This is a genomic window from Litoreibacter janthinus (genome assembly GCF_900111945.1).
Lineage (GTDB): Bacteria > Pseudomonadota > Alphaproteobacteria > Rhodobacterales > Rhodobacteraceae > Litoreibacter > Litoreibacter janthinus.
This window is the reverse complement of record NZ_FOYO01000001.1, coordinates 1,100,154-1,157,824: the sequence shown is the minus strand read 5'-3', so window position 1 is coordinate 1,157,824 and position 57,671 is coordinate 1,100,154. Positions and strand designations below refer to the sequence as shown.

Below are 57,671 nucleotides of genomic sequence, written 5' to 3'. Positions count from 1 at the left end.
GCAGGTGGGTTTCTGTCGGAGCCCAGCTGGACTGCTATTATACGGCGCATTTCGAGGTCAACAGACCGGCTATCGATCTGGCCAGGCTTCAGGAAACGCCGCGGCATAAGCTTCCTAATTCTGTCATTTCGTATCTCATGCCATCACGCTATTGCCAGTCCGATCTGTTTCTGGCTTTCACAGCCGGTCAATTCGGGGGCCTGACGGGTGGCCCGTGCGTGCTGGCGATGAATGATTGGGTCGCATCCAACTTCATCTATGACATCAATAGTAGCGACCCTGGCACGACTGCGACTGACAGCTTTGCTGCCCTGCGCGGGGTATGCCGTGATTATGCACATGTTCTGATTTCTTTGGTACGCGCCGTGGGCATTCCCGCGCGTTTTGTCAGCGCCTATGCACCGGACGTCAAGCCGCAGGATTTCCATGCTGTGGTCGAAGTGTTTCTTGAAGGTGAGTGGCACCTTATTGATCCAACAGGTATGGCGCATCCGACGGATATTGTTCGGATCTGTGTTGGTCGAGACGCAGCGGACGCTTCTTTTTTGACCTCCTACGGGCCGTTAAACCTGCAAGAGCAAAGCGTTCAGGTTCAGCGTGTGACCGCTTAGTGAACGCATTTGAGGCGGCCGCGCCCGAGTGCCGGGGCCGACAATGCCTAATGTCGCAAGACTGGTCCGAAACACGCTCTATCAGGTGATCAGACGCCCCCAGATACCTCGATTTTCGCAGGCGAGTGTGATGCAGAGATGCACATCCCCTGTTTCGAACTCACACCACGCCGCAGATTTTCCTAACCGGCAATAGCGACATCCACCGCTTGCGAGTTCTTTTGGCCGCCCGAAGACCGCAGGTGCCCGCGTACTGGCGAAACGTCGGAATAGTCGCGCCCGTAGCCTGCAACGACGTGGTCGGTTCCGACCAGCGTGGCATTGGTCGGATCATATTCGATCCAACCCTGCTCTGGCCCGCACCAAGCCCGCACCCATGCGTGCATTGCATCGGCACCCTCTAGCTTGACGCCGCCGGGCGGCGGAAGTGTGCGTAGATAGCCGCTGACATACCCCGCTGGGATCCCGAGGGATTGCAGGGCAAGGATCATAATATGCGTAAAGTCCTGACAAACACCGCGGCGCAAGCGAAATGCATCTGACGCGACTGTATCCACAGTGGTCGCCGTTGCATCAAAGGTCATCGCGTCGTGCAACGCCTTGCCAATGCGGATCACATTTTCGACGACGCTTGCGTTTGGCTCGTAAAGGTCGAGCGCGAAATCGCGGATCGCGTTATTTGGTGGCAGTCGCGGACTTGGCCCAAGAAAATGCAACGGCGATGTCGGGCTCAGATCAGTCAGGTCATCGCAGTTCGAACGCATGCGCGCGACATCTGGCGACAGATCTTGCCAGAGAAGTGGCGCGTGCATATCGACATGACATGACAATTTGATCGACATCTCTGAATGTTGATCACGATGCGCACAGGAATGCGTCGTGTTCCCAAAGAAGTCCAAACCCTCGGATCGCGTCTCCGGTTCCGGAAAAATCTCAAGCAGATGCGTCGTCAGCCTTTGCCGCCCTACCAGTGTTCGGGGCAATACGCGGATCAAATGGCGACTGTTTGCAGCTGGTCGCTCGTAAAAATGGGCGATTGTCAGGCGTATAGAATAGATCATCAATCAGGCTAGGTGATATGAGTTGAGAGTGTCGGATACAGCCCATATGTCCTGTTTGACCTGAGTCAGGACCTCGGGGGATATGTCGGCGGGTGCGCCGGTCGCCAGCTGCGTTTCAAGCAGCAAAATCTGGCGCGCCACGTGGCTCATGTGATGATCGTGATGCTGGCTGGGCAGGTTTGCAATGTGAGCCTTGCAACGCGTGATGTGATAGCGAACGGCGCGCGGGTTGTTTGGATCAAGCGCCAAAAGGTCGGTGACAGAGCTCACACTGGCGGCAATTTGAAACCGGGTGCGATGTGTCACAACGCTGTCCCCGATTTCCAAGGCAAGGTCCAGCGCGCCACTTGACGGCTCTGCAGAAAGGCAAGCACTCAGCAGATCGCACATATTCGCCGCGCGCTCCAGAGACGTGCCGATGCTCAAGAACCGCCACCCGTCCGAGCGATACATATTTTCGTGCACCAGACCCGCAAACCCGGTGACCTGACGCAACAACCGGCTGATCTGGACAGGCGCGTCCTCAAGCGGCACCTGCTGGCCTTCCAGAGCTTTGGCATCCATGACTAGCCCGCGCAGCGCCATCATCCCGTCGGGTGAAAAGCGGTCGCTGATACGGGACGCCGATTGAAGTGCCAGACCCAAAGGTTCGCCAAACCGAACGGCAATGGCAGCGGCGTTGGGTTCCACGCCGTCCATCAAATGATCGCGAATAAATGCGGGTATGATGTCGCTGTGATCCGCGCCGTCACAAATTCGCGCAAAATATGCGCGGAACAAGCGCATGTTCTGTTCAGAGCGCTCAACATAGCGGCCAAGCCAGAACAGATTGTCCGCCGCACGGCTAGGCAAGAGCGCATGAGTCAGACTGCGCGTCACAGTACTTTTCGATGTTGATAACAGGCTTGGTGTCTTGACCTGGGTGCGGCTCGTGACCCAAACGTCCGCCACTTTCCCTCCGCGCTGCATCGCCAATGCCTTGGCATCATCGCCCGCGCTGATCCGTGCATACCCTCCGGGCATCACGGCCCAACCATCTTCCGTGCGCCCCATCGAAATACGGATACACATGGGGCGCGGGACCAGATGACCGTCATGCCAGACCGGTGTGGTCGACAATGTCACGGCCTCTTGGCCCACAAGGTTATGCCCGTTGCTTTTGAGCAGATCGGCCAAGTGCTGATCGTGCGATCCATCGGCCATTTCACCCATTACGGTTGTATGTGGGTCCGACATTAGTGGAACAGTCGAGAACGCATCCCCCACCATCATCTGCGCATAGTTTGAGATCACATGGTCACGCTGGCTGTCCTGACCGCACCACCATGTTGCAATGTTGGGCAAGGCCAGCTTCCGCCCAAGACGCGCACTAGAAATCTTCGGAAGAAATGCCATCAGCGCGCGTGTTTCAAGCACGCCTGCCCCGACCATATTCACTGTCTTGAGCGCGCCCGAGCGGATCGCCTCGACCAGCCCCGCGGCGCCCAACATCGACTCCGAATCCAGCTCCAGAGGGTCGAACATCGAGCTGGGCAAACGGTTCCACAGCAAGCTTATCGGTTTCAGGCCCGCTACCGTGCGCACCATAGCCTTGCCGTCCTGCACGATCAGGTCTTCGCCTTCAACCAGCAGCAAGCCAAGATAGCGGGCCATATATGAATGTTCGGCATAGTTCTGGTTCATCGGACCGGGCGACAGCAACGCGACCTCACCCGAGCTGCGCCCCTTGATGTCCATCAACCTTTGCTGGAAACCCTGAAAATATCCGGCCAGTCGATGAATGTTCGCGCCTGCAAAAAAGTTCGGAAACACGCGACCCATCGCGATCCGGTTTTCAACGGCAAAACCGACAGTCGAAGGCGCTTCGATCAGATCGCTGATCACCCACCACTTACCATCAGGACCACGCCCAATTTCAAAGGACAGTGTGTTGAGTAGATGAGTGCCTTGCTTACCTGCCCCGACCATGGGGCGCAGCCACGCGGGGTTCTGGCTGAGCAGTTTTGCGGGCAATTGGCCAGAAGTCACCAAGCTGTTGTCGCCGTAAAAATCCCGCAGAACATATTCCAGCAGGTCCGCCCGTTCGATCAACCCTTTGGAAATAATCTGCCATTCGTCGTCGCCAATGATCACAGGGATGTGGCTAAGCGGCCATTCCCGTTCGGTGGACAGGGTTTCGTCATACTGGCGGAACAGAACTCCGGCATCGCGCAGATACTGATCCCCGCGCGAAAAGCGCAAGCCCAGTTCCTCGGGCGATAGGCCGCACAGATGCTCAAAGAACGGCGCCCAGACAGGCTTGATCGTACCGTCAGGTGCTAGCATCTCGTCGTTTGATGCCATGTTCTGCACGGCATAGGCCTCCAGCAAGCTGTGGTCTTTCGGTCTGTGTGCAGAAGGTTGTGACGTTTGCATTTTTACAGTCCAGCTCGCCGCCGCAAATCCAGCGTCATCGGGAATTCGGGATGCGGCCGCTCGGGCGTGGGCGGCTCTGTTCCTGCACTGTGCCCCATTTTTTCAAATCTGCTCAACCGCCGCGCCTCTGCCTCGTTGCCGTTCACGGGGAAGGTATCGAAATTGCGGCCACCGGGGTGGGCCACATAGTATCGGCACCCGCCCAACGACTTGCCTGACCATGTGTCAAAGATATCAAACGTCAGCGGTGCGTCCACTTCAAGGACAGGATGCAGCGACATTGCCGGCTTCCAAGCCTTGTAGCGCACGCCACCAACCCGTGTGCCATTTGTAGCTGTGGGCGTCAGCGGTACGCAGCGCCGATTTGCGGTGACCTTGTAACGGTCCGGGTTTGCGCCTTTAAGCGTGACCTGAAGCCGCTCCGACGAGCTATCAGTATACCGCACTGTGCCGCCAATTGCGCCGGTTTCGCCCATGACATGCCAGGGCTCCAGCGCCTGGCGCAATTCCAGCGTGATACCTTCGTACGTAACTTCGCCACAGAAGGGGAAACGGAATTCGGCCTGCGCTTTGAACCAATCGGGATCAAACACCATGTCGTGGGCGCGCAAATCCTCAAGCACCTCAAGAAAATCCTCCCAAATGAAGGCAGGGAGCATGAAGCGGTCATGCAGGGTCGTGCCCCACCGGGTCAGGTTTCCACTAATCGGAGCCTCCCAGCAGCGTGCGATGATGGCACGCAGCAGCAATTGTTGCGCAAGGCTCATCCTTGGGTTTGGTGGCATTTCAAAGCCACGAAATTCCACAAGGCCAAGCCGTCCAGTCGGGCCATCTGGCGAGTACAGTTTGTCGATGCAAATCTCGGTGCGATGGGTGTTACCGGTGACATCAATCAACGCGTTGCGCAGCAGACGGTCGGTCAACCATGGGGGCGGAGCGGCGCCGTCGGTCGGTGGCCAGATCTGGTCGAGCGCGATCTCAAGTTCGTAAAGCACGTCATGGCGTGCCTCGTCGATACGCGGTGCCTGAGACGTTGGCCCAACGAAGGTACCTGCAAACAGATAGGACAGGCTCGGGTGGCGTTGCCAAAACAGGATCAGGCTTTTGAGCAGGTCGGGGCGACGCAGGAACGGGCTGTCACCTGGTGTGGCGCCGCCAACGACCACGTGGTTTCCGCCACCCGTGCCGGTGTGGCGGCCATCAACCATGAATTTATCGGCGCCAAGGCGACATTGCCTCGCCTCTTCATAGACGGTTTGCGTGGTGTCTACGCAGGCGTCCCAATTGGCAGCGGGGTGGATGTTGACCTCGATTACACCTGGGTCAGGGGCAATGCGCATCACGTCCACACGAGGGTCATGGGGCGGCGCGTACCCTTCGATCAAGACCTTGTGCCCAACGGATTTGGCCGCACTTTCGACGGCGGCAATCAGCTCCAAATAGTCTTCAAGCGTTTCGACGGGCGGCATGAACACACATAGCCGTCCATCGCGCGGCTCGACCGAGATCGCGGTGCGCACGCGACCGGATAGATCGCCCAAGGTTTGCTCTACCTGTTCTTGTCCGGCACTGCCCTGCGTGCGGTGGGCAACCGGCTGATCTGGCTCAACCGCGTCAGGCAAAGGCGCGCGTGGCTCCGTGGGGTCTTGAGGCACGATGAAGGGATAATCGCTTTCAGGTACATGCGGCAACGTGCCAAGCGGCAGGCGGTAGCCAACTGGGCTGTCGCCTGCCACCAAGAAGACCTTGCCGCGGCGCAAGTTCCAAACTTCGGACATCCAACGGCTGGACGCCTTTGCTTGCCAGCGTTGCACCGGCAGGACATAGCCAGCAGGCGTTGTCAGGCCGCGTTCAAAAACCTTGGCGATGCGCGCGCGTTCCTCGGGATCAGCCAACTTCGAGTTTTCGGGCGTCACATTGGCTGGCAGATTGCCTTCCTTGATGATCCATTCGGCAGGGTCTTCAAAGGCAGGCAATACGTTCTGCGTTGGCACGTCTAGATAGGCCGCGATAGCGGCCAGCAGCTTTTGCGCCTCTTCGGGGCCAACATCTTCATGCGTGTCTTCCTGCGCAAGTAGATCGGGATTGTGCCAGATCGGCTGACCGTCCTTGCGCCAGTAGAGCGAAAAGGTCCAGCGTGGCAAAGTCTCGCCCGGATACCATTTTCCCTGACCGTAATGCAGTAATCCGCCAGTCGAAAACTTGCCCTGCAATCGGCGCATTAGCTTGTCGGCAAGCCCACGTTTGGCGGGGCCGACGGCGTCGGAGTTCCACTCGGCACTCTCGAAATCATCGATGGATACGAATGTCGGCTCTCCGCCCATGGTCAGGCGCACGTCGCCGTTTTCCAAGCGCTTGTCGACGGCATGGCCAAGAGTGTTCAGCGCATCCCATGCATCATCCGAAAATGGTTTGGTGATGCGCGGATGTTCGGCCGTGCGCGTCACCTGCATATCAAACGAGAATTCGACATCTGCCGCACTGGCTACGCCTGAAATCGGGGCGGCGTGGCGGTAGTGCGGGGTTGCCGCGAGTGGAATATGGCTTTCGCCCGCCAACAGCCCCGAAGTGGGGTCAAGACCGACCCAGCCTGCACCGGGTAAGTATACCTCAACCCAAGCGTGCAGATCGGTGAAATCGGTATCGGTGCCCGCCGGGCCGTCAAGCGCTACAAGGTCTGGCTTCAGCTGGATCAGGTAGCCCGACACAAACCGTGCCGCGATACCAAGATTGCGCAGCACCTGTACCAGCAACCAACTGGAATCGCGACACGAACCAGAGGCGCGACCAAGGGTGGTCTCTGCGGTCTGGACCCCTGCTTCCATTCGGATTTCGTAGTTGATCTCGCTCGCCAGACGCATATTCAGCGCCACCAGAAAATCGATGGTGACCATAGGTTCGCGCGACACTGTCGTCAGGAACTTCTCGAGCAAAGGCCCCACCGGATCACGCTGCAAATAGATGCTCAGGTCAGTGGCGATGTCGTCATCGTAAGCAAAAGGGAAGTCCTTTGCACTGTCTTCGACGAAGAAATCGAAAGGGTTGTAAACAGACATATCCGCAACCAGATCGACCTCGATCTTGAACTCGCGCACGGGCTCGGGAAAGACGAAACGGGCCAGCCAGTTGCCGTAAGGGTCCTGCTGATGGTTCACGAAATGGGCGGAAGGCGAGACGCTCAGACTGTGCGAAATGACACGTGTCCGCGAATGCGGGGCTGGGCGCAGGCGGATCACCTGCGGACCCAACGTGACTGGCCTGTCGTACTTATAGTGCGTCAGATGGTAGATGCTTGCGGTGATTGACATGAAGGCACTCCTTACAGGCACAGTGGACGTGCAGCCCGATAGCAGCAACCACCAATTCCTTGGAACACTGGACCATTCACAACAAGCAGCGCGTTAGAGCGTTTTTGTAGCATCGCTTTCCAACCTTCAGGCGATTTGCAAAATAGCCTAGCAACTCGCCGGGTGTCGCGATGATCTGATGGCCAGCATTCAGCAAGCGCAGTTTTTGCGCTTCAAATGCGCGCGGACGTCGTTCGGCTAGCGAAACGTGTCAGGTAGGTTATTCAACTCTTGCAGATTTAGGAGCTTCAGCTCATCCACTGACCGCCGTCGACGTTATATGTCTGCGACACAATGTAATCGGACTCTTGTGAAGCAAGGAACACAGCCATACCGCTTAGGTCTGCTGGGACCGCAAAGCGCCCTGCTGGGACACCTGCCGCAACCTCGGCTTTCTTTTGGCCCAGAGGTTTGCCTTCCAGCTTGGCGAACATGGAGTCTACATGTTCCCAGTGTTCGCCATCGACCACTCCTGGGGCAATAGCATTCACGTTGATCCCATGCTTGATCAGATTCAGCCCGGCCGATTGGGTCATGGAAATTACGGCTGCTTTGGTCGAACAGTAAACCAGTACAAGGCCTTCACCGCGACGACCGGCTTGAGATGCCATATTGATAATCTTGCCGCCATGACCTTGGGCTATCATCTTTTTCGCAGCAGCCTGCATGGTAAATAATGTGCCCGCGACATTCACAGCATACAGTTTTTCATAGCTGGAGCGGGTGATGTCCACTGTTTCGGCGGCATCAAACAGAGCTGCATTGTTAACTAGGATGTCCAATTTTCCAGCATGGTCCACGACGGCTTGAATGGCGGCATCAATGCTGGCTTGGTCACTGACGTCAAGCTGTACCGCATAGGCGGCATCGCCTAATTCCGATGCTGTTTTCTGCGCCGCATCTAGATTAATGTCAGCGATGGCGACTTGCGCACCCTCGGCGAGATAGGCCTCGGCAAAGCCGCGACCAATACCACGTGCAGCTCCCGTGATCAGGGCCGACTTTCCGTCCAAGCGCTTCATGAATTGCACTCTCCATTCATCTCAAAGCGATGAGTTTTATTGACGTCAGGTGTCAGAAAATTCGTGCCGCGCAGCAAGAAAGCTTGTCATGCCTCTCGTGCGCGTTCAGCGTTTGGTGACGCCCCGCAATAAGCGGTCAAAGCCGCCTCCATGCCCTCATTCCAGATCATGTGTAACCAACGTTCAAAAGTGGCCGAAAATTTGGCGTTTTGAGCCAGTTCCCCATAGATGGACTGCTGTTCCAGCCAAGCTTGTGGGCGGGCGCGAGCCTCCTTGGCTACCGCTTGCAACTTGTCCCAGATGGGATCGTTGGGAAGAATTTCACTGCCATCTTCGCGCTCTCCTTGGCACATGCGTGCCCAAGCAGCTTCGACCAACGCAAGTCCTTCCAGCGGAGTCCCTGCCGCAATCGCCTTACGCACGAGCGGCAGCACGAATCCAGGATGACGCGCGCTTCCGTCAAAGGCCACGCGGCGGGTCGTGTCATGGATCTTCGGGTTCGAGAACCGATCATGAATCAACTGGACATAGTCCGTCGGTGCCATACCCGGAACGGCATCAACATGGGGAACGATATCTTCCAGCGCTACCTTGCGGAACAGGGCACCAACTAAAGCATGATCCATGCAGCTAGAGATTGTCTCGAGCGACAGAACTTCGCCGACATTCGTGATCACTTGGTGACCAGCATTCAGGATGCGGATTTTCATCGTTTCGAAGGCGTGAACGTCATTCGTGAAGGTCACGCCGACGTTTTCCCAAGCAGGACGGCCCGCGCAGAAATCGTCTTCCATCACCCACTGGCGGAAGTTTTCGTGGCTGACGGGGGCGGTGTCATCTATCCCTAGGGCTTGCGCCTTCTCAATAAGATCTGGTCCTGTTGACGGGACAATGCAATCCACCATCGAGTTCGGGAAACTGCAGTTCTCGTCAATCCAATCGGCCAGATCGGAATCTTGCAGTCTTGCCAGTCCAACAACAGTTTGGCGCAAGATATCGCCATTGCCTTGCAGGTTGTCACAGCTTTGCCCCGTAAACGGACCTGTTCCCGCCGCGCGTCGCTGACGCAGCGCAGCAACCATGGCGCCAAAAGCCGTTCGTGGCGTATCGGGATGCTGGGCGTCATGCTGGATGTCTGGATGCGCCGTGTGAAACGCATTGGTTACTGGATCGACATAGTAACCGCTTTCGGTCACCGTCAATGCGACGATGCGGATATCAGATTGCGACATCCGCGCGATCAGCGCACCGTTTCCGTCCTCGATTGGCACGTAGTCGATCATCGAGCCAACTACTTCGGTCGACTGCCCTTCCGGCGACAATTCAATAAGCGTCGTCAGGCAGTCCTGCGCGACCAGTCGCTCGCGCATTTCCGTGTCATAGGCGCGAACCCCTGCCCCGACAATCGCCCAATCCAGCGCCTCGCCCTGTTGCATCAACCGGTGCAAATACCACGACTGGTGAGCACGGTGGAAATTCCCGACCCCGATATGGACTATCCCTGCTGATAGCGCAGCTCGGTCGTACTCGGGACGCAAAACGCCTTTGGGAAGATCGGCAAGTGTGGTGTTCGCCAGCTTCATCTTACGCGATCCGCAGTCCTGCCGGATCAAACCGATGAACTTCATTAGCCCGTGGGTTCAGACCGATGCTGTCACCATGCTTAAGATTTACGTCGCCGATGGCGCGGACCGTCAATGTCTCGGCTAAACCCGTGTTGTGAATATGGAAGAAGGTGTCAGAGCCAAGATGCTCTGCCACACCAACCGTGCCATTCCATTCCCCTTTACCCTCAACAACATCGATATGTTCAGGGCGCACACCAATCGTATGGGCATTGTACTTGGCAGCCTCTTCGCCGGTAATGAGGTTCATCTTGGGCGAACCGATAAAGCCCGCGACGAATGTATTGCGCGGCGCGCGGTAGAGCTCAAGCGGGCTGCCGACCTGTTCAATCACACCAGCATGGAGAACGACGATCTTGTCGGCCATGGTCATTGCTTCGACCTGATCGTGGGTCACGTAGATCATCGTAGTCTCAAGACGCTTGTGCAGCTCGGAGATTTCCAGCCGCATTCCAACACGCAGGGCTGCGTCGAGGTTTGACAAAGGTTCGTCAAACAGGAAGGCCGAGGGCTCGCGCACAATCGCACGACCGATGGCAACGCGTTGACGCTGTCCACCGGACAACTGACCTGGGCGACGTTCAATGTAGTCTTTCAGGTTCAAAACATCGGCCGCAGCGTTCACCCGCTTGTCGATTTCAGCCTGAGGCATCTTTGCCATGCGCAGCGGAAACGCGATGTTCTTGCGCACCGACATATGCGGGTAGAGCGCATAGGACTGAAACACCATCGCCAATCCACGTTTGGCCGGAACCAGATCGGTCGCGTCTTTACCATCAATCTCGATGTGGCCTGACGTGATGTCTTCCAGCCCGGCAATCAGGCGAAGCAGTGTTGACTTGCCGCAACCCGAGGGGCCGACGAAGACCGTGAATTCACCGTCATAGATGGTCAGATCCAGCGGCGGAATGACCTGCACGTCACCAAAGCTTTTCGTGACCTGTTTGAGTTCGATTTGTCCCATGTGTCAGGTTCCTTATTTAACCGCGCCGAAGGTCAGGCCGCGTACAAGTTGTTTCTGGCTGAACCAGCCAAGGATGAGGATCGGTGCAATAGCCATCGTCGAGGCTGCACTGAGTTTCGCAAAGAACAGGCCTTCGGGGCTTGAGTAACTGGCGATAAAGGCAGTCAGCGGGGCCGCGTTGACCGCGGTCAGGTTGAGTGTCCAGAACGCTTCGTTCCACGCGAGGATGAAGTTTAGCAGCAGCGTCGAAGCAATGCCCGGAATGGCCATCGGCGTCAGGATATACAGGATTTCTTCCTTAAGGGTCGCACCATCCATCCGCGCGGCTTCAAGGATTTCTCCCGGAATCTCGCGGAAGTACGTGTAGAGCATCCAGACGATAATAGGCAGGTTGATGAGCATCAGGATGACGACCAGCGCCAAACGGTTGTCCAGAACACCCAGCCGGATGCAGATCAGGTAGATCGGATAAAGCACACCAACCGCTGGCAACATCTTGGTCGACAGCATCCAGAGCAGGATGTCTTTTGTCCGTTTAGACGGGACAAAGGCCATCGACCACGCGGCGGGAACGGCGACAATCAGGCCAAGGATCGTCGATCCGCCGGCAATGATGATCGAGTTCCACAGGAACCGGCCATAGTTTGATCGCTCCATGACGACGCGGTAGTTTTCTAGCGTCCAGTCGAAGCCCAGAAAGATCGGCGGGCTCGCGATGGCTTGGCCTTCCGTCTTGAACGATGTCAGGATCGTCCAGAGGATCGGGAAGAAGATCAGCAAGCCGATGGCCCAAGCGGCGGTCGTGTTGATGAGCTTCCGACGGTCGTTAACAGCACGTGCCATGATCAGTTATCCAAATTCTTGCCGACGATCCGCATCAGGAAGATCGCGACGATGTTTGCAAGGATGATGGCGTAGACACCACCGGCGGAGCCAAGACCGATATTCTGGCTTTCCAGAACTCGCTGGAAGATCAAGTAGGACAGCGTGCGGGTACCGAATGCACCGCCCGTGGTTACGAAAATCTCGGCGAAGATCGCCAGCAGAAAGATTGTCTGGATCAGGATCACAATGGTGATCGCGCGGCTTAGATGTGGGAGCACGATGTAGAAGAAACGTTTAATAAACGGCGCCCCATCCATTTCAGCGGCTTCAAGCTGTTCACTGTCGAGCGACTGAAACGCGGTCAGCAAGATCAGCGTGGCGAAAGGCAACCACTGCCAGCTGACAATCATGATCAGCGACGGCATCGCGGCATCTGAAAGCCAACTGACCGGTTCGGCGCCGAAGAAGCGCCAGAGGTGTGCGAACAATCCGTTCACGGGGTCCATGAACATGTTCTTCCAGACCAGCGCGGACACGGTTGGCATAACGAAGAAAGGCGCGATGACGAGGATACGGACGGCGCCCTGCCCCCACATCGGCTGATCCAGCAGCATCGCAATCAGGATACCAAGGACCACGGTGATGATCAAAACACCTAGGACGATGACGAGCGTGGTCTGCACTGCAGGCCAAAAGGCGCTTGAAGTTACGAAACGGACGTAGTTGTCAAATCCGGTCCACCCTTGGTCGCCACCACGCAGGGGCAAGTAGGTGCGGAATGAGAACCACAATGTCATAAGCAGTGGAACGAGCATCCAGCCGAGGAGCAGAACAACGGCAGGGGCCATCATCAGTCGGGCTGCGGATCGGGAAGCTTTAGTGGCCATAGGATGCATCTCCTCCGTTAACGGGTGACCTTTGCAGGTGCCCACTCTAGGCGTCGAATGAAAATTTTGTAAAGTTTTTAAAGTATCAGAGGGCGGACAGGCCGCCCTCTGAACTTAGTGCAAGGCTTACTTGTAGCCTGCAGCTTCCATGGCTTCGTTCGTGATAGCCTGAGCTTTCGCCAGCGCTTCTTCGACAGTCTGCTGACCGGCGTAGGCTGCGGAGAACTCTTGGCTCACTTCCGTCGCGATGCCAGCGAACTCAGGGATCGCAGCGAACTGGATGCCGACATATGGGCTTGGCTCGACGGTGCTGTTGGCTGGGTCAGCCGACAGGATCGAGTCCAGCGTCATCTTTGCGAATGGCACCTTTTGGTACTCTGGGTTTTCGTACAGCGAAATACGGGCACCTGGAGGAACGTTTGCCCAACCTTCTTTAGCTGCAACCAGCTCGATGTAGTCTTTGGAGGTGGCCCACTCGATGAACTGCTTGGCTTCAGCTTGTTGCTGGGTGCCGGCAGGGATCGCGAGTGCCCAAGCCCAGAGCCAGTTGGAGCGTTTGCCCAAGCCGGTGTCGGGTGCCAGTGCGAAACCAACGCTGTCAGCAACAGTCGAGTCGTCGCCGGTCACGAAGGACGCTGCAACTGTGGCGTCGATCCACATGCCGCATTTGCCTTGGTTGAACAGAGACAGGTTCTCGTTGAAGCCGTTAGTTGCGTAGCCAGCTGGGCCAGACGCGTCCATCATCGACTTGTAGAAGTTCAGGGTGTTTGCCCAAGCTTCGGTGTCGAACTGTGCGTTCCACTCCATGTCGAACCAGCGTGCGCCGAACGAGTTGGACATTGCAGTGATGAATGCACCACCTTCGCCCCAGCCAGCTTTGCCGCGCAGGCAGATGCCGTTGATTTCGTTGTCGCGATCGGTCATGGCCGCAGCGGCTTCAGCGATGAATTCCCAAGTTGGGGCGTCTGGCATTTCGAGGCCAGCTTTTTCCATCAGGTCCGTGCGGTACATGATCATGGAGCTTTCGCCGTAGAATGGCGCAGCGTAAAGCGTGCCATCGTGGCTCAGGCCGCCTGCCATTGCGGGCAGGATGTCGTCGACGTCGTACTCAGCGGACAGATCGTCGAGAGCAACGAGCCAGCCGTTAGCGCCCCAGATCGGAGTCTCGTACATGCCGATTGTCATGATGTCGAACTGGCCACCTTTGGTGGTGATGTCCGTCGTCACACGCTGGCGCAGAGTGTTTTCTTCGAGTGTCACCCATTCGACGGCGATGCCGGTCTTTTCGGTGAATGTATCGGTGTAGCCTTGCATGCGGACCATATCGCCGTTGTTCACGGTTGCGATTGTGATCGTTTTTGCGTGGCCATCCGCAAATGCGCCGGTCGCAGTGACCAAAGAAAGCGCAGTCGCAGCACAAAGAGTGCTTCTAAAAGACATCCGGTATCCTCCCTAGTTGGATGTGGTGGTCGCAGGGTATGAAAATACGCATCGCCGCGTCAACTGAAATTTTACGCGCGGAAAGTTTTGACCTCTCAGGCAGAGTCCCTCAGGATCAGTTTCCCTTCAACTCTTGTACTTTTCCAAGGGCTTACGTTTCCATCAATAGCTTCAAACAATGTGTCGACAGCGCGCTTGGAAACCGCGTCATAGTCATGTGAAATCGTCGTCAACGGCGGACATGTGAACCGTGATAGCGGATGTCCATCCTGCCCCGCCACGCGAATCGCGCAGCTCTGGTCACGCCCGACGGTAAGACCCTTGCTGTAGCATGCCGCGAGCAGACCCATCGCCAATCGGTCATTGCTGCAAAGTATCGTGTTGGTGTCGAATAAGCCTCTGGACAGCGCATCCATCCCGCCCTGAAAGCCGATCTCCTCGAAATTCCATCCCTCGCCTTCGACCGAAATGACCTGGGGTGTGTGGCCAGATGCTTCCATCGTATCAATATAGCTTTGCCGCCGGCGATGGGCATTGGGGTTTGCGGGGGTTTTCATCTCGAAAAAGCTCGGGGGCTCACCAGTTCGGCACAAATAATTCGTTATGTGCGAGGTGAACTGAAAGTTGTCGGACCCGACAAAGGCAAGTCCGAATTCCTCGACATTGCTGTCAAAAATGAGGGTCGGCACATCAGCGCAGAACTTCCCAATTGCACCGCGGTCGGACGCACGCCCCAGCGGGGCAAATAGGACACCAGCAGGCTTTAAAGACCGCAAGGTGTTAAGAATCGCGACCTCCTGACTAGGGTCGCCATGGGCGCTGAAGAGGGTCGGACTATAACCCGCCTCGATACAGCGTTGTTCGAGCCTGCGGGCGATTTCTGCAAAGTAGGGGTCCGTTAACAGTGGAACGACGATGCCAATGTTCTTGGTCAGCGCCCGGTTCTGGTTCATCGCAAAAAAGTTGGGTCGATAATCGAACTTCTCGACGGCAGCCTCTATCCGCTCGCGCGTGGATCGCCTGACACTATTGGGATCGTTAAAGTACTTCGAAACCGTCGGCCTTGATATTCCCGCGACAGTCGCAAATTGCTCCATGTTCTTGATCTCAGCACTCGACATGAAAGCTCTCCCACTAACGTTTACAAATGCAGCATAGACTTGCCGCGCGTAAACTTTCAATCCTTCCGCGAAATTCTTTGCACGCCGCTGGGGCGCATAGGTCCGTTGGGGTCGATGAAGAGAAACAAACGACGCGAGCCAGCAGATTTTGCGCCGAAGCTGCGGCGGGGTGAGGTCCTGCACGGTCGGGAATGTCGCGTATCGCCCTAAGACATCCGTGCGCCGCTGCAATGCACCTTGACGAGCACGTCCACCTGCGACCCAACATGTGCGGTAATCTAGGCGCTCAACCATCGCTCCAGCTTGTCCGCATCCGGAAGACCACCAGCGTGAACCAGCTTGCCATTAACCGAAACGCCGGGAGTCGACATGACACCTGCCATCGCGATGGACTTGGCGTCCGTCACTTTCTCGATCTGAACGTCGATGCCCAGTTTCGCGGCCGCCGCGTGAACCATCGCTTCGGCGGTCTCACAGCGTTTGCAACCGGGGCCGTAGACTTTAACAGTTTTCATGGGGCGTCCTTTCAGGGCGAATGTTCAATTGAGGTTACAAAATGAAGTTGAACAGATAGCCGGTGGCCAGAATGCCGGTCGCCACGACAGCGATAAAGATCGCTATCAACCGCAGCGTCAGCACCTGCTTGAGAATTATCATTTCCGGCAAAGACAGCGCGATCACCGACATCATGAAGGCCAGCGTCGTGCCGAGCGCCGCGCCCTTGCCGAGCAACGCTTCCACGATGGGAATCACGCCCGCCGCGTTGGTGTACATCGGCACGCCAACTACAACAGCTGATGGGACGGACCACCAAGCCTCACCCCCCATTATTTTCAGCATCATCGCTTCGGGGACATATCCGTGAATCAAAGCGCCAATCCCAATTCCGACCAGCACCCAGATCCAGACCTTACTGACAATTTCGCGGACCTGCTCGACGCCGATCCTCAACCTGTCTACGAAAGTGATCTTTTCCTCGGGCAGGTCGCTAACTACGCCAGCGTTCAATTCGCGCACCCAGTCTTGCAGGTAGCGTTCCAGCCCCATTTTTCCCATCACATATCCGGCGACAGTGGCAATCGAGAAGCCGAAGACAAGGTAGATTGTGGCGATTTTCCAACCGACCATTCCATAGAGCAGACCAAGCCCGACGGGGCCAACCATCGGACCCGCGATCAAGAATGAAAATGTCACGCCAAGAGGTACGCCTGCGGAAACGAAGCCGATGAACAGCGGCACAGAGGAGCATGAGCAGAACGGTGTCAGCACTCCAAGCAGGGCCGCAAGCGGATAGCCGAATATCTCTCGCTTGCCGGCTAGGATCGCACGGGTTTTCTCGGGGCTGAACCAACTGCGCAGCACACCGGTCACAAAAACGATACCGGTCAGCAGCAAAAGCACCTTTGGCACATCATAGGCAAAGAATGCGATTGCCTCACCGCTGTGGCTGTCGCGGGCGACGGGGAATTTGGCGGTGACCCATTCGGCAAAGGGGATCAGATGCCCGTAGGCCAGCCAGCCAAGGCAGGCAAGGCCAACGATGCCTGCATACCATGCCCAATCCGGCGCTCCTTGCTTCGCGTTGATTTCGTGGGTTTCAGTCGTCATGCCATTTCCTGCTCCAAGGCGTTCTCTGCCTTCAAAACTGCGGCTATCACCGCTGTGATATCCGGTGCGACACCGGAGTTTCGGCGAAAACGAACCCATTGCGCATCGCGACGGTCGGCGACGAGGCCAGCTTCACGCAACACCTTCATGTGTCGCGACATCCGGCTCTGGCTCGCATCAAGCCGTTCCATCAACTCGCAAATGCAATGCTCACCTCCATCCCAAAGGATACCAAGGGCGGCTCGGCGGGTCGGGTCACATAAAGCGCTGAGTATTTCTTGCATAGCGCCTTAATATGCGCCTTTCCGCATATGCGCTTTGACCCATATCAACCCAATCACCACCCCCCGCTTTAACAACAACTCGACTAACGGCAGGTCTGCGCGTTTGTGGTCATCAATGCATTTCGCATCACCGCTCGATACAGGCTCGGAGCTGACATCAGGACGTTGCGGCATCCAACGTGATTTGCGACGCTGTCACTGGAATTGAGTGATCAAAGGAGACCTTCGCCTCGTTCTCGGCCCGTTATCGCCCATCAATCTGCAAATAAACCCTTTTCACCTTTTGCAACTTCCGCAATGTTCTGCACAAAATGGCGGGACAAACCGCGCAGGAGTTTTCGTGTCACTTTTCTTTATCGTCGCTTTGCCCTTCTTTGGTGCCTTGCTGCCCGGTCTGATGAATGCCGCGGGGCGCACTGCTACGGCGGGGGTCACATTCACAGTTACTTTGGCCGCCCTTATCGGCCTGCTGACCAACCTGCCCGTCATCCTTGCCGGTGATGTGGTTATGGCGCGGGTCGATTGGATGCCTGTGTTGGGCCTGAATTTCACGCTGATGCTGGATAGCTTGGGCTTTTTCTTTGCGTTGCTGATACTTGGCATCGGCCTTTTGATCATCGCATATGCGCGCCAATACCTTAGCCGCGCCGATCATATGGGCGAGTTCTTTACCTATCTTCTGCTCTTCCAAGGCGCGATGGTGGGGATCGTCCTATCCGATAACATTCTGCTTTTGTTGATTTTCTGGGAGCTTACGTCGCTCTCTTCCTTCTTGCTGATCGGCTACTGGAAACACCTGCCCGAAGGTCGCCAAGGCGCGCGCATGGCCCTGACCGTAACCGGTATGGGCGGCCTTGCGATGATTGGTGGTATGCTGATCTTGGGCCAGATCGTGGGCAGCTATGACCTTAGCGTGATCCTGCAAAACCGCGAGTTGATCCAAGCTGATCCGCTTTACGTGCCAGCGCTGATCCTGATCTTGCTGGGGTGTTTTACAAAATCCGCGCAGTTCCCGTTCCATTTCTGGCTGCCACACGCGATGGCCGCTCCGACGCCCGTTTCGGCCTATCTGCACTCAGCCACGATGGTGAAGGCCGGAATTTTCCTGATGGCGCGGATGTGGCCGGTGTTGTCGGGCACGACGGAGTGGTTTGTGATTGTCACGACCGCCGGGTTGATCACGATGGTTCTGGGCGCGATCATTGCGCTGTTCAAACATGACCTCAAAGCGCTGCTGGCCTTCTCAACCGTCAGCCATCTGGGGCTGATCACGATGCTTCTGGGGACCGGCACTGCCTTCGGCGCCATGGCGGCAGTGTTTCACATCCTTAACCACGCGACTTTCAAAGCAGCTCTGTTCATGTCCGCTGGCATCATCGACCATGAAGCGCACACCCGCGACATCAGGCGTTTGGGCGGTTTACGAACGCTCATGCCGATCACCTTTATAATTGTCTCGCTCGCCGCCCTATCTATGGCGGGTATCCCGCTGCTCAATGGCTTTTTGTCCAAAGAGATGATGCTGGAGGAGGCCAACCACACGGTCCTGTTCAACATCCCATGGTTGGTGCCTGTTCTGGCAACCGTCGGGTCACTGTTCTCTGCCGCCTATTGTTTCCGACTGATCGCCCATGTGTTCTTTGGTCCGGTGCGCGATGATTACCCCGCGAAACCGCACGATCCGGGTGCGGGGCTTTGGTTGCCGCCTGCCCTGTTGATTATCCCGGTCGTGGTGATTGGCGTCGCGCCTTTCGTGGCTGAGCCCTTTGTAAAACTGATCACCGCCTCCGTGCTGGGGAACGCAGCAGACGTTCCAACCGCCTACTTTAAAATCTGGCACGGGCTCGTGCCTGCGCTTTACATGTCGATCATCGCTGTTGTGGGCGGCTTGGTGGTGCTGGCGATCTTCAAACCCGCATTGCGGGTTTGGGAGACGACGCCACGCCCTGAAGCAAAAGTGATCTTCGAGGCCATCGTCGAGATCGCCGCCCGCATGGCCCAAGCCCTGATCTTGCCGCTGCACAATGGTGCGTTTTCGCGCTATGCTGCGGTAGGTATGATGACGATCGTAGTTGCAGGGTATTATGCTTGGACAACAGGCACCATCGGCGCACCGACCCACGCGCTGCAATCCACCAATCCAGTTCAGATTGCGGGCTGGGGTATGCTGGTGGCCGCGACCATCGGCATGGTGTTCTTGCACCGCAACCGGTTCGCGTCACTAATCCTGATTGGCATCGTCGGGTTGATGGTCTCGATCGGGTTTGCCTTCCTCAGCGCGCCTGATCTGGCGATGACCCAGTTCACGGTTGAGGTCGTAACGATCATTCTGATGTTGCTTGCGCTGAATTTCCTTCCCAACCGGACACCGATTGAAAGCTCGGTCCTTCGTCGGGTGCGGGATGCGGGACTTGCGATCGCAGGTGGTCTGGCCAGCTTTGCGATGGCCTATCACTATATGCTGCGCGATCCGGTGAGTGCCTCGATATCTGAGTTTCACCTCGCCAACTCCTACAAGGGCGGTGGCGGCACCAATGTGGTCAATGTCATTCTGGTCGACTTCCGTGGCTTTGACACCTTCGGCGAAATCATCGTTCTGAGCATCGCGGCCTTGCTGATCTACGCGCTAACCGAAACGCTATTGGGTGGGCCGGTCAGTGCAAAACTGCTGAACCGCAAACCAGATCAACCGCGGGCGGGCGACATGCACCCGATGATGATGGTGGTCCTGACACGCGGCATGATGCCTGTGGTGGTGATGGTTGGGTTTTATATCTTCCTAAGAGGTCATAATGAGCCGGGAGGCGGATTTATCGCCGGCCTGATCGTCTCAATAGGTGTGGTTATGCAATATATGGCCAGCGGTTTCTCATGGACCTCGGCGCGGTTGAAATATCCTTATCACGGGGTCATCGGCGCCGGCGTGCTGGTGGCTGGCCTCACTGGGATCGGATCTTGGTTCGTGAGCAAACCGTTCCTGACCTCTGACTTTACCTATGTCCGCATCCCCCCGTTTGAAAAGTTTGAACTGGCCACGGCTGCCTTGTTCGATGTGGGGGTTCTCCTGTCGGTCGTAGGTGCTGTCATGCTGTCCTTGGAAAGCTTCTCAAGACTGGACCGACGCATCGAGTCAACCGAGAGCTTGCACCCGATGGATATCGACCCCTCCCGCGAAGACCTCACGGAGGGAGCGTAACATGGAACTTCTCATCGCATCCGCCATCGGGATCATGACCGCCGCAGGAATCTACCTTGTGCTGCGTTTGCGGACCTTCCCGGTGATCTTGGGCATCTCCTTGCTGACCTATGCCGTGAACGTCTTTTTGTTCACATCCGGCAGGGTTGCCGTAGGAGCCCCGCCAGTGCTGCGCGACGGCGTCACGACCTACACTGACCCGCTGCCGCAGGCCTTGGTGCTGACGGCCATCGTGATTTCATTCGGCATGACGGCTGTGGTGGTGATGATCGGGTTGGGCGCATTTCTTGGGTCTGATGATGACCATGTAGATGATCGCCCTGACCCGTCAGACGACACGTCGGAGGGCACATCATGACCCATTGGTTGGTCGCCCCCGTGGTATTACCCGCAATGCTGGCACCCTTCATTGTGCTGGCAGCGCGCTATCACATCGGGATTCAACGCGTCTTTTCCATCGTCGGTGTGTTGATGCTGATCGCCATCACTGGCGGGCTTGCGTGGACGGCTGCCGACGGCACGATCATGCTTTATCAACTAGGCGATTGGGCGGCCCCTTTCGGGATCGTGCTGGTTGGCGACAGATTGTCGACCATGATGGTTCTCCTGACGGTGATTTTGGCGCTCTTCGTGCTCATCTACGCCATCAGCTCTGGATGGGACGACCGTGGGCGGAATTTCCATGCCTTGTTCCAGTTTCAACTGATGGGGATATTGGGGGCGTTCCTGACGGGCGACCTTTTCAACCTCTTTGTGTTCTTCGAGGTGCTTTTGATCGCCTCTTACGGGCTAATGATCCACGCAGGCGGGACGCAACGACTGCGGGCGGGCGTGCAATATGTTCTGTTCAACCTGATCGGATCGACGCTGTTCCTGTTCGCATTGGGTGCGATCTATGCTGAGACAGGCACTCTGAACATGGCCGATCTGGCAAACCGTGTGGCGTTGATCACCCCCGATGAAACGGTCGGAATTCGCCTCGCAGCCGTGCTTTTGTTGCTGGTCTTTGCGATTAAAGCGGCCCTTGTTCCGTTGCATTTCTGGCTGCCTTCCAGCTACGCCGAGGCCCCTGCCCCGGTCGCGGCTCTGTTCGCGATCATGACCAAGGTCGGCGCTTACGCGATCATTCGGGTCTATACGCTAATCTTTCCGCCTGATCTTGCGGTGACATCGGGGCTGCATGACACATGGCTGTTGCCTGCCGCACTGGTCTCACTCGCGATTGGGATGATCGGCGTGTTGGCCGCCAAGAAGCTCGACAGGCTCGTCGCGTTTTCCATCATTGGGTCTATGGGAATGGTGATGATATCTATCGCCTTGTTCACGCCCGCAGGGATCGCAGCGGCGCTTTACTACATTGTCCACTCCACTCTGGCCGGAGCAACCCTATTCCTAATCGCCGATCTGGTGCGCGCGGGCCGCGCCAATCTGGACCTGACAGCGCAACCGCCCGTCTCAGGGGCCACGCTGACGGCTGGGCTCTTCTTCATCGGGGCAGTAGCGATGGCGGGTTTACCGCCATTGTCAGGCTTCTTGGGCAAGCTTTTGGTGCTGGACGCCGCATATAACGCCGATCTGATGGTCTGGATTTGGGCCACAGTGCTAGGATCCAGCCTGATCAGCATTGTGGGATTTGCACGCGCGGGCAGCATACTGTTCTGGAAAGCAAAAAGCGTTGAGGCCGGCGACGTTGAGCCAGCACCTCCCCCCGCCACCTTATCCTATGTCGCCGTGGGCGGGTTGGTGACGCTGCTGGCCGCGCACACGATCCTTGCAGGGAAAATGCATGACTACATGGGCAGCGTCGCCGGTCAACTCTTCGCGCCGCAGCCCTATATCTCTACCGTGGTGGGCTCGCCGGGCAAGCTGAGCGATAGCACCAAGACAGAGGAGGACCACTAACATGGGACGCGCATTCAACTGGCTGTTGCCGCACCCTCTTTTGACACTGATCCTGACAATCGTCTGGATGCTGCTGCAAAACGAAATCTCCGCCGGGATGATCGTTTTTGGGTTCATGCTTGGGGTCATCATCCCATGGGGCACATCGATCTGGTGGCCTGATACTCCCAAAGGGTTCCGGGCGGGCAAGATGATTAGCTATAGCACGATTGTGATCTGGGACATCATCGTCGCCAACATCCAAGTCGCATGGATCGTAATCAGCGTCCCAACAGCTAAGCTGAAACCGGCATGGATTGTGGTGCCGCTGAAACTGCGCAAGCCCGAAGCGATTACCATGCTGGCCGGAACAATCACACTGACGCCTGGGACAGTTTCGGCGGACCTATCAGACGAGGGGCACAGCCTTCTTGTGCATGTGCTTCACACAGACGATCCTGATGGCGTGCGGGACGAGATCAAGACCCGGTACGAGGCCCGCCTGTTGGAGATTTTCTCATGATACTTGCGACACAATTCTTGAACGTCGCGCTGGCGATCACCTTCGTGACTTTGGCACTGGGACAGGTCTTGTCGATGGTGCGGCTTGTATTGGGGCCAACATCGGGCGACCGCATCCTTGCGCTTGATACGATGGTTATCAACGCGCTAGGGCTCGTGATCGTGCTGGGCATCCACCATGGCGTGCAGGTTTATTTCGAGATTGCATTGCTCATCGCGATGCTTGGTTTCGTATCAACCGTTGCATTGGCGCGGTTCATCTTGCGGGGGAACATTATCGAATGACAGCTCAAATTATTGGAACATATATCGTCTGCCTTTCCCTGATCATCGGGTCAGGGTTTGCACTGGTCGGCGTAATCGGCCTGCTCAAATTCAACGATCCCATGACGCGGTTGCATGCGCCAACCAAAGTTGGGACGGTGGGGGTTGGCATGCTGCTGATCGCCTCGATCATTTATTCCTTCAGTATCGGTGAACCATCGACCCATGAATTGCTGATCATGGCGTTCTTGTTCGTCACAGCGCCAATTTCTGCAAACTTCATCGCCAAGGTGAACATCCACAAACGGGCGTGCGACACACCGCCCGCCCCCCCGCGCGACGATACATGGTCAACGCTAAACACGTCGGCCGAAGACAGAGACGTGGCCGCTCAGAAGTAAAGACCCGCATTGTCGCCCCACACGTTGAGCCCAGAGTGACAGATGCCACAAGCGGAACCAGCCGTAGAAGCAGACGATAACCGTACGATTGAGCAGGTTGTGGTCCCTGCTTTTCTTTACATTGGATAGAATATTCGGGTGCCCTCGCTTGCAGAAAAACCATCGGAATCTCAGGGAAGTTGGCAGCGCTGAACGAACCCGCACATCAGATGTCCGTGCCTTCTGACGTTATGGTGCGCCGTCTAGTTTGATGACTGACGTGCGAAGGGAGCTGCCTCAAGAGCGCATTGGGTCTTGGTTGTCGCACTTGTAGGTCAAGTTGCTCTCAACCTGCCCAGCACGTCGAGGCCTTGCATGTTCAGCCAATGCAGCATGTCGATGAATATCCAGTTCTCAGCCAACTTGTCGCCGTCGCGACGATACATATCCACCACGCGCATATCGGCGGGTTGCCCTGCAGGGAGGCCCATGTAGCCGCCTGCATTGGTCACTGTCAGGTTAGCCCAGCCGAAAAAACCGCCGAAATTTCCCTCGGCGATGCGGCAGATATGGCCATTGAATTTGCGGTCTTTGATCTGGGATCGAAAGGGAGTTTGATCTGGGATCGAAAGGGGGTTTGATGCTGTTCTATATAGCGGTCGATCGTGTAAGTCGCGCCGATGCCTGCTGGACCCCACCAGATCATATCGTCGTGCCAGCACTGAGCGAGTTCTTCTTGCCGCGTCTGGTATTTTTCGTGCGTGTTTATGTCGCCAATCATCCGGTTGATCAGTGCCAGCGTCGCCGCGCCCTCGTCGGGGGCGGCGTCAGCGTTGAGCAATCCGTCATGGGTCATCGGGCCGGGCTGCACAAGATGTGCGCCGGTTTGTGGTGGCAAGGGAAATTGCCCCGCCTGCATCATCAAGTGCAACAGATCAACGAACAGCGCCGTTTCGACGATCTTGCCATGTTCGACGCGGTGGAAAGTCGCGTAGCGCGACCTTGGCGACATGGCGCCGGACTACCCGGTCCTTGCCGGTTCCATTGGGCCTTCGCACGGGTTTGTGCATGTTGTCGAACTGGGAACTCCTGTCAGCATTTTTGGACTAGAAGTGGCGCAAGGAGATCTTATCCACGCTGACCGGCACGGCGCTGTTGTCATTCCGCCCGAAGTCGTGAGCCAGCTCGCGACAGCGATTGCAAAGATGCAAGAAACCGAACAATTGGTCCTCAACCCTGCGCGAGAAGCCGGGTTTGATTTCGGAAAGTTTGAGGCAGCTTGGTCAGCGTTTGAAAAAGTCCGAACTTAGGGCTACACCATTAACCAAAGACCAATTTCAGAAGTTTGCGACGCGAGGTTCGATCGACTGGAAATGGTCGGTTCGGACTGGGAACTGTTCAAGCGCGGTGCGGTCAACGGCAGCTTCGTCCACAAAGTTGGCAGCAACTGCTGCATCCGAACTAACCTTGACTACACCGAGGCAGAGCATGGCGCAAAAATCTACTATCTACAAAGTTGAACTTTCGATCTCGGATATGGATCGCCACTACTATGAGACGCATAAACTAACAGTGGCGAAACACCCTTCAGAGACCGACGAACGGCTCATGGTGCGTGTTCTTGCCTTTGCCTTGAATGCGCATGAGCATTTGCAGATGACGAAGGGGCTTTCAACGGATGATGAGCCTGACATCTGGCAAAAAAGCCTGAGTGGCGAGATGGAGTTGTGGATCGCATTAGGGCTGCCAAGTGAGAAGGTTGTGCGTCAATCCTGTGGCAAGGCGGACAAGGTGAGCGTCTATAGTTACGGCGGCAGAACCGCAGAAATGTGGTGGGAAAAGATCAAAGGTAGCACCTCTCGGTTTGAAAATCTTCAGGTCGTGAATCTGTCACAGAAAGATACCGGCGACCTCGGCGAATTGGCAAATCGCTCAATGAAGCTTCAGGTTAATATTCAGGAAGGTGAAATCATGGTCAGCGTTGATGATGGCATCGTCTATGTCACCCCGGTCACATGGAAAAATGCTACTTAGTTGACTGAAATCCACAGCGCCGTTGGAGGTGAGTTTTATATGCCTAGAACACGTCAGATATTGTCTATTGGCGAATGCTTCGGGCAAGCTGCCCCGCTGCGCGGCGTGGTAGTTCTCCACGAACGCAGCGCAATCGAATAGTGGACGTGTTGAACAGATTTGGACATCTAAAGACGGTGCCTCCCGGGCCATTTCGATTTATTGCGGTGGATGTCGAAACGGCAGGCAAAACAATCGGTGGCATATGTCAGATAGGGCTTTGCTTCGTAAGCGGCACTGGCGATTTACAGACCTACTCGGTCCTGATTGATCCCGAGGAGCCGTTTGAGCCGTTCAACACGGACTTGCATGGAATTTCCGCTGACACTGTGACGGGAGCTGGGACTTTCCCAACTGTCTATGCGGCATTGTTTGACGTTCTGAACACGCACAAGCTCGTGCAACACAGCACCTTTGATGAAATGGCCCTGACAGCCGCTTGCGCGCGCTATGGCTTACCGATGATCACGTCACATTGGACAAACAGCGTCACAGTTGCCCGTCATGCCTGGCCAGCACTGAAAGGGGGAGGAGGCCACGGCCTCGCCAACCTCAAAAAGCACCTTGGCCTTGATTTCCATCACCACGACGCGGGCGAGGACGCACGAGCCTCGGCCACGGTCATATTGAGGGCAGAAGAAGTTTTGGGCATGCCGTTGTCCCACCTCACCATAAATCGCCAGTTGGCGTTTCAGTTTGAAGGTCGCTTGGGGGAATAGCCGCGATTGGCCGGTCTGACGGGTCAGACCGCCACACGTCCGAGAAGGTTTGGAGGCCGGCTATGCGTCGTCCGTGAAGACGGCCCAACGCATCTGATTTCGAATGTGCAGTTTTTCGTGGCCCCCCAAGGTATTCCGAGCCAAGCATCAGTTCACCTTCTATCCGCGACTAGACGGCGGAGTGCCTGCCTTCGGCGATCTCGAAGCGCACGTGATCGTCACCCGCCAATAAATGGTGGGCTTGGAGGAAGCGCATTTCATGACCCACCAGATCAGCATCGAAAAGGATCGCGGAACCCTCCCACACTGGAAGGTTGTTTTACCCATGTACAACTGAATGGAGGCCCAAAATGCAAAACGATACCCACCAGTCATCATACGGACGCTTCTTTGCGATGATCGGTACATCGACCGCAATCATGTTTGGATTGATGTACTTAAACACCTATGCACTTGGACATGTCTTTTTTAGCGAAACACGGTTCTACATGACGTTTGCGATGGGGGCCGTCATGGCCGTCGTGATGCTGACCTTCATGCTGGGAATGTACCGAAACACGACGCTGAACGCAGTGATATATACGGGGTCAGGTCTGGTCTTCGCTTTGGCCCTCTGGCTTGTTCGATCACAAGAAACCGTGCAGGACGTGAGCTGGATGAAGGCCATGATACCGCATCACTCCATCGCAATCCTGACCAGCGAGCGCGCAGAAATGTCTGACCCTCGTGTGCAGGAATTGGCGACTTCCATCATCGAAGCACAGCGCCGCGAAATCGACGGGATGAACGCTCTGATCGCTGATCTAGAACAGCAATAAGTCCGACAACGGAGGATATTATGCCAAATAATTCGAACACGAAAACAGCCACGCTGTATCGCATGGTGATGGACGATCACACGTGTCCATACGGGCTGAAGTCAAAGGACCTGTTGGAACGACAGGGCTACAACGTTGATGATCGACACCTCACAACAAATGAACAGACTGATGCTTTCAAAAAAGAGCACGGCGTGCGGACCACACCTCAGACCTTTGTGGGAGAAGAGCGGGTCGGCGGCTATGATGATCTTGAAGTGTATTTCGGCAAAGCCGATCCCGACGCAGATGGCACGACATACCAGCCCGTGATCGCGCTGTTTTCCATCGGCGCAATGATGGCAATCGCGGTGACGTGGCTGGTCTATGGAACTGTGTTCACGGGCCGCACCGTTGAGTGGTTCATCGCTATCTCAATGGTTCTGTTAGGTCTTCAGAAGCTTCAGGATGTGGAAAAATTCTCTATAATGTTTCTGAACTATGACCTGCTGGCACAACGTTGGGTGCGTTACGGATACGTATATCCATTTGTGGAAACAGGGGCAGGATTGTTGATGATGGCCGGCGTCTTGACTTGGGTATCTGCACCAGCAGCCCTATTCGTGGCAGGCATCGGGGCAGTCAGCGTGTTTAAGGCTGTCTACATCGATAAACGTGAACTCAAGTGCGCCTGCGTCGGCGGTGACAGCAATGTCCCATTGGGGTTTGTGTCCCTGACTGAGAACTTGATGATGATCGGCATGGCAATCTGGATGCTCTCGAAGCTGTGATAACAAAACGATTGACCCTCCACCAACAGGAAGGCTTAGCGATATCCGGAAGTCATGTTGGCGAGTGGATCGAGTGATATCGACTATCGCAATGCGCCGCTTTGGGAGTGTAGGGACGCCTTTGGCCTTTTTGAAGATATGCTACGCGTTAACCGGATCGGCTGATCGCTACAAAGAACAAGAGGAAACAACGATGAAGTCTATTCTACTCGCAGGGATGATCGGGATTTGGACAACGGGCGCGATGGCGCACTCCCCGCTCGACGCAACGACACCTGCCAATGAGTCTATTGTTTCAGAGATGCCATCCGAGGTTCTGCTGGATTTCAAAGGCGACATCCGTCTGACACGAGTCTCAATCACGCATGCCGACGCACACAGCGTGGACGTGGATCTTGGTGATCAAACAACTTTCACACAGAAGTTTGCTTTGCCGATGCACGACATGGGTGCGGGGACATATGTGGTTGAGTGGCGTGGGCTTGGTGCAGATGGCCATGCGTTGAACGGCACCTTCAGCTTCACTGTCGAATAACGATGCCTGATGCGTTCGGTATAGCGGCTATTGTCACGAAATTTGCTCTCTACGTCGGCGTGATGACTGCGGCAGGCACTGCCATCGCTACCTTGATGTTAGGGCTGGGTCGCACCCGTAATCTGGCCGCAGCCTTTGCAATTCTCGGGTTGGTCGCGACGATCCTCGCTTTTTCACTGCGCGGTGCCAATTTAACGGGCGATGTCAGCGGCATGACCGATCCCGAGATGCTGGGCCTGCTATGGACCACGCCTGTTGGTACGGCTTTGCTTTTGCGCTTGGTGGGTCTTGGCCTGCTGATCGTAGGGCTGTTTATGGGCCGGATTGGGGCTTGGGTGTCGGTGCTGGGTGGCATTCTCGCGATCTGGTCTTTCGATCACGTCGGTCATGTCTCTGGCCGTGATACCACACTCCTCGACATCGCTCTGACCTTCCACTTGTTGGCCGTCGCGCTGTGGATCGGTGTTCTCACACCACTAAAGCGCTTGGCCTCCGCACCCGGCACCCATGCTTCAGCTGCGGATGTCGGGCATAGATTTGGCGTCATCGCTTCGGTCACCGTTCCCGTGCTGATCATTGTGGGTGGATACATGGGCTACCAACTTGTGGGGTCGTTCTCCGCTCTGATAACGACCGGATACGGGCAGGCTTTGATTATAAAGGCGCTTCTGGTGGGTGGTCTGTTAGGGCTAGCCGCTGCCAACAAACTCAGGTTCATACCTGCGTTGCGTTCTGGCGATCCCGCGGCGGCGAGTTATCTCTCCAAATCTATAAGCGTAGAATGGGTCGTGATCCTCGCCGTGCTGGGCGTGACTGCCCTTCTCACCACAAACCTGACTTTGCCAAGATGAGGCCGCACATGAACAGACGACACTTCTTAGCCACCGCCTCAGCCGCTGCGCTTTTGCCCCTGCCGTCACTTGCAGCCCGCGACACGCACCGACTGAAGGCCGAAGCCGTAACACAGCAAATTCTGCCAGACGGGGATGGAGCAACCTCCATGCTGGGCTTTAACGGCTCAATGCCAGGTCCAGAACTGCGGGTGCGGCGCGGCGAACGCGTAAACATTGCTGTCGAGAACGGTCTTGATGAAGGCACAGCGGTGCATTGGCACGGCATCAGGTTGGAAAACCAAATGGACGGAGTCCCGATGTTGACGCAAGAGTTGATCGAACCAACGGAGGCCAAAACCTATAGCTTCATCCCTCCCGACGAAGGAACCTATTGGTATCACTCCCACCATATTTCCCATGAACAGGTCGCGCGGGGCATGATGGGACCTCTGATTGTCGAGGATGAAACACCCCCAGATGTGGATCACGACATAACTGTGTTGATGTCAGATTGGCAGATGCAGGAAGATGGCACCCTGTCAGATGAGTTTACCGATATGCACAATGTCGCCCATGGCGGCTATATGGGTAACTTCGCCCGTGCTTTCCTATCCCAAGATCAGGTGAAGACTGGGGATCGGGTCAGGCTTCGGCTGATCAACGCTGCAACGAACCGCATCTTCCCTGTCGCAATCAGCGGTGCAGTTGGATCACTTGTTGCCTTGGATGGCATGGCACTGGTCGAACCTCGCTCGATGGAGGACCTAGTTCTAGCCCCAGCACAACGCGCTGATCTGATCGTAGATATCACTGGCCCCGTTGGGTTTGATATGATGACCCGTCAGGGATTGTATCGTCTGGCTGATCTCGCTGTGAGTGGCGCAAATGCAGATAGGCAAGCCGAACCAATTATGGCCCTGTCACCACCCAATCTGCCCACACCCGCCGACCCCACGCAACACCTGACACTGACGATGATGGGCGGCGCAATGGGCGGACGGCACGATGGAGATAACATCTGGGCCTTCAACAACGTCTCAGACTTGCAAGATGACCCATTCGGATCATTCCAAAACGGCGAGACCGTGCGGATCACATTCGCAAATGACACAGCGTTTCCGCACGGCATCCACCTGCACGGTCACCACTTCTATGAGTTTGACGAGAACGGGGACTTGGGCGATCTGCGCGACACAACTTTGGTCAATGCAGGTGAAAGCCGCGATGTCATCTGTGTCTTCGACAATCCCGGTCGCTGGCTGCTCCACTGCCACATGCTTAGCCATGCTGTCGGCGGAATGCGAACCTGGGTCCAGGTGGCATGACGTGTTTTGAACGGGAACAAGATGACCGAGCCATTCGAAATCCGCTGTACGAAGGGCGCACGCATCCCGTTGTCATGTCGACGCTATAAAAGTTCATATTTCCCGCGACTAACGCGGGTCATGAGCCCGTCATCGCACATCCCGCGAAGGGCACGGTAACAGGCTTCATGAGTGAGGTTGATGCGGGTTGCTAATTCGGTAACCGTTGAATCGAAGTAACCTGCCTGAATAGCCGCCAATACGCGTTCCTTCGCAGACGGGATCGCTAGCATCTCGATATGTGCGCGGTAATGCTGCACCTGAACGGCAAGCAATCTTGTGAAACCCTCAGAGAACGCTGGATTGGAATGTAAGGTCGAAACGATTTCGGCCTTGGCAATCTTCATCACGCGACCAGCCTCGGTGCAAATCGCATCGCAGTGGTAAGTGGTCGAGAAGACCGACGCTTCTGCGAAAAACCCGCCAGACACTGCCCTGTGCAAGGTTAATGTATCACCGCCCAGCCCAGTTCTTTGCAGTGTCACGCATCCAGAGACAACGCGGTAAAGCCCAGATGTCGTCTGGTTTTGCCGAAACAGCACGTCTCCCTTCTGCATGTCTATTATACGACGCGCATCGGCGGGAAGATAAGAAAAGGGATCAGGTTTCATATGATCCAAATCATATGTGGTCTTGGGTGGGTTTCATAGACTGATTGAGAAAACAGGAGCTTCAAATGAACCTAGGCCTACTCTCAATCGCAATCGTGTTCGCGGCATCAAGTGCGATGGCGCAACATGGACATCAGTCCAACGCACCGGCTGAAACAGGGCAATCCCAGTTCGCAGCAATCGCCGAGATCGTCACAATGCTGCGCGACGAGCCTGAAACAGACTGGGCAAACGTCGATATCAAAGCCCTGCGTGACCACCTTGTGGACATGGATAACGTGACGACCAAGGCATCGGTTCAGCAGGAAAAGAATGGATTGAGTGTGATCTTTTCAATCACTGGCGACGCCCTTGTCGCTACGTCCGTTCAACGCATGGTTCTGGCGCACAGCCCGATGTTGCAAGCGTCAACCAACTGGAAGGTCCTTTCAGAAAAAATAGAGCACGGGGCAACGATGATGGTTCGGGTCAGCTCTGAGGATGAGATGAAGCAAATCTTGGGTCTTGGCTTCTTCGGGTTAATGACCATCGGCGCGCATCATCAGCAACACCATCTAATGATTGCAACGGGACGGTCACCGCACTGAACACTCGTAAAAAGCAGACCGTCACGAGCAAATGCAGAAGCGCCGCTTCGTCCGGCATATCAAACACCGCAAGACCAAAGGACACAGCGCCAAACAATCGCTCTTCATCCGACCTCAACACCTTCGCTTTCGTCGCAACAACAACGCGGGCTTACACTTGTTAATTTCGGTGCAGCTATAGCAAGGAAACCAAGGCTGAAGATGTATCCTACCGTCCTAAAGATACCGCCTCACTCTCGCCACCCTCCGCCCTACAGCAGTTCCTTGGATTGAGCGGGCGGCATTTTTGCGGGGACTAAGGCAGTTTTTAGATCTAGGATCAGACAAGTCTAGTAGTCCTGAGAGGTGCCAAAAATGAAACTGGGAAATCTGGAAATCACATTGATTGCCTTCTTTGCCGTTTCGTCATCATCCCAAGCTCAGTCGCTACACCAAGCGCCTCTTTGCGAGGCGGCAAAAACAGGCCGCGTTGTCGAGATCATCTACGACAAGGACGCGAGCAAAGGCTGCCTTCCTCGTCTCGTGGAGGTGCACCAAGTCGCAATCGGTAATAACGGAAAGCTGTACATGCATGGTTGGCAAACTCGAGGTTGCACCAAGGGCCGAGATTATGCGTCAGAACGGATTTTCAGATTTGATAAGATAAAGTCTGTTCAGCTCATCGAAGGTGACTTCAGTGAAAAGTCCCGGGCCATCAAACTTGAGGGGTGGGACGGTTGCATCGGTTCCAATTGCTTTATCAAAGAGAACATCTGCGAGTAGCACCCGCCTAGAAAATTATCCGCGACCCCGCGCGGCCCGGCACGGCAACCCAGCGTGATTCATTGCGGCCACTTCGAAACGGTCCGTCTCTGCGGATAATAACTGGGACGATGGAGAGGCGCGAGAACAGCGGCGGCAACGATATCATAGCAAAGACGCGTTCTTCATAAACCTTCTTATGGTTTCGAAGCGCCACCGCCTCATCATCATACCTCATACTGACCGACCGGGCCTTCAGCTCCTCCAGCGACTTGCAAGTCGTCAAACCCAACTGCCCGATGAAGTGTTTTGCCTACAGCGGAGACAAGCACTTCCCAATCGACAGCAAAGCTAAGCGAAAGGCGGAAGACACCGCATTTGACGATGACATGGGCATAAAGGAGAAGAACTTGATCCTGAGGCGCTTTCCGTCGGAAACGTATGGTGGCGGAGACGAAGGGAGACTATATCCACCCACCTTCGGTCAATCTAAGCGCCTGATTAATAACCATATTAAGTAATTTCACGTGGGCAACATCAGTGTAGTGAAGTGTTACCTACATCGGAATTCGAAGTCCAGCTTGATTCAGTTGAGCGCGTACAGCCTGACCACATCACGAAAACAGCGGGCAGCCTACCACATTATGTTCCGCGTAGCCTCTGACTTGCTTCAAACTTTCCTCGTGGATGGCAACTGCCGTCAGTTCGGACCTCAGGGCCAGAGCATAAATTGATTCACCGGCGGAATTTGGCGCTCTTTGCTTAGCATCATTTAGAGTCTTGTGTGGCCGACAGAAGTTCATACCTCGTAGGATGGACCTCGTCGCTGAATAACACGTCAATACCCCAGTTTTTCCCCGGTGGCAGCGTGTAATTGATGGTATAGGTATAAAAGTCGGGCGGGTTTTCTAGCTCGAAATACTTCGTAATATTGACGACCATGAAAACATAATTGTTTGTACGGTTCCTGTATCTCACGAGCGTTTGATCGCCATTTTGAGAGGTATTCTTTTCTATCTTATCCTCAACGTTTTTTCCCCAAAGACACATGGGTTGCGTCGAGGTTATCAGTGGAGGCTCGCACTCGAGAGGGGTTTCATTCTCGATTTGCGCTGATCCATCATATCTGACCTTTCTGCTTTGCATTCGATTTATTCTATAGACCCGTGTTGCTCCAGCGTACGGCCCTGTAAGCACCAACACTTCTGCTGCCATGTGCTCCTTACAAGTATTACTGAGAATTAGATTGTTGGGAATGGACCCAGACCATTGAAAACACTCGATGTTCTTACCCATCGTTAACTGTGGACCAGTATGATCTGACCCAACATTTCTTGTTAGATTTCCCAGACCAACGTTTCCCAGTAAAGCGTCAGAGCCTTGCAAAAAACCCAAACTATCTGAGCCACCGCATACGCAAACAGGTGGGTTTGCAGCAGTTGTATTTTTACACTGTGCTGCTTCGCCAGTCGCGCAAGAGATAGAGCAAGTATCACCGTTGCCGTTCATTGCTGAACAAGAGCTTTCGGCAGCCAGTGATGATGTAAACGCAACAATGACAGCCGCCGCCACTCCGATTTTCTGCGCTCGATAGTACATCTTTATGTGATTCCCCCGTCGCTTCAAAGAACCTGCGCATCATCTTAGTGGATTTTTCTGCGTACGGCTAAAACCTTTTCCGAACTAGGTGTCGTTAGCCCGCAACCACCACTGAAAAAGACTGATATACACCCCAACACATTCACTTGTATAAATATATTATTCACTTCGGGAAATTTATATTTGGGACTCTAGCCTCTCGATTGTCCTCTTAACCTGTGAGGCTTGCCAATCACCGCCACGGGCCGTTCCAACACCCGCCTTGTTCAACTCAGCAGCGACCTCTCGCAGACTCTTTCCGGCTTCCCTGAGGGGCATGATGATGCCTGACACCCTCTGCGCCCGTTCCAGTGCCTTCTCCTGCGTCACCACATTGCGCTTCATGGTCTTATCGCGCATGCCGCCGAGATTCACACCCCGCTCCTTTGCCTCTTTTAAAGCCGCTTTGGTACGGATGGAGATGAACTCTCGTTCTTGCTCAGCGAGGGCGGCATAGATGTGTAGTTGGAACTTGTCGGCGTGAGGCATAGAGGCCACCCGAAGGTTCACCTTACGGTCATCTAGAAGGCCAGCGATGAATGACACCTTGCGTGACAGGCGGTCGAGCTTGGCGACAAGCAACTCAGCGCCATGTTTGCGGGCCATGTCGAGGGCCTTGGTCATCTCTGGCCTTTGGTCATTGGCACCGGATGCAACATCAGTGAAGGCCCCGATGATCTCGAAAGGCTGGTCACTGTATCCTTCGAGGTAAAGCCGTATGTCCCTGTCCTGAGCATCTAGGCCTAAGCCTGACTTGCCTTGTCCATCAGTGGATACACGGCGGTATGTGACATAGCGTTTCATGGTCATCTCCTTCACTCAAACTGAGAGTTAGGTGGGGTTGTTGCAAATGTCAACGGTGGTTGTGAGTGTTACAAAAAGGGGAAACACCTCCCCCCCCCCTCACATGGTTGAGCACATGCCTGATCGCCCGCATTATCTGCGCTGCGCTGGGAATGAAGATGCTGTTGCCGTGCGGTGTGGAGGAAGAAAGGTGCCTTATCGGTTCATGTGTGGAGATCGGAGGGGGCCTACGGGGGTATTTTGCGGGCTCTATTAGTAATTAAAGCTTCTCAGAAATGTGCAGCAAAATATTCCGACCCCAACACCTTCAGGCACACCCCAATGAGCTCCTAGGAAAGCCATGAGAAAGGCCGCTGGAGGGTGATTGCCGAGGCGAAGGAGAAGCGCCTGAGGGAGCCTGTGAGGATCACTTCATGGCAATGCGATAGCGCCGGAACGCGATGCGATTGCACTGCCGAAGGCGGCATGCTTGAGCGATGCCCAACTTGTCCGTCTTCACCATATTCTCGGTAGCGGTGATTACCTGCAAGTTCTCAGGAGAGTGCATTCCGCTTTTTCTGATAGGGATGATGTGGTCGACGTGATGGGCGAACGCTGCGGGGCGCGAGGTTCACGTACCGGAGCCGCGACGGGACACGCTCGCAATATCACAAACTCCTCGTTCACGGCCCCTTCTTTCACTTGCTTGATGTAGGTGACGATTGAGACTCCAAAGAATTTCTTAGTGTATGCGCTTGCGGCCTTTGCAATGTTCAGCCTGTTATCTGGACGTGGGGGCTCTTTGAGCAAGCTGGGGTCGGTCAGGATGCGACGGAGACCGCTGTCATGAGGCACGTGGCCCAAGATGTCTTTCATTGCGCCAAGGCGTTGGAAGGGGGCGGCCGAGTAGATCATGCGTGAAAGGTCTGTAGCGCGGGCGAAGTGGACCTCGGTCATTCGGGTGTTCTCCAACTTACGAGGACCGCGTGTTGCGTTCTTCTGGCAATTGCGAGAGCAGTATTTTTGATTGCTGCGGGCAGGCGCGAATGTTTGTTCACACCCCGCGCACGGGATTTGTTCGAGCATGGGTATTTTCTCTTTTGATGATGGCTGTTGGGGGGGCAAAATCGAAGGGCTAGAAAGCCTCGTTCTTCTTACTGTGTGGGTTAACCTCCCCTCGCAGGGTGGGTTAATCAATCAAGACATTGAAACTATTTAATTATTCCTCGCTTCACGCTGATCGGGTGGTTGAGGGTGAACTTGGGAGGGCTGAATCGCGCAGCGAGAGCACCCGAGGGGGCTAATCCGCCTCCGTATATGTAATAAGGAAAACTTCACGTGACCCTAAAGGGCAGCTAATCGAGCAAGCTAGGGTGATAGCACCATCATCATTAAGCCTCACAACCCACCTAGTGGCGTCAGCCGCCTATACGGCTTCATGTTCTCGCACTGAGCACGGCGGCATGCAGCTGGACTGAACGATTGCTGGTCAAATGAAGAACACCTTCATACGGCTTGCGCCGGGGGAGACCCCAAAGATGGATGATTACGCATCATCACCTCATCAACATCCCCGCATCCTAGTTTCCTGCCACGGCGTTGCGATCGTTATGTTCAGCGCCATGGGTTGATCATGCCTGTTAGCATGAACCATTGATGTGAGATTGATTAAGATATGATGAATGGCAATGCTTGTTCGCATGAACTTTCAGGAGCCCTTATATAGGCTGGGAGCGACGTTTTGAGTTCAATCTGATCGAAGAATTCAAGTGCCTCTTCTTCTTAAGGGGTGGGTTAAATGGCTAATTTCAGGCTTACACTATTGATTTTATTGAATTCTTTTCCAGTTTCTCTGTTCGGGCTGCTGAGAGGTCCTTTCGGTCCCTTCAAACAGCCCTTTTTAGCCCACCTGACGACGCAGTTGGTGTTGCACATCATGGTCTCTACACATGCCCTGCGCTGGGCCTTTGAGCCTTCCCTAGCGTAGGCCCCAATGGTCACATAACGCTTGTCTGGATGGTGGCCCACAACATCCCTGATGACTAGGTGAGAGTGTCCCTGTCGTAATCCTCCAGTGCTTTCAAGAGATCAATCTTGATGCGTCCAATCTCTGAGACGGCTAACGTGTGGGCATGTAAAAACGAGGTAAGAAATGCCGAACTGTTCTGAGTGCAAGAAAGAGATGGGTTTCCAAGACCGAATGAATGCCAAGAGTTATGGTGGCCAATGTGTTGACTGCACCAACAGCAACCGAGCTGAAAATATACGGGTCCAAACTGAAACCAGCCAAGAACAACTAAAAGCCGACGCCGAAATAGATGCTGTTCTAGTAGTGACTGCACACACACTTCAGGGCGTCACAATTTCAATGTACCTCGGTGTAATAACTGCCGAGTGCGCCTATGGCATGAACATCTTCAAGGACTTGTTTGCATCTATCAGGAACATTGTTGGCGGTCGTTCGAAGGCCGTTCAGGACACGATGAGAGATGCCCGCGAGACCGTCCTGCTCGAACTCAAGCGTGAGGCCCACCAGAGAGGCGCTAATGCCGTGATAGCCATTGACTTAGACTACACTCAGGTAGGAGATGGTGGGGCCGCTATGGTGCTGCTTGTAGCCTCTGGCACTGCCGTAGTGATTGAGGAATAGAACTTATTCTCGATGGACAATTCGGTGCATGGTGAGGTGGTGTTGAACCTAGGGAGCTGGGCGTTACACGCGGTCAATCATCGACATGTTGGGACGTTCTATGCTGCCCGTCGCGTGGCATAGGGTGGCGTCCACAATCCTCTTTGCAAGCCTGTGTTCTCCTAAGTCTGTGGGACAAACGAACTGACGCCTCACAAGCCCGTACAGAGTCTCTCTGTGTGCCCTCTAGGGGCGCCCCCAGCTTAAGGGCTGTGATGGCGCTGTGTGACTCTCTACGTGGCTCTCAGCCTTCAGGAAGGGAATAGGAAGCTCTCGGTGACCCGTCCGGTGCATGTTGAGCTGGTCCTGGAGGTGGGGCGCTGAACTGCTACTAAGCGATGCACAGAACAGCAAAGCTCTGCGTTGATGCTCAGTTTGCAGAGTTCAGTGCGCATAGCAGACTTTGGTTGTCAGTGCAGCAAAAGACCGCTTCCCGCTCGGCGCGCGGTTTAGTTCGCACTTGCAGAGAATGTCCACTTTCCGCCTTTTGTGCTATTCGCCCTGTTCGTCGTGTGCAGGTAGCAGACCGCGTACCGAATAGGCGAAGTGGCGGACGTTTTCTAGAATTTGGGTCGTCCCGTAACTTTCCCGCGTTGTAGGATCGACCGCCATCTTGGCAAACCCTGTTAGTCCGACAACTTTCCCCGAAAAATAACCCTCGTTCTCGGCCACGCCCAATTTGGGACCGACTGTCATTCGGTTTTCGAACATTGCCCGTAAAATTGCCTCATGGGCGTCAATGTGGCCAAGAATTTGATCTCTGACGGCTGGGGTTAATTCCATGTCAATATACTTGGTCGCTATTTCTTCGACGGCTTTCACAACAGCGTCGGCTTCTTCGTCAACCATATTTATGATCCTTTATTATTCGGCTCGACCCGACTTCAGAACCGCAATTCCATAGTCTCGTGAACTCTTACCGCTATACAAAACCGCGCCGCAATTTGGGCAATTAACCTCGCATCGGTCCTTCTCGGGGTAATCTTTGTACGGCACCACGCTCACCGTATTGCATCCGTTACAGGTCATTTCAACCTTGCCAGTTTCCCACGTCACTAGGGACAACCCCCTATCAACTCAAACTTCGGATATGAAGTCGCGTTCCAGCTTGCCATGACCCCTCCACAACATCCGCAAACTGCGCTGTCTTGGTCTCTGGCTAAGGTGTCGCCACCGTGCTGTACGCTGTAATGCGCATCGCAGTTAGGGCATTTATGGGTTTGGTCGGGTTCCGAGGGTATAAATTTCATATCCTCTATATGAAGGCTAGTGTGCACCCTTGCAATTCAAAGCTGCCGTAAGTGTAAATTGGTGTTAATGATCAGGTTAATATCCAATACCGGACATTACCGGACATTTTTTAGCATCGTAGAACGCATTGATGCCGCGCTTTCAAAGCTCCCGTTTGCATAATACAGGGAAGGCATGGCAATATTGATGTCTGAACCTGTCACTATCTGTCGATGATCGGAACAGATCAGAAAAAAACTTCACTGCGTAGAGGTAGTATTTAAAAGTGCCCGGATTAGACAAAAAAGTTGTTGGCGAAATCGACTGGGCAAAAGCTGTCCAGAATATTATTGTTGATAATCGTTCAGATTTCATACTCGCTCCCCACTTTGACATCATCTTTCGGAAAAAGAGCGATGAGTTAATTCAACAACTCTCGGCAAGTCTCGGTTCTGGTGTTTATGAGCCACAGCTTCCGATTCAGATGAGTGTACCCAAGCAAGGCATCCTTTCTCGTCCGGGAAGCATCTTAATTCCTCAGGACAGGCTTCTGTATCAGGGGCTTGTCGAAGACATTCTCGCGCAATTGGAAGGTCAGATGGACAGGGGACGAACATTCAGCCACGTACCATCTGTCGAAGATCAACGTCTTTTCGCACCTTCTTTCGATGCTTGGAATGCATTTCAAGAAAGGGTCGAACAAATTTGTGGAGAGTGCAGTTTCATTCTTCAATGCGATGTCGCAAATTTCTTTGAGACACTCCCTCAGCACCCACTTATCAATGCTTTAGAAGGAAGCGGATGTAGAGCCGAGTCCGTTCGGCTACTGGAAAAGGTTCTCGCGAGCTTCAAGCAAAGTGTTTCTCAAGGTATTATTCAAGGAGTTTTTCCCTCAGACGTGCTTGGGAATTTCTACCTGACGGATATCGACGGACTAAGCGCATTGAAAGGCCTGCCGTCTGCTCGATACGTTGATGATATTTATGTAGGCTTTGAATCCGAACTTGAGGCCAAAATATTCCTCAATACGCTAGTGGAGAAGCTGAGAAAAGTTGGCTTGAATCTCAACCCAACTAAAACAAAAATCATCGAATCAGGAACTCTCCTCTTCGAGCAAAAAGAAATTGATACATTGTTCGACGCAGCAAGAGCAGAGATTGCGGGCGCGAAGGATTTGGTAGAACAAGGTGGTTATGGCTTTCAGGGCGATTGGATTAATTCTGACGAACTAGAAGTAGCGATGTACGACGGCGTCGACGATGAGCTATTAGCCGTCCGTGCGCTCCTTGATTACCAAGCCGAAACACCCGATCTCGAAGAGAAAATTGATCGTTTCTGCTTGCCATATTTACGCTCAGTTGGAGATGAATATGGAATTGAAAGAGCGTTTACTGGGCTTGTAGAGCGCCCTCATCTTACAAGACATTACTTTTCCTACCTTAATCACTTCGCGAAGAAAAACGTCGAAGTTAGGCAGCGAATAGAGGGTTTGATTCGCGCAAACGGATTCCACTTGGATTACCAACGGATGTATTACCTTGCTGGGGTGATGTCTTGCGAAGCCGTGGAAAACTCTACAGTCCAGCACGCCCTAAACTGGCTTCAGGATGGTCGCATCGGCGACCCAACACGAGCGATTTCAGCAATATTTGTTGCCAAATTCGGTCGAGTACAAGACAAGCGAAGTGTGCGGGAGATGTATGATAATACTTCGCCATACATCAAAGCTGCAATCCTGTATTCTGGACAATTCTTCGTTGGAGCGGACAAATCCGTGATGAAAAAAGCGTGGCGTGGCCATTCGGAAATCAACTCCCTCATCGCGTCTTCGATATAGTTTTTCTCTTCGGACATTTCGTATTGATCTGAATGGCAGTTTTGCGGGACTCAGCTGCCGTTCGTTTCCGTTGCATCATCTCATTGTTTGCGACAGTGTCTGCACCAAGCAGAAAGAAACTCAAACCAGCAGGACAATCATGGCGAAAGGCGAGATGAAAGTATTCGACGAGCCTCACTTTCGATTGCTGAGATTGGCTGCACGTTTCCGTCCAACGTCCGAAACGAACCTTAGAAATGTAAACTCCGCAGAAGTCGCGTCGGTCATTGAAGGATTAATGAGCAATGGGTTTTACGCGGATGAATTTGCCTACCTTGAAAGCCCAGACCTGAACTACTTTGAGATGCTACCGAAACTTGAGGATTTTTTGACTTCTCTGAGTTGGAAGCCGCTAAGTGAAGAACAAGAGTTTCGTTTTCTCACAGCAGTATATGCCGAAATTGGCTCGAGAGACGACCTTTCGGCATATCATGCCATTACGCGATGGATGGAAGATGTGGGGCGAGAGATGGACGAAAGTTTCCATAACCAGTTCGTTGCGGACGGAATTGAGGCCGAACGATTGTATGGCTGTTATTATTCCCATTCGCCTGTGCTCGGCGGAGACCTCATCCCAAGTGTTGAAAACCCAAATGCTCACGATTGGGGCATGGAGGGCGAAGCCCGTCCAAAGAGGGTTTTTGCGGAGTGGCTTGCCGCGCATCCCAATGACAAAATGGTAAATCAGCCATTCGACGAGAACTTATTAAGCAAACTTTCGGCATAGTTTAAATCAGTGGAGTTTCTGCGTAGCAGCATCGGTCAAGATGGGCTCAAAGCGGTCATCCGGAGTTTTCGGTCTGGTTGCAAACGTCAACCCGTCATTTATGACAACCGCCCCAATCCCTGGCTTCGAGAAGTTATGCAGCCAATAACGGTGCCAGCCGCCCTTTGACTGACAAGCGTGCGGATCTGCCGTAGGCGATCGGGTTCACTCGCAATTCTGGAAAAACCTCGAATAGTTCTTGGCGGGATTTATCATGCAGCCCTGGTAAGCTGTATGCGCCCGGATGATAGCTTTCGCTCGCTGCCCCGTTTGCGCTTACGATTTGATGATCGTCGAAGACGAAGTGATGATAGGTAACGATCCCTGTTTCGCATTGGACAACATCTCGGCCGTTGACCAAGTGGCTGGCTGCGACGAGCACTTCCGAAGCGCCAAAATAGAGCTCCGCTTGATAGCCGGTATGGAGCATGCGGTGCTGCGGTGAAACAAGAAGACGTGACGTGTTTCCAACGGTCCCTGGCATGAATTCGATAGGTGCAGTTGTCGGAGTCGTCTTAATTGTGCGTTTCCCGGCCCAACGGATCGGCTGCGGGCCGCAATCGCGGGTAAGGACCAGATCTCCAGCCCTAAGCTGCTCGATCTTGCGGGGGCCGTATGGGGTTTCGATATCTGTTCCGCTGACGAAGCAGATGATGTTTTCGATCTCAGAGAATGTGACAGTAGTTCCATCCAAAAGAGTGGCGGTGCCTGACTCTCGACCGATGGCGGTCGTCGGGTCAGTGTAGACAATCGAGCCCAGTACCAGCTGGCCATTGAAATCCAGCGTGTCTCCAGCAGTTTCAGCGCCCTCGCCACCTACTATGGTCATAGAGCCGCCGTTCAACTGCGCTCCGTCGATTAGAAAAGTGTCATCGCCATCATCACCAGAACCGACGTCGCTTTGCCCCATAAAGAGCGTGTCGTTTCCTGTGCCACCCGACAGTGTGTCATTGCCGGATTGCCCATCAAGTATGTCATTGCCAGCGTCGCCGTTGACCGTGTCGTCGCCATACCCGGCGTAGACCGTATCATTTCCGTCACCCGCGTTTATGACGTCATCGTCGGCCCCTAACGGAACAGAGTCAAAGTGCACATCTGAGAGGTAGACAGCCTGCTGAGTTGTACCGCCATTGTCATAAGTAATGACAATTTGCGATGCTGGGCCGGCGATTTCGAATAGAGCTGACCCGCTTTCGTCACCAGCACTGCCATTGGAGGCACTTGCAGTAACTGTGTTCCCGGTTACGGTGTGATTGCTACCACCTGTTATGACGACAGGAACTTCGTTTCCATCGGCGTCAAATGCACGGACGGTAACGATATCCAGAAAGTTATTTGACCCGTCGTTCAGTCCGTCAATATCGCTGATACGAAAGCTGACATTTTCTACTTCGTTTTCGAACCCCGAACCCGTATTGGCCGAGAAATCCATTGTGACCGTGGTGTTATCCGCGCTGCCGTTCGCAAAGATATAACCGGCCGAATTTGTGTTGAAAGGCTCGCCTGGCGCGACATAGATCGCATCTGTCCCGCCACTGAGTTCTGCCGAAAACTCTTCGTTAGTTTGGACGTCAGAGTAGGTGACGTTGACGGTAATCCCGCCAGTGTCTTGTGATACCCCGCCTCGTAGGTCTTGCTCGTCGGTGTAATCAGTCCAGTTGAACTCCGAAGCTGTTGGCGCCGCTACCCCCGGTGCATCGTTGCCGTCAACCATGTCTTGATGCGGGTCGCCGGTATACGTGGCATCGATAGTGTCGTCGCCAGTTGTGCCGTCCACAACCCCGTCAGATTCAGGGACATACTCTGAGTAGGTCAGAACTGGATCGCCAGCACCTGCATCCGGGTCCTTGTCGTAGTTAACTATTTCATAAGCGCGACCCACAACCAACGGCTGTTCTGAAAGAGTGTAGTTGCCAGCATTGGCCCCGGAATCAATTCGAAAGCGGATGACTTGGAACTCTTCGCCGGTCACGGTATCACGCACCGTCCAGCTTCGTTCCGCATCTACGCCAGTGCCGCTTACCGTAACGCCATTCAGTGTCGTAGTGGCAGTCGCCGTCTCGCCCTTCTTGCTATCTTCGAGGGTTAGCCCGTCAATGCCTGCACCATTGTCGGTGATCGTGGCGTCACCAGCAGCAGATGCCGGTCCTGTATAGGTGGACGTCGCGCCTACCGTATGCGAAAAAATGGTATCCGCGTCTACATCATAAAAAGAAAGGTCGTAAACGGCCATTGTCTGCTCTTTTCCTCATTCACACGCATTGAATGCGCAAAATTTGTAGACCAAGTTTCAGTTACTTGTTGAGGAGACAGAAGCGCGAATAAACCGGCGATAATTGGTGTAAAATGTGTCCTGAATGGGTTCTGACGTGGGGTAACTTATGCTTCAGGGATATGCTTTCGGCGGCACCGTCGGCAGTTTGGGTTTGCTGCTGAAATCCATTGCGAGCGCACCGGCATCTCAGATGCGAGTCCGTCAAGATGTTTGAGAGGTCGTCTCCTTTACAAAGCGTAACGTCGCAAACTCACGACTTTTCTCCTTTGCCAAATGGAGTGATCTGCGAACTGCCAGCACAGTGTTTGAAGAGCTTAGATCATGCTGCTCTCCACAACCGCCCTGAGTTGCGTAATCCTACTGGCTTCGTTTGGTGTGCTTCTGAGTTGGGCAAACCAGTGTTCTGTACTTTCCTGGAAACAGGGGTTTTCCCTTCACTTCCTAAGCGCTCAATAAGGGCGCCAATTATGAGCAATGTCGACCAAGAAGACTCGCGTCCTTTCCGTCGAGCGGCGCATGTCAAATGGTTTGGGTGAGAGCCCCAGCGGATTGATCATTGTTGAGGTCAATTCTTGGACCGCACCAACCGAATGAACTGTCCAATCGTGTGCGAGAAAGATCGGATTACAGTTTAATATTCAAAACCCCGATTTGGCCACCCATTACCTTTAACCGGTCCAATTTTCGACTAAGAGTTACGCTTTCCTTGAATGTGCCTTAATGAAATGAATTGAAAGTGATATGACTACAGAAGCTCATCGCCCCGCCAAACGCCGATTTCTGAGCGATAAGGCAAAACGCCTGTTCAGCGCACATGACAAAGCCATCGCGGCGGAGCGTGCAAAGCTTGATCTTGGCGAGTGACGACTAAGTCGGCTCCCGAACGCACTCTTGGAGTTGCTTTCAGGAGGATTGGGAAGCCTGGTTTTTTTGCTGAAAGCTGCCTTTCATGCAAGCTGCAGCATCGGTGAAAATGGGCTCTAATCAGACCTCGGATGCGGCGCAGCATCTGCCACTTCTCGATACGTTGTAGAAGCACGGACGCCCCTTTCCGGACCGTCGTCCCATGTTCAAGATGCTGCAATCGCAACCCGAAAAGCCGCCGTTTACAGCAAACGTTCAGCGCACATCAAACCAGCCGCTAGATGGCTGTGTGGTCAACAGCTGGATAGACGTTGTGTCAGTCATCGCGCAGCGTCACAAAAGTCTTATTCAGCCGTCAGGAAGACGTCGTCTAAGCCTTTCGCTTATGTGCGACTTCGCCCAAAATCGAGGCATATCTTGTCACCCAATTACTAAGGGTCGAATGGTCGACGGGGGTACGACGCTCGGCTTGAGTTTCTTCCGGATCGCGATTGGTCGTGGCGCGGCGGATTAAGCAGAAGACCTCGTGCAAGTTCGCGTACCCTGAAAATGGGGCACCCTTCATAGGCACTCTGGTATCGGCCTTACTGACGTTTTATGCATGCTTGTAACGAATTGCGATAAATGCGTCTCAATTTCGTTCTCTGCGCGGCTTCATCTTTCGGATGTAAAGCCCGCGGCCGGTGCCGTCCGCGCCTTTAGCAATTCAAAAAGCTCGGCCTGGCCTTCGGTCATCTTGTTGACCTGAAAATTGGCTGCGGCCAGAACTCGTACGCCTTTTGCCTTTGAGTTCGCGACCAATTCTAACCGATGCTCGCCGGGCTTGTCCGTGGACCAAGCAACCATCCGACAGTCACAATCATCCAGAACTTTGCCGTTCATCCGCCAAGCGTAGTTGCCCGTGACCCAGTCGATCTCGCGCCCGTTCTGGTCAAACAGGTTGCCCACCAGGCTGATCCGACGACCAAGAGGAATTGCAGCCCCGTTTGCCGGTTCGATAATCAGGCCGTTGACCACGGCCTTGGCCAGTTTAACCTGCCCGCAGGACACTTCCGCTGTGCGAAACCTGTGCGTGACCTCTGCTATCAGTGTCGCGTGCTCAACACCCGCAAGTGGCAAAAGATCGACCTGCCAGCGCCCCGCTTTTGTCAGTACGGCTGGAGCGCGCACCCGTTTGCCATCGGACAGATCAGCCCAAATAGTCGCCTGCGATAAGCTTGGTCTTTCCAAATCAAACGACGCGGTTTTGGTATCGGCCCTGAAAGCCTTTACACGCGCAATCGGCCTGTTGCGTGCCACCGCACCTTGAAAGAGCTTCGCACCCTTATGGCGCAACGAAATCAGACGCGCGTTAGGATGGTGCGCAATTGCCGCCCGGATCAGCCCGATGCCAGCAAAGGGCGTAGTCGAGCTGCATCCCGCCGGTATATTGACCGCACAGGTGGATGTCACCAGCGGTCGGCCCTTGGCGGTCGACAAGGTCAACTCTGCCATCTGATCGCCAAAGTGTTGGGCGCCTTGATCGCGAAACGCCGGATCAACCATGCGAGTCTCTAAGTTACGACCCAGTTCAAACTGGTTCGCTTCAGTCAAAATGCCCTCGAGGTAGATGAACGATGAAGTCATGATTGCCCAATTCCCTAATATCGGGTGTCCAGAAGGTCGCGTGCCAAAAGGTAATGCTGCGCGCTAGTCCATAGCCGCACATCGGTGCGATAGGACTGGATATCTGCCGCAACAGGGATGGCGCTGTTACCGTCGATGTCAAAGCCAACGTGCAAAAGCGTGCCGTTGGTGTCGTTGCCGTCCGCATCGCGAATGAAATGGCATGCCACCGGCTGGAAAACAGCTTCGCAATCTTCGCCAGCCGTGGTCTTGGTGTGGCCAAGTCCGATCGTGTGCAACAGTTCATGCGCAATTGTGACGCGGTTGCGCTCCGAAATGCAGGTCGATGTTGCGGGCCACGCCATCATCCCGGGAACGCCGCAACCTGTCCCCATGAAGAGGCCCAGCCAACTTCGCGTATGGTGGCCTGTCGGCGGATAGCCTTCGTTGTCGTTGTGTTCAGCCGCCACCGACAGGGCCAGTTGATAGTGCCCGCCTTCGCGGCAGTAGTTGTCTTCAGCCGTAGCTGCGTTCAGTTGGAAAACACCCGGGTGGAAAACGATGTTTGTCCGCGGACTAGGCAACATACGAAAGGCATCTCTCACAAGTCTGAGCGCTTCAGCCGGTATGACGGCCCGGTCCGGTCCGGCGCCATCCACCGGGTCTGCCCCGCTTTCGGCGATCCGTCTGATCGTGACAGGCAGAACCGGTCGGTCCAACCAAGTCAGGATCTCGGTCTGCGCCCGCGTGATAGTACGGCAGGTTTGCGTGTTGAATATTTCAACTACGGCTTCGTTTGCCGCACCCATAGCATCCGCAGCCGGGATCAGGAAATTCAGGGAATCGTTAGTATTGTCGCGCGAAGGTTCTTCGGACGCGATAATAAAGCTGTTGACCGCGAGCCTTTCGTCATCGTTCATCGGAAAATATGTGTTGCCGTTCATGGTCACCGTCCCTGTGCAGCGGGCAACGGATGGCCCGGTGGGCGAGGGATGCGCCCGCAAATAGACGCGCAAGACAGTGTCCATACCTGCCGTCAACGGTATCGCGTTATTAGGCTCTGGCGGCGAGTCTTCAAGCGAAAAGACCTGAATGGCCTGTGTGTGTTCAATAGCCGCGATCGTGAAATTCGCATGCTCGCGTAGTGCGACGTTCAGCGTGCGCGACTGTGCCTCAACACCACATGGCAGCGTTGAATGATTGGCAAATATCTCGAACGTCCATGGGCCGACCTGATCGGGCAAGAAAACAAAATTGCCGCGTGCAGGCCCAGCCGTTTCCACCTCTCGCCGGTTGCCGATCGGGTCGACAATGAACACGGTAACCTCAACGTCGGCGGGGCTCACGACCCAGCTTAGATCGACAGAACTGAACATCGCGATGCAGTCCAGCCCGCTCTGCGGGCCGAAATGATGGATGACTGGTGCACCGATTTCAATCTCGCCGGGCGTACCCGGACGCGTCATTGTAAGCGTTGTCAGGCATAGTGTCATTGAGATGGGAACGTGGATCCAGATCGGGCCGGACCGCGCGTCCAAGGGCACTTCGACCACGATCTGCGAGTCGGTGACTGAAACCGGTACCGCGGAGACTGTGCCGCCAGAAGCATCAACAAAGCGAACCTCCGCCGCGCCGTTGAAGTTGTTTCCGTCAATGGTGATTCGCGTGCGCGGACAAACCGCTTCAGGAGTGATGTCGGTGATCTGATAAGCGCCACTTCTGTTAGTGATCAGGTCGACAAAACCGATCCCGCGTCGGTGCATTTCCGGGATCAGATTGTTGGTCAGACAGCGCTCGAAATAGTCGGTCAGTCGGGTCAAACGCGGGATCTCTGTCGGCAACGGTTGTGAGCCCAACCCAGGCGTGGGAAACTCTCCCGGAAGGCCCGATTGCGGCGGCCAGTCGAACCACGGGGCGCCTCCTAGCGGCGGGTACGACATCGGCAAGCCGCCCGGCTCAAAGGATAACGCGTGCACGGCCGTGTCAAAAGCGGTCGCAAATTGATCGCCTCCGCCACAATTCAGGGCCAGCACAAACAGGTGCTGCATCTCGTCCAGCCCCTGAAGCGCCAGACGCAGGCCACCCAAATAGGTGGCAAGCTCGCGCCGGGTACGGGACACGTACACTGTAGCGGCCAGAACTGTTTCAAGTGCTTCGAAAGAAACAAGCAAAGGTAAGCTAGATTGCGCTTTGCTTAGCCGCATGCGCTTACGCTTGGACAGCTTGATCGCGCCGATGTCGGTCGTTAGCGCCCAGACTCCAATGGCCGTCGGGATCGTCGCACCGTCAAATTTGGCAAGGGTGAAGCGCAATTTTCTGGCCGCGGTGGGATTGCCATCAAGCGCTGCATGGGCCTGTTCCAACAACGCTGGGGCACAAGCGATACGGGGCCTGAGTTCTGCAACCGGTAGGTCACTGCACGTCTCGCTTGATGCCCGCGCCTTGGACACGGTTGTCACGAAAAGAGCAAACGCTTTGGGGTCAAAGAGCCATTGGGCAGGTCGCGGACCACAAGAATCGGGCGGAATCGGTTGAAAATCCTGTTCCATGCTTTTCCAAAAAAGAAGTATGCTATAAAAAGTATATACTTTACCCTACGTCATGGAGATGTGCCGATCAAGCATCCGCAAATTGCCATGCGTTAGTCGTTGGGCCACAGACAGGGGCTGCGGTTCAGACGCAAGGTTCGCAGTTTTAGTCTGGAGACAGTTGCTATCAACCAGTGAAGACGGTTCTATCTTGTGTTTGAAATGTGCTCATTCTCTTAAAGACGAAATCCTCCACACGATCTCCTTTTATGTCATGTACTCAGTTTCTTATCGCGGGGTCGACGCAAGGAATTCGTGTCATCGCTCGAAGTATCGGAACAATCCAGTGGAGTAGGATCATAGCGGACCGAACCGGTGAACCGACCCTTTGATGGACTTCAATTCACTCAGGCCAGCAGCGGCAACGATTGATCGAACCGCGATGTAATAAACGACTAAGAAAGGGCAACTTCGGTGTGCATACACGTTCGCCGTCTACGGCAATTCTATAGATTAATTGCAAAGAGAATTGTCTCTTCCTGACCGGAAAAAAGGCCTGCGACAGGACCGTCTGCCAAAAGCCTTTCATAGCTTGGATCTCCTAAATTTACAAAGTGCTGGCTTCGTCACTACCAAGGTCACCTCTGCATTGATCTGCCAAACGCGATTGGCGATGCCAACCTTTCCTTCTCTTCCATTTGATGCCGTTGTCCTGAGAGAGGACAACGGTGTTATTTGAAGCAACGGGCGGCGTGGGTTAACAGCTGCCATCGGCCCAAAGCCGACATTCGCGCTTAAGTCAGCATGCTGCGATGCGGACGATCAAAGGAGACATTCGCTGCAGAAGCGAGGCCCTGAAGCTGTTAACGCCTGAAACGTGGGATTACGTTGCATTTCGCCTCGGTTGCGCCAGGTTTCGTTTTCTAACGAACGCACTCCACCGGCGTGGAGCGACTTTTCTACAGGCACCCAAAAGGTGTGTTTTGTATGATTCTGGGTCGCGTTCGAGGTACAGAGCGTGAGCAGATCCTAGGCCAGATGCCAAGTTCTATTAATCATCAAACTCTGGGACATCACCAAGCCTTACGAGAAAACTTGGTAGTCCGACTTCGCCACTGCCTGGATCTTCAATGACCAAATAAGCATCAGCACCCACGCAATTTTCGGACTGTGCGTCCCTCTCGGCCCTATTCTGCACCTCAGAAGCCGTCGAATATTGAAATTGATTGTCAATTTTCAGGCTTGTTTCCCGATCATGCCCGGTTTTGTGCTCCACATATGTTTGGCAGATGTAGTGAGTTTTTGTTTCGCTCCCGTCTGAGTTCGACATGGTTCGATCCATCGTGTTTTTCGTAGCATGATCGCAGCTTGAAACCGCTGGGCAGCAGCAGTTTCACAGCTTCGTAACAGCTATAGGTGAACTTCCCTTGCGCTAGGCGGATGGCTTCCCTTGCGTGTTTGCTTCTTTCTCAAGGCGCGCTTTCCGAAGACGGTCGATCTTGACTTGTCGCTGTTCAGCTTCTTCGTCGAGCATATTCCGGACGATACGAGATGTCTTGTCCATCGACGTTTCCGCTTTAGGAATTTGCGTTCTAAACACACTTGTCTTTATTAATTTTGCCAATTGGCATTCTCCTCGTTGGGTCCACCCAAGTATGTCTGAACAAGATAATTCAAACCAATGTCAGGTGTTTGTTTGGGTCACGCGCATGGCGCGGGTTTGGCGCTGGTCGGTCGTTGCGCAGATATGTCTGAACATCCGGGGCTGCAGTGGCGCGCATCAACGCTCCATAGTTCATTTGAAACCGCATATCTGAACCAACGAGTGGAGCCGCACGTCTGATACCAATGACAAGATGATCGCTTGTAGCACCGATCAACGTACTTCCGGGAGGTAGTGAAAGACCAGAAATATCCGTGTCTTGTTGCCCGATGGCGAGGATTACGCGTGTGCCATGTCCACTGTTTGGCGCAATGCGGCGTTTTGACAGGTCCAGATCGGCAAATATCTCGGTTGGACACACAAGCTTGGTATTTGTCTCAATGACTTCGGCAACGAGCGTAAAGGCATCCCGATACATGCCATCGATCTGGCTCCCAGAGACAGGATCAACACCCAGAAGTATTGCTTCGCCCAGCCGCAGTTGGTTGATACGACCAGTGGCATGTCCTGCGAGCGCCCAAGGCAGGTTTGCGGAATTGCCCCCGGAGACCGTTTGAAGGAAACGGCCACACTGCCCCTCAATGTCGTTGGCAAGGGTGGATAGGCTTTGCATCTTGGCAGCGTCAGGTGCAAAATTGCTGAGACATGCAAAATTTGCTCCAATGCCTTCCAACGCGACACCGGGCAGATCCACCACTTGCTGTGCAATATGGTAAAGGTCTTGTGGCATGATACCTTCACGCAGATCGCCCATCTCGACCATCAGGATTACGCCGTGAACCTTGCTCTGCTGGATCGCAGCAGCGGCTAAACCCGCGATCACAGTTATCTCAGTGTTGTAGCTTGCCTCGCAGATTTTTACGACCTCACCGGCTTGGCTCAGCATTGGTGTCCGGATCAGGGTGATCGGGCATGTTATACCAGCTTTACGTAATCTCTGCGCATTGCGTAATCGCGCCTCAGCAAGGCCCGTAACGCCGCCGTCCAGCATGGCCCTGGCGATGGCTGGATGTCCGGCCACCGCCTTGGTCACCCCATTCACACAGATGCCACGCGCGTTCAACCGCCCAACAATAGTTCGGGTGTTATGGCGAATCTTGCGCAGATCCACTTCTACGCGCGGGCAACTCATGTCACAGCCATGGGTGTTCCATGCTGCAAACTGGGATAGGCGGTAACAACCATAGAAAGCAGACGCGCCGCTGGCCGGCTGAGCGCGTCGGTCACGGGCAGGCCCAGTTTTTCGCTTTGATCAGCGATCGTGCCTGTGATCTCGGCATCGGACATGCCTTCGTGATTAAGTGTGACCCCAATGACTTTGGTATCAGCAAAGGCTTCTATTAGCGCAATCTCACTAGCAGGTGTGGGCATTGGCATATTGGGAAAATCACAGCGATGGGTGCGATTGGGTGCATGCTGAAGGATCACAGCGTCCGGCTGGCTGCCGCGAAGGATAAAGGCTGATGTGCAGAACGCTGGATGGCTTAGCGCTCCTTGACCTTCGATCAAAATGACATCGGGTTGTTCTACATCTGAAGCCGCAACAATCGCGCCCTCAAGTTCGCCACAGCAGAACTGCGGCGGTACAGCGTCCATGGCCACACCATATTTTGCACCCTGCATCAAACCCGTCTGGCCGGTGCCAACAAGCACAGTCTTGATGCCGTTTGCGTTTAAAACACGTGCCAAAACCGTTGCGGTCGTCCGTTTTCCGATGGCGCAATCGGTCCCGAGAACCGCGATGCGTAGCGCATCGACACTTGCGACACTTCCATCAAACAAGCGCATGTCTTTGCTGGGCTTAGGTTTGCGGATGTCGCGGACGGTGACATGTCTTGCTGATGCTGCACGCGCTATCTCAGCGTCGTCGCTCAGATATTCATGCAAGCCACTGACAATGTTCATACCAAGTGCGATTGCATCCAGTACAACACCGCGATCATCGTGCGAAAGTCGCCCTGTCGAGGGTGCCATCCCATAGATAAAGGTATCGGGCAAAACGGCTTCATGAGCAACAGCGGCATCTAGGTTTTCAAAGATAGGAATATTGTTGATAGGACCGTTGAGAACCAACCCACTGTCGCCGCCGCTGTGATTGCTATCGATGACAGATAGAATTCGGTAGGCCTCTGAATGACGCACAAGGCCGTTGGCTGTCTTGCCGTCGACTTCGGCAAAGTTGCCTTCGCAATAGACTATAGCTGTTGGCTGCAAAGTGATTTGAGCTTTGGGTTTTAGCGACGGCGCTTGCGCACCTCTGACAGGACGACGGATAGTGTCTCGCGTTTCAAGTTCGGTGTTCATAGTGTTTCCCTTTTTGATGGCTCGCTGAGGACGAAGCCGTCGTCGCCATCGTTTGTTGAAGCCGGAGTTGCCGTATCGCGCATAGTTAGTGAGGCTGCGCAAACCATTGTACGTTCCCGTCGCAGTGCAGTGGGTTTGCAGGCTGTAAACCTAAGGCGTCACACACCATTCTTTCTGGTGAAACGCGCATAGCTGCCTGCCTGAAACCCATCGTTCCATCCAGCCTTTGGAAGGGGATGGGCGAACATCACAAGCGGTGTTGTCGTGCCCAATAACATCGGCAACTTTCCAAGCATCAGATCCTTCCAAGAGGATGTGACAGTTCAATTTTCATGATAGAAGATCGTGGTCGTTTCTGGCTGGCGATGCGCCCAGGCCGCAGAAGACCACAACTTTTGTACCGTGTAGGTAGTCTCTTTGCGCTGGAATTGCAACGATAGCGAGCCATGCTTTGCTGCTAAGATCGCGGACACTCATCCAACGACAAGAGATCGGCAAGCATTCACCTAGCGCATCGGCAATCCCTTCGCCAGAAGAGCCGCCCTTCGGCGTAGATATCACAAGACGACATTCATGCGCATCGCAGCATCAGCCACTCTGGGCTCGTTGCCGACATTAGATCGGTCGCAGCATTCCCGCGTCGTGAGTGTGTCACTACCGACACGAACGGCCCAAACCTGCCGTTCACCTGGCAATCCTGAAGCTGCGCCGCAGCGCGTCAAAGCCGCCGTTCGCTGCAGGAGCTTGTTTGAAGTGTTTGGAGAGGTCTGGTTAGCGGACAAACCTGCCATTCGACTTCTTGCCCTAGGTGTCCGCTTTGTGTGCTTCGTGTCAGTGGCGAATAGCACCAGGGGCGGGAAGCTGTCATTTGCCACGAATGCATCATGGCTCCTTTGGACCTCAAAAAGCTGCTGTTGCGCTGGGTTCCACATGAACAAGGTAGACAGAACGGCCCTCTACTGTATTCTTACTAAAGGATTCTCATGGACATTGCGAATAGGCACTGTGTCAGATTGCGATGTCAGTGTCAGCCTAAGATACGCACACCAAGTCCTGCACCCGCTGCCGCCTGATAAAAGTCCCTAAGCGCCCCAAAGGACAGCTTGCAAACTTCATCAAGGTGCTCTTCGCCATCGGACGCGTCCTCATAGTAGTCTCGCAAAGGACGTACATCCCCTTTGGGATAATCGCTCAACACGATTGCATTCAGTCCATTGGAAATGTCTGAGACCTCAGTCGGGTCGTAGAGCGCGTCCAACAAATGACCAGGCATTACCAACCCACCACAAGCTCGCAAAACTGCCATGTCGCCGTCATAGGCCAAATCAATATCTGCGCCCTCGCCCTCAATCCCGAGCGCATAAAACCGAAACAACTCCGAAAAGTATGACAAAATCAGGAAATGAGGTGCGGGCAGGGGAAATTCATCGCCGACAACGGACATGCCGATCAGACAATTCAGGCGGTCCGCTGCACCGGCGATTACTAACCACTGCGCAGTTTGCTCAGCATAAGAGACTGCGTCCACCTTCATCTCCATCGGTATTCTGACAGGAGGATGAAAGTTAGGGTTCAGCCCCTTGATCGTATCCAGAAAATCAACATCAAACTGACCCAAGTCGTACTGCTCTGCTAGAAGAGACGACTTGATCTGATTTGCGTCGGTCGTTTGCACAGCCGTCCGAAGACGCTCCAGCATCTCCCAATTCAGGTGGCTCATTGTTGGGCGATCGCTCATGACAGTATCTCGTCCCAGGAGATCAAGCGGCCGATGTCCGGTGCATCTCGCGTACCTACAATCACCCGCACGCCGCCAGAATACTCGGCTAAATCGCGGAAATTGTCCTCGTCTGCCAGTCTTCGGAGTGCTTTGATCACGCCTTCCTCAGTTTCAAAGGAGTTACGGACATCGATGATTAACCGATGATCGGCGGGCAAGGGCACACCATTCCTGCTCGTCATCCCCATGAACCGTCCGCCCACTTGATTGGCAATAGGGTCGCGATATCGTTTCAGGTGCGAGTAGGTGCTCCAATCGTCCGCGATAGTTTTGATCTCATAAGCGACAAGCTGACCGTTTTCACGGCCCAGTACATCGGGACGAGTCGAGTACTTTTTTGGGTAGGCCATTTGGGTCCCGTTCTTCTTGCGCCCCTTGCGACCCGTGAACAGACCATCCTTAAATTCCGGTTCAGGTTTGAAATTTTTATGCTTGCTCGAGCCGAAAAGGAAATCTCCTGCGTCATCGACACCGTGGAAGAACTCAAACCCCTCGTCTTCTAGCATTTTCTCCGTCTGTACCTGTGACCAAAATTCACTGCAGGGGCACGAATTGTGTACGAGGATGTCAAGCGGTGTGACCAGATAATTATGATCTACCGAAACCTCGAGATTATAGACCGGTTCCTTATCGGGTTTTGCAACTACATCCACGACAACTGCCAAACGTCCTTCAGCTCGCAATACATGGTTTCCGGGTTGCAACCAGCCTGCAGCGCGGTAGCCAGACGGAGTTGCGAAAAGATGTGCAGACGTCGTGGTAAGCGGCCAGTCTTGGCCGCCCTCTTCACCCCGAAGAGTGAACGTCATCGTCTCCTCAGCCGAGCGTGCATAGCGGCGCAGGACACGGCGATTTGAAGGTGCGTTGGAATTCGGCTGCATTGCGGCGCCTGGAACACTTGCGATAGACATCGCAGGCCGAATAATCTCAATCGGAATGTGATCGCCGCTCACCTGTCGAACCTTTGTTCCAGATGCAAAACACCGCGTAAGGTTTCGCCGTGATCCACGCCGCCCGACGCGGGAATTCGGATCGCCACAGCGGCGGACCTGCACCTCTGCCCGCGAAGTTCGGCGTCGCATTCTGGAGCGGCGTAACTGACGCAGAGCATCCTCTAGCGTGCCCAAATGGGAACCGGTCAGGCTGCGCCCCGCGCGGATAGCCTTTTGCGCAGCACGCAGTCCTGCCTTGGTACCGGCTTTTATCGCGCCGCCTGCGAAAGGTAGTAGCATGAAGACAGCAGCAACTGCGCGTTCTTCGGTCGAAAGCTGCCTCCCAGTAACATAATCATAACCTGTCGCCAGTTCGACTCCGCCTTTGATCTGTCCCACGATCGGCACCAAATCCAGCACGAAGCTCGCCACGCTTGCGGCGTCCTTCCAAGGGTCATCCTCTTCTGACGCAGCCTGTTGTCGCTGCTGCACCATCGCATCCAAGTGAGCCTTGTCGACCTCCAAGGGGCGCATATCGGGATCGTCGGCGTAAATATCGCCAAAATTGTAAGAATCCGGAACGATCGTGAAACTTCCGTCATTCTGGAAGACTTCCAACCCGCCTTTATCTAGCGCCAAAAACCATCCGTCGTCGAATTTGCCGATCGTGTATTCAACACCATCGATGATGTAAGTGATGATTTCGCACGGGGTTTCGATCGGGCGAAGCTCGTTGTCCGTGCCAAGCGGTCGCGCTACGGTTCCGTTTTCCGGCTCCTTGCCCGCCGTGCCGTCGCTACCACCGGTGCCCGTGCCCGACGACGGTCCCGGCGCCGGGCTTCCGCCACCTCCGCCGCCACCGGTGGGATCAGGGTCGGGCGGCAGCCAGGGGCCCGGCCCGACGGTTGGTGGAAGCCCGCCCGGCTGACCAGCGCCACCTCCGTTGCCTTTAGCTTCTCGCTCTTTCTGTTCAATCGCCTTCAGCTGCTCACCGCGCGCTTTGGCCAGCTTCGCGGTCGCTGACATCGTTGCGGCGATGGCACTGGCCATAGTGGCTCCGTCACCGCCACCGCCGCCAGACATTGGCGATAGACCAGTCGACAGGGGGTTCGCCGTGTTTGCATTTAGCGCCGCAGAGGAGTTTCGGATCAGCATCTGCTCCGCTTTGGCCGACCGAGCCAACTCTCCAACCCAAAGGCCGAGATGATCCAGAACCTCCCGGTCATGATCGGCGTAACCCGACGCCGCAAAACGACTCCCAAAAGTTTCGCCCGTCAGCCGGGTTGTTGGTACGGTCTCCACGTCGGTCGCGAATATACCGACATCCGCGGACTCAACCTGAAAGTCGTCCACTTCGCGCAGCAATACGACACCTCCAGCGTTTTCTAGACGCTCGCCCAGATTGGGCTGTAAAGAATCCAAACGCGAAGCCAGCCGATCAGCCACAACACGCGGGACGTCCCATTCTCCAACGTCTATCTCAAACTCGGTTGATTGCCCTCGCTGAAGAACGTGACCGGATAGTTTTCCGCCTTCGCCGACCCCCTCTAAATTTACGTAGATAGTTGGCATGGCCGTTAGTCCTCGCCCGCGAGACCGAAAACCCGCACGGGCTTCTCAGAGGACACCTTTACTGTGATGGAGTTACCAGCCTGGTGATCGGCTGCGCCAATCGGGAACACCGAAATCGACTTGCCGTCTTCGCCAATTGTCCATTGTCCGTTTTCGCCGAGCCCGGTTTCACCAACAAGTTCAACTTTGCCACCGCCAACGTTAACGTTGATCTGCGGTATTCCACCGGCGCCAGTTTGAACTTCGATTTCGTGGATGTACTTGCGACTGGTCGCTGGGATAACAATCTCGCCTTCTTCGTTCTTTCCCGGGCGTTTTCCGCGCACGGTGACGTCGCCATCTCCCAACGGAGTATTCGGTCTACCATCAGGATGCGAGAGCTCGATCTTCGATTTAAAGCTCTTTTTCGAACAAAACTCGAATGGCCCAAGGGCGCGACCCGGAGGCACTATGCTGTCGAGGTTGCCGGCAACAAAGCCAAAACCCGCGCCGTGGCCTGGAATCGCGCTCCATCCTTTTGGAACCTGCGTGCCTTCGGTCTCGGCATCGCTTCCAAAATGAATGTCTGAAACCGGTGCAAGCGTTCTGTTTTGCAGTCGGAATTTATAGCATCTTAGCACAGTGGTTTTCCCGCGCTTGATAACAGGTGGTCCATCATCTGG

At 54.6% G+C, this 57,671-nt stretch carries 48 protein-coding genes and 3 pseudogenes (2 of these 51 cut by a window edge); 21 read left to right on the top strand and 30 right to left on the bottom strand.

From position 1 onward, the window contains the following. On the top strand, positions 1 to 611 hold the 3' portion of the coding sequence (locus BM352_RS05825; protein ID WP_090213695.1) for a transglutaminase-like domain-containing protein. 172 nt of this gene lie to the left of the window's left edge; only the last 611 of its 783 coding nucleotides appear in the window; the start codon falls outside the window, past its left edge; the stop codon is at positions 609 to 611. Between the two features lie 182 nt (positions 612 to 793). On the opposite strand, the gene BM352_RS05820 is transcribed toward BM352_RS05825, so the two are convergent. The 14 genes and pseudogenes from BM352_RS05820 to BM352_RS05760 form a co-directional block, all read right to left on the bottom strand. Beyond that, complete coding sequence (locus tag BM352_RS05820) at positions 794 to 1,375, bottom strand: transglutaminase-like domain-containing protein (protein WP_245781031.1); 582 nt, start codon at positions 1,373 to 1,375, stop codon at positions 794 to 796. A 63-nt stretch (positions 1,376 to 1,438) separates the two neighbouring features. Beyond that, positions 1,439 to 1,672, bottom strand: a pseudogene (locus tag BM352_RS19105) (transglutaminase N-terminal domain-containing protein); the annotation flags it as partial. Positions 1,673 to 1,675: 3 nt separating this feature from the next. Beyond that, positions 1,676 to 4,087 carry a circularly permuted type 2 ATP-grasp protein gene (locus tag BM352_RS05815; protein WP_245780925.1) on the bottom strand — a complete coding sequence of 804 codons (2,412 nt, stop codon included), beginning with the start codon at positions 4,085 to 4,087 and terminating at the stop codon, positions 1,676 to 1,678. Positions 4,088 to 4,089: 2 nt separating this feature from the next. Continuing rightward, positions 4,090 to 7,395 (bottom strand): transglutaminase family protein, encoded by a 3,306-nt coding sequence (locus BM352_RS05810; protein ID WP_090213690.1) that lies wholly within the window; start codon positions 7,393 to 7,395, stop codon positions 4,090 to 4,092. 287 nt (positions 7,396 to 7,682) lie between these two features. After that, a complete protein-coding gene (locus BM352_RS05805) occupies positions 7,683 to 8,456 on the bottom strand; it encodes an L-iditol 2-dehydrogenase (protein ID WP_090213687.1) in 774 nt (257 codons plus the stop codon). A gap of 86 nt (positions 8,457 to 8,542) precedes the next feature. Continuing rightward, positions 8,543 to 10,084, bottom strand: a complete 1,542-nt coding sequence (locus BM352_RS05800) for a mannitol dehydrogenase family protein (protein WP_245780924.1) — start codon at positions 10,082 to 10,084, stop codon at positions 8,543 to 8,545. Further along, entirely contained in the window at positions 10,041 to 11,045 is a 1,005-nt protein-coding gene (locus BM352_RS05795; RefSeq protein ID WP_090213682.1) for an ABC transporter ATP-binding protein, read from the bottom strand. Before BM352_RS05795 ends, BM352_RS05800 begins: the two co-directional genes overlap by 44 nt. 12 nt (positions 11,046 to 11,057) lie before the next feature. Beyond that, complete coding sequence (locus BM352_RS05790; protein WP_090213680.1) at positions 11,058 to 11,888, bottom strand: carbohydrate ABC transporter permease; 831 nt, start codon at positions 11,886 to 11,888, stop codon at positions 11,058 to 11,060. A gap of 2 nt (positions 11,889 to 11,890) precedes the next feature. Next, positions 11,891 to 12,757, bottom strand: coding sequence for a carbohydrate ABC transporter permease (locus BM352_RS05785; RefSeq protein WP_090213678.1), 867 nt, complete (start codon positions 12,755 to 12,757; stop codon positions 11,891 to 11,893). A 126-nt stretch (positions 12,758 to 12,883) separates the two neighbouring features. Continuing rightward, positions 12,884 to 14,197 carry an ABC transporter substrate-binding protein gene (locus tag BM352_RS05780; RefSeq protein WP_090213675.1) on the bottom strand — a complete coding sequence of 438 codons (1,314 nt, stop codon included), beginning with the start codon at positions 14,195 to 14,197 and terminating at the stop codon, positions 12,884 to 12,886. Positions 14,198 to 14,292: 95 nt separating this feature from the next. Further along, the gene (locus BM352_RS05775; protein WP_090213672.1) at positions 14,293 to 15,318 is read right to left on the bottom strand and encodes a LacI family DNA-binding transcriptional regulator; all 1,026 of its coding nucleotides are present in this window, start codon (positions 15,316 to 15,318) and stop codon (positions 14,293 to 14,295) included. Positions 15,319 to 15,596: 278 nt separating this feature from the next. Next, on the bottom strand, positions 15,597 to 15,833 hold the full coding sequence (locus BM352_RS05770) for a thioredoxin family protein (RefSeq protein WP_090213669.1): 237 nt from the start codon (positions 15,831 to 15,833) through the stop codon (positions 15,597 to 15,599). Positions 15,834 to 15,867: 34 nt separating this feature from the next. After that, positions 15,868 to 16,926, bottom strand: a complete 1,059-nt coding sequence (locus tag BM352_RS05765; protein ID WP_090213667.1) for a permease — start codon at positions 16,924 to 16,926, stop codon at positions 15,868 to 15,870. Beyond that, positions 16,923 to 17,210, bottom strand: coding sequence for an ArsR/SmtB family transcription factor (locus BM352_RS05760; RefSeq protein WP_090213665.1), 288 nt, complete (start codon positions 17,208 to 17,210; stop codon positions 16,923 to 16,925). The genes BM352_RS05765 and BM352_RS05760 overlap by 4 nt, the downstream gene beginning before the upstream one ends. A 340-nt stretch (positions 17,211 to 17,550) precedes the next feature. Between BM352_RS05760 and BM352_RS05755 the strand changes: the two genes are divergently transcribed. From BM352_RS05755 to BM352_RS05730, 6 genes are read left to right on the top strand one after another with little or no spacing between them, the layout of a single operon-like run. Further along, positions 17,551 to 20,406 carry a monovalent cation/H+ antiporter subunit A gene (locus BM352_RS05755; protein ID WP_090213662.1) on the top strand — a complete coding sequence of 952 codons (2,856 nt, stop codon included), beginning with the start codon at positions 17,551 to 17,553 and terminating at the stop codon, positions 20,404 to 20,406. A 1-nt stretch (position 20,407) separates the two neighbouring features. After that, positions 20,408 to 20,764: a Na+/H+ antiporter subunit C gene (locus BM352_RS05750; RefSeq protein ID WP_090213660.1), complete on the top strand. Its 357-nt coding sequence runs from the start codon at positions 20,408 to 20,410 to the stop codon at positions 20,762 to 20,764. After that, a complete protein-coding gene (locus tag BM352_RS05745) occupies positions 20,761 to 22,308 on the top strand; it encodes a monovalent cation/H+ antiporter subunit D (RefSeq protein ID WP_090213657.1) in 1,548 nt (515 codons plus the stop codon). The genes BM352_RS05750 and BM352_RS05745 overlap by 4 nt, the downstream gene beginning before the upstream one ends. 1 nt (position 22,309) lies before the next feature. Beyond that, entirely contained in the window at positions 22,310 to 22,810 is a 501-nt protein-coding gene (locus BM352_RS05740; RefSeq protein ID WP_090213655.1) for a Na+/H+ antiporter subunit E, read from the top strand. Further along, positions 22,807 to 23,094, top strand: a complete 288-nt coding sequence (locus BM352_RS05735; RefSeq protein ID WP_090213652.1) for a K+/H+ antiporter subunit F — start codon at positions 22,807 to 22,809, stop codon at positions 23,092 to 23,094. Before BM352_RS05740 ends, BM352_RS05735 begins: the two co-directional genes overlap by 4 nt. Continuing rightward, complete coding sequence (locus BM352_RS05730; RefSeq protein WP_090213649.1) at positions 23,091 to 23,474, top strand: Na+/H+ antiporter subunit G; 384 nt, start codon at positions 23,091 to 23,093, stop codon at positions 23,472 to 23,474. The genes BM352_RS05735 and BM352_RS05730 overlap by 4 nt, the downstream gene beginning before the upstream one ends. Positions 23,475 to 23,788: 314 nt before the next feature. Here BM352_RS05730 and BM352_RS19100 read toward each other — a convergent pair whose 3' ends face one another. Together BM352_RS19100 and BM352_RS05725 are read right to left on the bottom strand one after the other, a co-directional pair. Then, positions 23,789 to 23,965, bottom strand: a complete 177-nt coding sequence (locus tag BM352_RS19100) for a nuclear transport factor 2 family protein (protein ID WP_245780923.1) — start codon at positions 23,963 to 23,965, stop codon at positions 23,789 to 23,791. Between the two features lie 2 nt (positions 23,966 to 23,967). Then, positions 23,968 to 24,465, bottom strand: a complete 498-nt coding sequence (locus tag BM352_RS05725; RefSeq protein ID WP_245780922.1) for a hypothetical protein — start codon at positions 24,463 to 24,465, stop codon at positions 23,968 to 23,970. Between BM352_RS05725 and BM352_RS05720 the strand changes: the two are divergent. The 8 genes and pseudogenes from BM352_RS05720 to BM352_RS05685 all read left to right on the top strand — a co-directional run. Further along, positions 24,449 to 24,763: pseudogene (locus BM352_RS05720) on the top strand (RraA family protein); the annotation flags it as partial. The gene BM352_RS05725 and the pseudogene BM352_RS05720 sit on opposite strands and share 17 nt — an antisense overlap. A 178-nt stretch (positions 24,764 to 24,941) precedes the next feature. Further along, on the top strand, positions 24,942 to 25,487 hold the full coding sequence (locus BM352_RS05715) for a YaeQ family protein (protein ID WP_090213646.1): 546 nt from the start codon (positions 24,942 to 24,944) through the stop codon (positions 25,485 to 25,487). A 137-nt stretch (positions 25,488 to 25,624) separates the two neighbouring features. Then, on the top strand, positions 25,625 to 26,245 hold the full coding sequence (locus tag BM352_RS05710) for an exonuclease domain-containing protein (RefSeq protein WP_090219883.1): 621 nt from the start codon (positions 25,625 to 25,627) through the stop codon (positions 26,243 to 26,245). A 350-nt stretch (positions 26,246 to 26,595) separates the two neighbouring features. Beyond that, the gene (locus BM352_RS05705; protein ID WP_090213644.1) at positions 26,596 to 27,063 is read left to right on the top strand and encodes a DUF305 domain-containing protein; all 468 of its coding nucleotides are present in this window, start codon (positions 26,596 to 26,598) and stop codon (positions 27,061 to 27,063) included. A 20-nt stretch (positions 27,064 to 27,083) separates the two neighbouring features. Then, positions 27,084 to 27,833 carry a glutaredoxin family protein gene (locus tag BM352_RS05700; RefSeq protein WP_090213642.1) on the top strand — a complete coding sequence of 250 codons (750 nt, stop codon included), beginning with the start codon at positions 27,084 to 27,086 and terminating at the stop codon, positions 27,831 to 27,833. Positions 27,834 to 28,026: 193 nt separating this feature from the next. Next, positions 28,027 to 28,368 carry a copper resistance CopC family protein gene (locus BM352_RS05695; protein ID WP_090219881.1) on the top strand — a complete coding sequence of 114 codons (342 nt, stop codon included), beginning with the start codon at positions 28,027 to 28,029 and terminating at the stop codon, positions 28,366 to 28,368. A gap of 2 nt (positions 28,369 to 28,370) precedes the next feature. Then, positions 28,371 to 29,219, top strand: coding sequence for a copper resistance D family protein (locus BM352_RS05690; RefSeq protein ID WP_090213639.1), 849 nt, complete (start codon positions 28,371 to 28,373; stop codon positions 29,217 to 29,219). A gap of 8 nt (positions 29,220 to 29,227) precedes the next feature. Further along, positions 29,228 to 30,526: a multicopper oxidase family protein gene (locus tag BM352_RS05685; RefSeq protein ID WP_090213637.1), complete on the top strand. Its 1,299-nt coding sequence runs from the start codon at positions 29,228 to 29,230 to the stop codon at positions 30,524 to 30,526. Between the two features lie 83 nt (positions 30,527 to 30,609). On the opposite strand, the gene BM352_RS05680 is transcribed toward BM352_RS05685, so the two are convergent. Beyond that, positions 30,610 to 31,176: a Crp/Fnr family transcriptional regulator gene (locus BM352_RS05680; RefSeq protein ID WP_090213633.1), complete on the bottom strand. Its 567-nt coding sequence runs from the start codon at positions 31,174 to 31,176 to the stop codon at positions 30,610 to 30,612. A 65-nt stretch (positions 31,177 to 31,241) separates the two neighbouring features. Here BM352_RS05680 and BM352_RS05675 point away from each other — a divergent pair, with 65 nt between their 5' ends. Both BM352_RS05675 and BM352_RS05670 read left to right on the top strand, forming a co-directional pair. Continuing rightward, positions 31,242 to 31,763: a hypothetical protein gene (locus BM352_RS05675; RefSeq protein WP_090213628.1), complete on the top strand. Its 522-nt coding sequence runs from the start codon at positions 31,242 to 31,244 to the stop codon at positions 31,761 to 31,763. Positions 31,764 to 32,117: 354 nt separating this feature from the next. After that, positions 32,118 to 32,525: a WYL domain-containing protein gene (locus tag BM352_RS05670; protein ID WP_090213624.1), complete on the top strand. Its 408-nt coding sequence runs from the start codon at positions 32,118 to 32,120 to the stop codon at positions 32,523 to 32,525. Positions 32,526 to 34,280: 1,755 nt separating this feature from the next. On the opposite strand, the gene BM352_RS05650 is transcribed toward BM352_RS05670, so the two are convergent. Both BM352_RS05650 and BM352_RS19285 read right to left on the bottom strand, forming a co-directional pair. Beyond that, positions 34,281 to 34,946: a recombinase family protein gene (locus BM352_RS05650; RefSeq protein ID WP_090213616.1), complete on the bottom strand. Its 666-nt coding sequence runs from the start codon at positions 34,944 to 34,946 to the stop codon at positions 34,281 to 34,283. 406 nt (positions 34,947 to 35,352) lie between these two features. Next, a pseudogene (locus tag BM352_RS19285) lies at positions 35,353 to 35,526 on the bottom strand (HNH endonuclease signature motif containing protein); the annotation flags it as partial. Between the two features lie 1,581 nt (positions 35,527 to 37,107). Between BM352_RS19285 and BM352_RS05635 the strand changes: the two are divergent. Further along, positions 37,108 to 37,575 carry a YbjQ family protein gene (locus tag BM352_RS05635; RefSeq protein ID WP_245780921.1) on the top strand — a complete coding sequence of 156 codons (468 nt, stop codon included), beginning with the start codon at positions 37,108 to 37,110 and terminating at the stop codon, positions 37,573 to 37,575. Positions 37,576 to 38,106: 531 nt separating this feature from the next. Here BM352_RS05635 and BM352_RS05630 read toward each other — a convergent pair. Continuing rightward, positions 38,107 to 38,463, bottom strand: a complete 357-nt coding sequence (locus BM352_RS05630) for a hypothetical protein (RefSeq protein WP_090213605.1) — start codon at positions 38,461 to 38,463, stop codon at positions 38,107 to 38,109. 667 nt (positions 38,464 to 39,130) lie between these two features. Here BM352_RS05630 and BM352_RS05625 point away from each other — a divergent pair. After that, positions 39,131 to 40,681: an RNA-directed DNA polymerase gene (locus tag BM352_RS05625; protein ID WP_090213603.1), complete on the top strand. Its 1,551-nt coding sequence runs from the start codon at positions 39,131 to 39,133 to the stop codon at positions 40,679 to 40,681. A 139-nt stretch (positions 40,682 to 40,820) separates the two neighbouring features. Continuing rightward, positions 40,821 to 41,447: a hypothetical protein gene (locus tag BM352_RS05620; RefSeq protein WP_090213600.1), complete on the top strand. Its 627-nt coding sequence runs from the start codon at positions 40,821 to 40,823 to the stop codon at positions 41,445 to 41,447. Positions 41,448 to 41,580: 133 nt separating this feature from the next. On the opposite strand, the gene BM352_RS05615 is transcribed toward BM352_RS05620, so the two are convergent. Continuing rightward, positions 41,581 to 43,719 (bottom strand): Hint domain-containing protein, encoded by a 2,139-nt coding sequence (locus BM352_RS05615; protein ID WP_090213598.1) that lies wholly within the window; start codon positions 43,717 to 43,719, stop codon positions 41,581 to 41,583. A 783-nt stretch (positions 43,720 to 44,502) separates the two neighbouring features. Here BM352_RS05615 and BM352_RS19210 point away from each other — a divergent pair. Continuing rightward, entirely contained in the window at positions 44,503 to 44,625 is a 123-nt protein-coding gene (locus BM352_RS19210; RefSeq protein ID WP_281245104.1) for a hypothetical protein, read from the top strand. 654 nt (positions 44,626 to 45,279) lie between these two features. Here BM352_RS19210 and BM352_RS05610 read toward each other — a convergent pair. The 9 genes from BM352_RS05610 to BM352_RS05575 all read right to left on the bottom strand — a co-directional run. Next, on the bottom strand, positions 45,280 to 46,251 hold the full coding sequence (locus tag BM352_RS05610; RefSeq protein ID WP_090213596.1) for a hypothetical protein: 972 nt from the start codon (positions 46,249 to 46,251) through the stop codon (positions 45,280 to 45,282). Between the two features lie 14 nt (positions 46,252 to 46,265). Then, a complete protein-coding gene (locus BM352_RS05605; RefSeq protein WP_175500627.1) occupies positions 46,266 to 48,680 on the bottom strand; it encodes an IPT/TIG domain-containing protein in 2,415 nt (804 codons plus the stop codon). Positions 48,681 to 49,809: 1,129 nt separating this feature from the next. Further along, entirely contained in the window at positions 49,810 to 50,088 is a 279-nt protein-coding gene (locus tag BM352_RS05600; protein WP_090213592.1) for a hypothetical protein, read from the bottom strand. 102 nt (positions 50,089 to 50,190) lie between these two features. Then, the gene (locus BM352_RS19205; protein WP_281245103.1) at positions 50,191 to 50,322 is read right to left on the bottom strand and encodes a hypothetical protein; all 132 of its coding nucleotides are present in this window, start codon (positions 50,320 to 50,322) and stop codon (positions 50,191 to 50,193) included. Between the two features lie 109 nt (positions 50,323 to 50,431). After that, positions 50,432 to 51,553: an alanine/ornithine racemase family PLP-dependent enzyme gene (locus BM352_RS05595; RefSeq protein ID WP_090213588.1), complete on the bottom strand. Its 1,122-nt coding sequence runs from the start codon at positions 51,551 to 51,553 to the stop codon at positions 50,432 to 50,434. Beyond that, positions 51,550 to 52,725, bottom strand: coding sequence for an N-acetyltransferase DgcN family protein (locus tag BM352_RS05590; protein ID WP_090213586.1), 1,176 nt, complete (start codon positions 52,723 to 52,725; stop codon positions 51,550 to 51,552). The genes BM352_RS05595 and BM352_RS05590 overlap by 4 nt, the downstream gene beginning before the upstream one ends. Before the next feature lie 1,027 nt (positions 52,726 to 53,752). Continuing rightward, entirely contained in the window at positions 53,753 to 54,463 is a 711-nt protein-coding gene (locus tag BM352_RS05585; protein ID WP_090213583.1) for a hypothetical protein, read from the bottom strand. After that, positions 54,460 to 57,009, bottom strand: coding sequence for a pre-toxin TG domain-containing protein (locus BM352_RS18920; RefSeq protein ID WP_090213580.1), 2,550 nt, complete (start codon positions 57,007 to 57,009; stop codon positions 54,460 to 54,462). Before BM352_RS18920 ends, BM352_RS05585 begins: the two co-directional genes overlap by 4 nt. Positions 57,010 to 57,014: 5 nt before the next feature. Beyond that, positions 57,015 to 57,671: the 3' portion of a hypothetical protein gene (locus tag BM352_RS05575; protein ID WP_217642984.1), read on the bottom strand. Its footprint extends 504 nt past the window's final position; the window shows 657 of its 1,161 coding nt (coding positions 505–1,161); the start codon falls outside the window, past its right edge; its stop codon occupies positions 57,015 to 57,017.

Coding starts and splice junctions, on each gene's coding strand:
- BM352_RS05690 (WP_090213639.1), top strand. CDS start 28,371: ATGCCTGATGCGTTCGGTATAGCGGCTATTGTCACGAAATTTGCTCTC.
- BM352_RS05595 (WP_090213588.1), bottom strand. CDS start 51,553: ATGAGTTGCCCGCGCGTAGAAGTGGATCTGCGCAAGATTCGCCATAAC.
- BM352_RS05585 (WP_090213583.1), bottom strand. CDS start 54,463: ATGAGCGATCGCCCAACAATGAGCCACCTGAATTGGGAGATGCTGGAG.
- BM352_RS05765 (WP_090213667.1), bottom strand. CDS start 16,926: ATGACGACTGAAACCCACGAAATCAACGCGAAGCAAGGAGCGCCGGAT.
- BM352_RS05785 (WP_090213678.1), bottom strand. CDS start 12,757: ATGGCCACTAAAGCTTCCCGATCCGCAGCCCGACTGATGATGGCCCCT.
- BM352_RS05630 (WP_090213605.1), bottom strand. CDS start 38,463: ATGGTTGACGAAGAAGCCGACGCTGTTGTGAAAGCCGTCGAAGAAATA.
- BM352_RS05810 (WP_090213690.1), bottom strand. CDS start 7,395: ATGTCAATCACCGCAAGCATCTACCATCTGACGCACTATAAGTACGAC.
- BM352_RS19205 (WP_281245103.1), bottom strand. CDS start 50,322: ATGGACAAGACATCTCGTATCGTCCGGAATATGCTCGACGAAGAAGCT.
- BM352_RS05680 (WP_090213633.1), bottom strand. CDS start 31,176: ATGAAACCTGATCCCTTTTCTTATCTTCCCGCCGATGCGCGTCGTATA.
- BM352_RS05670 (WP_090213624.1), top strand. CDS start 32,118: ATGAAACTGGGAAATCTGGAAATCACATTGATTGCCTTCTTTGCCGTT.
- BM352_RS05700 (WP_090213642.1), top strand. CDS start 27,084: ATGCCAAATAATTCGAACACGAAAACAGCCACGCTGTATCGCATGGTG.
- BM352_RS05590 (WP_090213586.1), bottom strand. CDS start 52,725: ATGAACACCGAACTTGAAACGCGAGACACTATCCGTCGTCCTGTCAGA.
- BM352_RS05685 (WP_090213637.1), top strand. CDS start 29,228: ATGAACAGACGACACTTCTTAGCCACCGCCTCAGCCGCTGCGCTTTTG.
- BM352_RS05735 (WP_090213652.1), top strand. CDS start 22,807: ATGATACTTGCGACACAATTCTTGAACGTCGCGCTGGCGATCACCTTC.
- BM352_RS05600 (WP_090213592.1), bottom strand. CDS start 50,088: ATGTCGAACTCAGACGGGAGCGAAACAAAAACTCACTACATCTGCCAA.
- BM352_RS05620 (WP_090213600.1), top strand. CDS start 40,821: ATGGCGAAAGGCGAGATGAAAGTATTCGACGAGCCTCACTTTCGATTG.
- BM352_RS05705 (WP_090213644.1), top strand. CDS start 26,596: ATGCAAAACGATACCCACCAGTCATCATACGGACGCTTCTTTGCGATG.
- BM352_RS05715 (WP_090213646.1), top strand. CDS start 24,942: ATGGCGCAAAAATCTACTATCTACAAAGTTGAACTTTCGATCTCGGAT.
- BM352_RS05745 (WP_090213657.1), top strand. CDS start 20,761: ATGACCCATTGGTTGGTCGCCCCCGTGGTATTACCCGCAATGCTGGCA.
- BM352_RS19210 (WP_281245104.1), top strand. CDS start 44,503: ATGACTACAGAAGCTCATCGCCCCGCCAAACGCCGATTTCTGAGCGAT.
- BM352_RS05815 (WP_245780925.1), bottom strand. CDS start 4,087: ATGCAAACGTCACAACCTTCTGCACACAGACCGAAAGACCACAGCTTG.
- BM352_RS05650 (WP_090213616.1), bottom strand. CDS start 34,946: ATGAAACGCTATGTCACATACCGCCGTGTATCCACTGATGGACAAGGC.
- BM352_RS05750 (WP_090213660.1), top strand. CDS start 20,408: ATGGAACTTCTCATCGCATCCGCCATCGGGATCATGACCGCCGCAGGA.
- BM352_RS05800 (WP_245780924.1), bottom strand. CDS start 10,084: ATGAAGTTCATCGGTTTGATCCGGCAGGACTGCGGATCGCGTAAGATG.
- BM352_RS18920 (WP_090213580.1), bottom strand. CDS start 57,009: ATGCCAACTATCTACGTAAATTTAGAGGGGGTCGGCGAAGGCGGAAAA.
- BM352_RS05760 (WP_090213665.1), bottom strand. CDS start 17,210: ATGCAAGAAATACTCAGCGCTTTATGTGACCCGACCCGCCGAGCCGCC.
- BM352_RS05790 (WP_090213680.1), bottom strand. CDS start 11,888: ATGGCACGTGCTGTTAACGACCGTCGGAAGCTCATCAACACGACCGCC.
- BM352_RS05775 (WP_090213672.1), bottom strand. CDS start 15,318: ATGTCGAGTGCTGAGATCAAGAACATGGAGCAATTTGCGACTGTCGCG.
- BM352_RS05805 (WP_090213687.1), bottom strand. CDS start 8,456: ATGAAGCGCTTGGACGGAAAGTCGGCCCTGATCACGGGAGCTGCACGT.
- BM352_RS05725 (WP_245780922.1), bottom strand. CDS start 24,465: ATGTCGCCAAGGTCGCGCTACGCGACTTTCCACCGCGTCGAACATGGC.
- BM352_RS05615 (WP_090213598.1), bottom strand. CDS start 43,719: ATGGCCGTTTACGACCTTTCTTTTTATGATGTAGACGCGGATACCATT.
- BM352_RS05780 (WP_090213675.1), bottom strand. CDS start 14,197: ATGTCTTTTAGAAGCACTCTTTGTGCTGCGACTGCGCTTTCTTTGGTC.
- BM352_RS05730 (WP_090213649.1), top strand. CDS start 23,091: ATGACAGCTCAAATTATTGGAACATATATCGTCTGCCTTTCCCTGATC.
- BM352_RS05635 (WP_245780921.1), top strand. CDS start 37,108: ATGGGTTTCCAAGACCGAATGAATGCCAAGAGTTATGGTGGCCAATGT.
- BM352_RS05695 (WP_090219881.1), top strand. CDS start 28,027: ATGAAGTCTATTCTACTCGCAGGGATGATCGGGATTTGGACAACGGGC.
- BM352_RS05820 (WP_245781031.1), bottom strand. CDS start 1,375: ATGCGTTCGAACTGCGATGACCTGACTGATCTGAGCCCGACATCGCCG.
- BM352_RS05675 (WP_090213628.1), top strand. CDS start 31,242: ATGAACCTAGGCCTACTCTCAATCGCAATCGTGTTCGCGGCATCAAGT.
- BM352_RS05610 (WP_090213596.1), bottom strand. CDS start 46,251: ATGACTTCATCGTTCATCTACCTCGAGGGCATTTTGACTGAAGCGAAC.
- BM352_RS05770 (WP_090213669.1), bottom strand. CDS start 15,833: ATGAAAACTGTTAAAGTCTACGGCCCCGGTTGCAAACGCTGTGAGACC.
- BM352_RS05795 (WP_090213682.1), bottom strand. CDS start 11,045: ATGGGACAAATCGAACTCAAACAGGTCACGAAAAGCTTTGGTGACGTG.
- BM352_RS05740 (WP_090213655.1), top strand. CDS start 22,310: ATGGGACGCGCATTCAACTGGCTGTTGCCGCACCCTCTTTTGACACTG.